Origin of the sequence: Grimontia kaedaensis (assembly GCF_023746615.1) — a bacterium.
GTDB classification, from domain to species: Bacteria; Pseudomonadota; Gammaproteobacteria; order Enterobacterales; family Vibrionaceae; genus Enterovibrio; species Enterovibrio kaedaensis.
Map to the genome: position 1 here is coordinate 288358 of NZ_CP082276.1, position 57671 is coordinate 346028.

General features: G+C 47.3%; 53 protein-coding genes and 2 pseudogenes (2 of these 55 only partly in view). 39 read left to right on the plus strand and 16 right to left on the minus strand.

Going from position 1 to position 57671, the window contains the following annotated elements; genetic code table 11:
• Both K6Q96_RS18160 and K6Q96_RS18165 read left to right on the plus strand, forming a co-directional pair.
• Nucleotides 1–315, plus strand: the 3' portion of a protein-coding gene (locus K6Q96_RS18160) for a class I SAM-dependent methyltransferase (protein ID WP_251881605.1). It extends 624 nt beyond the left edge of the window; the window shows 315 of its 939 coding nt (coding positions 625–939); the start codon falls outside the window, past its left edge; its stop codon occupies nucleotides 313–315.
• A 213-nt stretch (nucleotides 316–528) separates the two neighbouring features.
• The gene (locus K6Q96_RS18165; RefSeq protein WP_251881607.1) at nucleotides 529–1347 is read left to right on the plus strand and encodes a hypothetical protein; all 819 of its coding nucleotides are present in this window, start codon (nucleotides 529–531) and stop codon (nucleotides 1345–1347) included.
• A gap of 36 nt (nucleotides 1348–1383) precedes the next feature.
• On the opposite strand, the gene K6Q96_RS18170 is transcribed toward K6Q96_RS18165, so the two are convergent.
• From K6Q96_RS18170 to K6Q96_RS18180, 3 genes and pseudogenes are all read right to left on the minus strand, one after another.
• Entirely contained in the window at nucleotides 1384–2169 is a 786-nt protein-coding gene (locus K6Q96_RS18170) for a class I SAM-dependent DNA methyltransferase (protein ID WP_251881609.1), read from the minus strand.
• A gap of 110 nt (nucleotides 2170–2279) precedes the next feature.
• Nucleotides 2280–3362, minus strand: a complete 1083-nt coding sequence (locus tag K6Q96_RS18175; protein WP_251881610.1) for a site-2 protease family protein — start codon at nucleotides 3360–3362, stop codon at nucleotides 2280–2282.
• 61 nt (nucleotides 3363–3423) lie between these two features.
• Nucleotides 3424–3543 (minus strand): annotated as a pseudogene (locus tag K6Q96_RS18180) (Mal regulon transcriptional regulator MalI); the annotation flags it as partial.
• Here K6Q96_RS18180 and K6Q96_RS18185 point away from each other — a divergent pair.
• Nucleotides 3544–4151 (plus strand): annotated as a pseudogene (locus tag K6Q96_RS18185) (beta C-S lyase family protein); the annotation flags it as partial.
• A 439-nt stretch (nucleotides 4152–4590) separates the two neighbouring features.
• On the opposite strand, the gene K6Q96_RS18190 reads toward K6Q96_RS18185, so the two are convergent.
• A complete protein-coding gene (locus tag K6Q96_RS18190) occupies nucleotides 4591–5061 on the minus strand; it encodes a DUF2846 domain-containing protein (protein WP_251881613.1) in 471 nt (156 codons plus the stop codon).
• 277 nt (nucleotides 5062–5338) lie between these two features.
• Between K6Q96_RS18190 and K6Q96_RS18195 the strand changes: the two genes are divergently transcribed.
• Together K6Q96_RS18195 and K6Q96_RS18200 are read left to right on the plus strand one after the other, a co-directional pair.
• Nucleotides 5339–6367: a GTPase family protein gene (locus tag K6Q96_RS18195; protein WP_251881615.1), complete on the plus strand. Its 1029-nt coding sequence runs from the start codon at nucleotides 5339–5341 to the stop codon at nucleotides 6365–6367.
• A gap of 246 nt (nucleotides 6368–6613) precedes the next feature.
• Nucleotides 6614–7579, plus strand: a complete 966-nt coding sequence (locus K6Q96_RS18200; protein WP_251881617.1) for a GTPase family protein — start codon at nucleotides 6614–6616, stop codon at nucleotides 7577–7579.
• Nucleotides 7580–7646: 67 nt separating this feature from the next.
• On the opposite strand, the gene K6Q96_RS18205 is transcribed toward K6Q96_RS18200, so the two are convergent.
• A complete protein-coding gene (locus K6Q96_RS18205) occupies nucleotides 7647–8672 on the minus strand; it encodes an ion channel (RefSeq protein WP_251881619.1) in 1026 nt (341 codons plus the stop codon).
• A 194-nt stretch (nucleotides 8673–8866) separates the two neighbouring features.
• On the opposite strand from K6Q96_RS18205, the gene K6Q96_RS18210 reads away from it, so the two are divergent.
• From K6Q96_RS18210 to K6Q96_RS18285, 16 genes are all read left to right on the plus strand, one after another.
• Entirely contained in the window at nucleotides 8867–9214 is a 348-nt protein-coding gene (locus K6Q96_RS18210) for a YkvA family protein (protein ID WP_165013929.1), read from the plus strand.
• Between the two features lie 23 nt (nucleotides 9215–9237).
• Complete coding sequence (locus K6Q96_RS18215; RefSeq protein WP_251881621.1) at nucleotides 9238–9627, plus strand: cupin domain-containing protein; 390 nt, start codon at nucleotides 9238–9240, stop codon at nucleotides 9625–9627.
• 81 nt (nucleotides 9628–9708) lie between these two features.
• Nucleotides 9709–10719 carry a 23S rRNA (adenine(1618)-N(6))-methyltransferase RlmF gene (rlmF, locus tag K6Q96_RS18220; protein ID WP_251881624.1) on the plus strand — a complete coding sequence of 337 codons (1011 nt, stop codon included), beginning with the start codon at nucleotides 9709–9711 and terminating at the stop codon, nucleotides 10717–10719.
• A gap of 130 nt (nucleotides 10720–10849) precedes the next feature.
• Nucleotides 10850–11245: a hypothetical protein gene (locus K6Q96_RS18225; protein WP_251881626.1), complete on the plus strand. Its 396-nt coding sequence runs from the start codon at nucleotides 10850–10852 to the stop codon at nucleotides 11243–11245.
• Nucleotides 11246–11274: 29 nt separating this feature from the next.
• Nucleotides 11275–11946: a DedA family protein gene (locus K6Q96_RS18230; protein ID WP_251881628.1), complete on the plus strand. Its 672-nt coding sequence runs from the start codon at nucleotides 11275–11277 to the stop codon at nucleotides 11944–11946.
• A gap of 82 nt (nucleotides 11947–12028) precedes the next feature.
• Nucleotides 12029–13141: a rod shape-determining protein RodA gene (gene rodA / locus K6Q96_RS18235; protein WP_251881631.1), complete on the plus strand. Its 1113-nt coding sequence runs from the start codon at nucleotides 12029–12031 to the stop codon at nucleotides 13139–13141.
• A 378-nt stretch (nucleotides 13142–13519) separates the two neighbouring features.
• Nucleotides 13520–14017: a tetratricopeptide repeat protein gene (locus tag K6Q96_RS18240; RefSeq protein WP_251881633.1), complete on the plus strand. Its 498-nt coding sequence runs from the start codon at nucleotides 13520–13522 to the stop codon at nucleotides 14015–14017.
• A gap of 92 nt (nucleotides 14018–14109) precedes the next feature.
• The gene (locus tag K6Q96_RS18245) at nucleotides 14110–14559 is read left to right on the plus strand and encodes a hypothetical protein (RefSeq protein WP_251881636.1); all 450 of its coding nucleotides are present in this window, start codon (nucleotides 14110–14112) and stop codon (nucleotides 14557–14559) included.
• A 109-nt stretch (nucleotides 14560–14668) separates the two neighbouring features.
• Entirely contained in the window at nucleotides 14669–15199 is a 531-nt protein-coding gene (locus K6Q96_RS18250; RefSeq protein ID WP_251881638.1) for a DUF4303 domain-containing protein, read from the plus strand.
• Between the two features lie 441 nt (nucleotides 15200–15640).
• Nucleotides 15641–16090 (plus strand): hypothetical protein, encoded by a 450-nt coding sequence (locus tag K6Q96_RS18255; protein ID WP_251881640.1) that lies wholly within the window; start codon nucleotides 15641–15643, stop codon nucleotides 16088–16090.
• Between the two features lie 176 nt (nucleotides 16091–16266).
• Nucleotides 16267–17100: a hypothetical protein gene (locus K6Q96_RS18260; RefSeq protein ID WP_251881642.1), complete on the plus strand. Its 834-nt coding sequence runs from the start codon at nucleotides 16267–16269 to the stop codon at nucleotides 17098–17100.
• Between the two features lie 120 nt (nucleotides 17101–17220).
• A complete protein-coding gene (locus K6Q96_RS18265; protein WP_251881644.1) occupies nucleotides 17221–17697 on the plus strand; it encodes a DUF2846 domain-containing protein in 477 nt (158 codons plus the stop codon).
• A gap of 44 nt (nucleotides 17698–17741) precedes the next feature.
• A complete protein-coding gene (locus K6Q96_RS18270; RefSeq protein WP_251881647.1) occupies nucleotides 17742–18104 on the plus strand; it encodes a hypothetical protein in 363 nt (120 codons plus the stop codon).
• A 97-nt stretch (nucleotides 18105–18201) separates the two neighbouring features.
• Nucleotides 18202–18618 carry a hypothetical protein gene (locus K6Q96_RS18275; protein WP_251881649.1) on the plus strand — a complete coding sequence of 139 codons (417 nt, stop codon included), beginning with the start codon at nucleotides 18202–18204 and terminating at the stop codon, nucleotides 18616–18618.
• 524 nt (nucleotides 18619–19142) lie between these two features.
• Nucleotides 19143–19721, plus strand: a complete 579-nt coding sequence (locus K6Q96_RS18280; protein ID WP_251881651.1) for a DUF4272 domain-containing protein — start codon at nucleotides 19143–19145, stop codon at nucleotides 19719–19721.
• Nucleotides 19722–19840: 119 nt separating this feature from the next.
• Complete coding sequence (locus K6Q96_RS18285; RefSeq protein WP_251881653.1) at nucleotides 19841–20275, plus strand: DUF4274 domain-containing protein; 435 nt, start codon at nucleotides 19841–19843, stop codon at nucleotides 20273–20275.
• Between the two features lie 280 nt (nucleotides 20276–20555).
• Here the strand turns inward: K6Q96_RS18285 and K6Q96_RS18290 are convergent, their stop codons facing one another.
• The 3 genes from K6Q96_RS18290 to K6Q96_RS18300 form a co-directional block, all read right to left on the minus strand.
• Entirely contained in the window at nucleotides 20556–23660 is a 3105-nt protein-coding gene (locus K6Q96_RS18290) for an efflux RND transporter permease subunit (RefSeq protein WP_251881655.1), read from the minus strand.
• 10 nt (nucleotides 23661–23670) lie between these two features.
• The gene (locus tag K6Q96_RS18295) at nucleotides 23671–24774 is read right to left on the minus strand and encodes an efflux RND transporter periplasmic adaptor subunit (protein WP_251881657.1); all 1104 of its coding nucleotides are present in this window, start codon (nucleotides 24772–24774) and stop codon (nucleotides 23671–23673) included.
• Nucleotides 24775–25080: 306 nt separating this feature from the next.
• A complete protein-coding gene (locus K6Q96_RS18300) occupies nucleotides 25081–26067 on the minus strand; it encodes an ABC transporter substrate-binding protein (RefSeq protein ID WP_251881659.1) in 987 nt (328 codons plus the stop codon).
• A 257-nt stretch (nucleotides 26068–26324) separates the two neighbouring features.
• Between K6Q96_RS18300 and K6Q96_RS18305 the strand changes: the two genes are divergently transcribed.
• The 5 genes from K6Q96_RS18305 (at nucleotide 26325) to K6Q96_RS18325 (ending at nucleotide 31562) form a co-directional block, all read left to right on the plus strand.
• Nucleotides 26325–27437: an ABC transporter ATP-binding protein gene (locus K6Q96_RS18305; RefSeq protein WP_002539970.1), complete on the plus strand. Its 1113-nt coding sequence runs from the start codon at nucleotides 26325–26327 to the stop codon at nucleotides 27435–27437.
• Between the two features lie 149 nt (nucleotides 27438–27586).
• Nucleotides 27587–28669, plus strand: a complete 1083-nt coding sequence (locus K6Q96_RS18310) for an ABC transporter substrate-binding protein (RefSeq protein WP_251881661.1) — start codon at nucleotides 27587–27589, stop codon at nucleotides 28667–28669.
• Nucleotides 28670–28740: 71 nt separating this feature from the next.
• Entirely contained in the window at nucleotides 28741–29997 is a 1257-nt protein-coding gene (locus K6Q96_RS18315; protein ID WP_251881663.1) for an ABC transporter permease, read from the plus strand.
• A 10-nt stretch (nucleotides 29998–30007) separates the two neighbouring features.
• Nucleotides 30008–30856, plus strand: coding sequence for an ABC transporter permease (locus K6Q96_RS18320; RefSeq protein WP_046305993.1), 849 nt, complete (start codon nucleotides 30008–30010; stop codon nucleotides 30854–30856).
• A gap of 163 nt (nucleotides 30857–31019) precedes the next feature.
• A complete protein-coding gene (locus K6Q96_RS18325) occupies nucleotides 31020–31562 on the plus strand; it encodes an SRPBCC family protein (protein WP_251881665.1) in 543 nt (180 codons plus the stop codon).
• A 58-nt stretch (nucleotides 31563–31620) separates the two neighbouring features.
• Here the strand turns inward: K6Q96_RS18325 and K6Q96_RS18330 are convergent, their stop codons facing one another.
• Nucleotides 31621–31968 carry a DUF6404 family protein gene (locus K6Q96_RS18330; protein WP_002539977.1) on the minus strand — a complete coding sequence of 116 codons (348 nt, stop codon included), beginning with the start codon at nucleotides 31966–31968 and terminating at the stop codon, nucleotides 31621–31623.
• 219 nt (nucleotides 31969–32187) lie between these two features.
• Between K6Q96_RS18330 and K6Q96_RS18335 the strand changes: the two genes are divergently transcribed.
• Nucleotides 32188–33087, plus strand: a complete 900-nt coding sequence (locus tag K6Q96_RS18335) for an AraC family transcriptional regulator (RefSeq protein ID WP_251881667.1) — start codon at nucleotides 32188–32190, stop codon at nucleotides 33085–33087.
• A gap of 52 nt (nucleotides 33088–33139) precedes the next feature.
• Here the strand turns inward: K6Q96_RS18335 and K6Q96_RS18340 are convergent, their stop codons facing one another.
• Entirely contained in the window at nucleotides 33140–34294 is a 1155-nt protein-coding gene (locus K6Q96_RS18340) for a multidrug effflux MFS transporter (protein WP_251881669.1), read from the minus strand.
• A gap of 98 nt (nucleotides 34295–34392) precedes the next feature.
• On the opposite strand from K6Q96_RS18340, the gene K6Q96_RS18345 reads away from it, so the two are divergent.
• The 3 genes from K6Q96_RS18345 to K6Q96_RS18355 all read left to right on the plus strand — a co-directional run bounded on the left by K6Q96_RS18345 (nucleotide 34393) and on the right by K6Q96_RS18355 (nucleotide 36319).
• On the plus strand, nucleotides 34393–35172 hold the full coding sequence (locus K6Q96_RS18345; RefSeq protein ID WP_251881671.1) for an AraC family transcriptional regulator: 780 nt from the start codon (nucleotides 34393–34395) through the stop codon (nucleotides 35170–35172).
• A 144-nt stretch (nucleotides 35173–35316) separates the two neighbouring features.
• Nucleotides 35317–35586 carry a hypothetical protein gene (locus K6Q96_RS18350; protein ID WP_251881673.1) on the plus strand — a complete coding sequence of 90 codons (270 nt, stop codon included), beginning with the start codon at nucleotides 35317–35319 and terminating at the stop codon, nucleotides 35584–35586.
• A 274-nt stretch (nucleotides 35587–35860) separates the two neighbouring features.
• Entirely contained in the window at nucleotides 35861–36319 is a 459-nt protein-coding gene (locus K6Q96_RS18355; protein ID WP_251882402.1) for an Hsp20 family protein, read from the plus strand.
• Nucleotides 36320–36358: 39 nt separating this feature from the next.
• Here K6Q96_RS18355 and K6Q96_RS18360 read toward each other — a convergent pair whose 3' ends face one another.
• The 5 genes from K6Q96_RS18360 to K6Q96_RS18380 form a co-directional block, all read right to left on the minus strand.
• Nucleotides 36359–36826, minus strand: coding sequence for a GNAT family N-acetyltransferase (locus K6Q96_RS18360; protein ID WP_251881675.1), 468 nt, complete (start codon nucleotides 36824–36826; stop codon nucleotides 36359–36361).
• The gene (locus tag K6Q96_RS18365; protein ID WP_251881677.1) at nucleotides 36810–37496 is read right to left on the minus strand and encodes an SDR family oxidoreductase; all 687 of its coding nucleotides are present in this window, start codon (nucleotides 37494–37496) and stop codon (nucleotides 36810–36812) included. The genes K6Q96_RS18360 and K6Q96_RS18365 overlap by 17 nt, the downstream gene beginning before the upstream one ends.
• A gap of 508 nt (nucleotides 37497–38004) precedes the next feature.
• Entirely contained in the window at nucleotides 38005–39030 is a 1026-nt protein-coding gene (gbdR, locus tag K6Q96_RS18370; protein ID WP_251881679.1) for a choline metabolism transcriptional regulator GbdR, read from the minus strand.
• Nucleotides 39031–39317: 287 nt separating this feature from the next.
• Nucleotides 39318–40232 carry a pseudouridine-5'-phosphate glycosidase gene (locus K6Q96_RS18375; protein ID WP_289623575.1) on the minus strand — a complete coding sequence of 305 codons (915 nt, stop codon included), beginning with the start codon at nucleotides 40230–40232 and terminating at the stop codon, nucleotides 39318–39320.
• A 96-nt stretch (nucleotides 40233–40328) separates the two neighbouring features.
• Nucleotides 40329–41420, minus strand: a complete 1092-nt coding sequence (locus K6Q96_RS18380; RefSeq protein WP_251881681.1) for a PfkB family carbohydrate kinase — start codon at nucleotides 41418–41420, stop codon at nucleotides 40329–40331.
• Nucleotides 41421–41697: 277 nt separating this feature from the next.
• On the opposite strand from K6Q96_RS18380, the gene K6Q96_RS18385 reads away from it, so the two are divergent.
• From K6Q96_RS18385 to K6Q96_RS18410, 6 genes are all read left to right on the plus strand, one after another.
• Nucleotides 41698–42213, plus strand: coding sequence for a formate dehydrogenase subunit gamma (locus tag K6Q96_RS18385; RefSeq protein WP_251881683.1), 516 nt, complete (start codon nucleotides 41698–41700; stop codon nucleotides 42211–42213).
• On the plus strand, nucleotides 42210–43808 hold the full coding sequence (locus K6Q96_RS18390; protein WP_251881685.1) for a formate dehydrogenase beta subunit: 1599 nt from the start codon (nucleotides 42210–42212) through the stop codon (nucleotides 43806–43808). Before K6Q96_RS18385 ends, K6Q96_RS18390 begins: the two co-directional genes overlap by 4 nt.
• 18 nt (nucleotides 43809–43826) lie before the next feature.
• A complete protein-coding gene (gene fdhF / locus K6Q96_RS18395; RefSeq protein ID WP_251881686.1) occupies nucleotides 43827–46700 on the plus strand; it encodes a formate dehydrogenase subunit alpha in 2874 nt (957 codons plus the stop codon).
• A gap of 8 nt (nucleotides 46701–46708) precedes the next feature.
• Nucleotides 46709–46951, plus strand: a complete 243-nt coding sequence (locus K6Q96_RS18400) for a formate dehydrogenase subunit delta (RefSeq protein WP_251881687.1) — start codon at nucleotides 46709–46711, stop codon at nucleotides 46949–46951.
• A 226-nt stretch (nucleotides 46952–47177) separates the two neighbouring features.
• On the plus strand, nucleotides 47178–49004 hold the full coding sequence (locus K6Q96_RS18405; protein ID WP_251881688.1) for an Lnb N-terminal periplasmic domain-containing protein: 1827 nt from the start codon (nucleotides 47178–47180) through the stop codon (nucleotides 49002–49004).
• Nucleotides 49005–49009: 5 nt separating this feature from the next.
• Nucleotides 49010–49453: a DUF3015 family protein gene (locus K6Q96_RS18410; protein WP_251881689.1), complete on the plus strand. Its 444-nt coding sequence runs from the start codon at nucleotides 49010–49012 to the stop codon at nucleotides 49451–49453.
• Between the two features lie 62 nt (nucleotides 49454–49515).
• Here the strand turns inward: K6Q96_RS18410 and K6Q96_RS18415 are convergent, their stop codons facing one another.
• Nucleotides 49516–50289 (minus strand): siderophore-interacting protein, encoded by a 774-nt coding sequence (locus K6Q96_RS18415; protein ID WP_251881690.1) that lies wholly within the window; start codon nucleotides 50287–50289, stop codon nucleotides 49516–49518.
• 403 nt (nucleotides 50290–50692) lie between these two features.
• Between K6Q96_RS18415 and K6Q96_RS18420 the strand changes: the two genes are divergently transcribed.
• The 3 genes in view from K6Q96_RS18420 to K6Q96_RS18430 are tightly spaced (at most 60 nt apart) and all read left to right on the plus strand, a layout consistent with a single transcriptional unit that may run on beyond the window.
• The gene (locus tag K6Q96_RS18420) at nucleotides 50693–51310 is read left to right on the plus strand and encodes a DUF1449 domain-containing protein (RefSeq protein WP_251881692.1); all 618 of its coding nucleotides are present in this window, start codon (nucleotides 50693–50695) and stop codon (nucleotides 51308–51310) included.
• Nucleotides 51311–51334: 24 nt separating this feature from the next.
• Nucleotides 51335–53422, plus strand: a complete 2088-nt coding sequence (locus K6Q96_RS18425; RefSeq protein ID WP_062663592.1) for a flotillin family protein — start codon at nucleotides 51335–51337, stop codon at nucleotides 53420–53422.
• Nucleotides 53423–53482: 60 nt separating this feature from the next.
• On the plus strand, nucleotides 53483–57671 hold the 5' portion of the coding sequence (locus K6Q96_RS18430) for a DNA repair ATPase (RefSeq protein ID WP_251881693.1). It continues 677 nt past the right edge of the window; the window shows 4189 of its 4866 coding nt (coding positions 1–4189); the start codon lies at nucleotides 53483–53485; its stop codon lies beyond the right edge, outside the window.

Genomic DNA, 57671 nt, shown 5'->3' on the forward strand with positions numbered 1-57671 from the left:
TACGATTTCATGCGTTATACCGAGAGTGGGCACCGTTTGTTATTCCGTCAGTTCAGCTTGGTTAAGTCAGGAGTCTGTTCCGGGGCAGGTACACAGTTATTGTGGGCACTTGAAGGATTCTTCAGTGGACTTTTCCGCTCGCACTGGGCGGGAAAAGCAATCAAGCTTTCGCTGTTTTGGGTGATGCTGTTCGACCGTTTGATCCCTGAAAAATACAATGTAGATGCTGCCAATGGCGTGTTTTTCCTCGGTGCCAAGACTGAATGTTCAATCAGTAATGCAGAGATAGTGGCTCATTACAAAGGTGCTCAATAAAAATTGACACCATAGAGAAAGCGCTTTCCTAATTTGTTGATATCTAAAAGTGTGCAGTAGCTCAGCTTTAAAGACCATATCTGGGCTTGTTGTTTTTCTATTTATATTTTGTCTCGTTTTCAATGCAATTTCTCCGAAATACGGTCGATAGAATCGATGTGTAGCTCGCTTGCGGGGGCATTGTGCCCATGGATTGCAGTTGGAGAATGAAGTATGAAATCGTATCTATTGTTCCTGAGCGTCGCACTATTTTTAGCAGGATGCGGAGGTAGTAGCGGCGGGGAACATGATTCTGGAAACAATGGTGGACAGGAAATAGATGGCGGTACTGAAAGCTCACAGACAACTGATGATCCTACTGCACCGCAGGTACCAAATGATGAAGACGAAATACCTAGCCCGACCAATTCTTCCGCTTGTTTTAATGAAACTTTTTATCAAGTAGGGACCATTGTTTCAATTGAGTTAGAGCAACGCGATGGAGGAGTTCAATTACCAAATTATTCAGAGACGAGTGAGGTAACTCGAGTTACTTCATATCGTGGTTATTCTGATGTTTTTGAACAAAGCATTACGTCAGGTAGTTCGACGAGCACACTCTATATTTTGGCTGATACGTTAGCGAAAAGTGTCACGACATTAGGTCAACTTTTAGATGGCGAGGAAATTACCTATCATCCCAGTGGCTTACTTCTCGACTATGACATTGCGTTGGGAGAGACAAAAAACTACCCCACAGTAACAGAGCGGGTTGATGGTGCTGAAAGCAGTTCAGCCGAGTATTCCTTCGAATACCTCAGAACGGATAGAATCACGGTACCTGCTGGGACATTTGATACGTGTGTGATGGTTTTGACCTTTGAAAGTACGTCCCCTGACGGAACCGCTTCAACCACTGAATACACCCAGTATATTGGTATTGGAAACGGCTTGATGATCCGTGAAGATTATGTGATTACAACCAGCGACGGTAATCGATTTACTGGTTCTGATACGCTGGTTTCCGCCACCATCAACGGCAATCCAATCTAATCAAAAAGGCCGGATTCAATCCGGCCTTCTCTCATCTTATCGCTTTACACACACGAAAATGGCATTTCCTGAGGTGGTGTTCCACATCTCCAGCTTTTCGTAGTCGTGTTCAAACACAGTGACTTCAAAGTATGGTTCAAGTAATTCTTTAAGCTCATTGAAGCTTACGGCGACCATTGGGTGGTCGTCATGCCATTCCTCGGTCACCTTGTCCGTGGTCTTTTCGATACTCAGCTTCAGTGCTTGTCTGTCGCCTTCACCGGAATAGAACCAGCCGGATTTGAAAGCAAACTCACTGCCTTCGTGCTGAACAATATGGCGTACGAAAGAGTTGTTATTGATCAGGTTCTTCTCAACGGCATTAAAACAGAACACACCACCAGGCTTAAGTGCTGCGTGAGCACTGCGAATACAAGCGCTGAGATTTTTGACATTGCCACTGTAGTGGATCGAATAAAGAAAACAGGTGATGAGGTCATACGGCGCATCTACCACAAACTCACACATATTCTGCAGGGAGAATTGTGCTTCCGGACAGCGCAGTTTCGCTTGATCCAGCATAGGCTGGTTCAGATCAAGGCCATCGCTTGAGAAGCCGGTATCAATAAAATAGCGAATGTGCGGACCTGTACCACACGCCAGATCCAGATGACGTTTCCCTTGGTTACCAAACAGTTGGTGAAGTCTGCGCACACAGTCACTTTGAGACTGATAGTTAATGTCTGCGCACATCAGATCGTAATAACCCGAGAGATCTGTATACAGCGCATTTGATGATGGAGTAATCACGTAAAACACACCGAAATGAAAAAGGTGGCGCATCGTACATTAGTTTTCATATTAGTACGATATAAATCACATCATGAATTTGTGCTGAAGCTGGAAAGAAAAAACGCCAGCAATGGCTGGCGTTCTAAGAGAAGTCTTTTCAGTTAGCTCTGCAGAATCAACAACGGCAGTGCCAACATCTCATCACCCTTGGTGGCGAAGTAGATAATCACGCCAACCAAAGCCGCAACTGTTGAGAAATACCACACGGTACTGAATATTTGACCATAGCGGCTCAGCGGCAACAGATGCGAGTGATGACGGTATTTCCATTCGAAAATAATTTCTGCGCTACCAATCAATAATAGGAAGCCAAGCAGGGCCAACCCGAATGCATAACTGGCATATACACCCACCGCTGCACCAGCAATACAGGCTACCAAGCCTACAACGCTGTTCATCGAAAAGCTGATGCTTTTGAGGATGTGTCCGCCATCAAGGGGTAAAATCGGTAGCAGATTGAACAAGTTTAATAGCGCATTAAAGGTTGCGAGACCGGCAAAGAACACATTCCCTGTTACCCAGTAAGCCACGAGCGCCGCCAAAGACATAAACAGGCCGAAGGTTGGTCCCATGATGGAAATCACCACATCCTGCCAGCGCGTATTTATCTTCTCATCCGAAAGCGCCAATCCGCCCATAAACGGGATGAGGTAAATGCCTTTGGTTTTCATGCCAAAGTATTTCATGGCGCGGATGTGGCCGTATTCATGCACAACTAGGCAAGCAATCAACGCCAAGGCGAATTGCCAGGAGAACAACCAGGAATACGCTGCGACACTCGCACCCGCGAGTACCACTTTGATGACCTTGGCACTTTTGAAGAGTTTCAAGCCCAGTGATGCCAGACCGATCAGGCTGAATTTCTGTTTGGATTGAGGTTTAACTTCTGGCTGCTGGCGCTCGATGTCTTTTTCGTTGCGCGATCCAGACTCCACCACTTCTCCGTCTACCGCGACTTTGTAGTCGATGTTGAACGGCTGCCAACTGAGGCTTGAGGAGACATCGACGGTAATGATTTGGTCGTTGGCCGTCAGTTGGAAAGTGTGGATTTTTTCGCCGTCGTTATCAGCGCTTGCGGCGAGTTGAGAAACGAGTTGGTTGTCCCAGTAAAGTGCTTGCCAGCCCGCCAGCGATCCTTCAAGACGCAGAGGCTTACCGAGACAGGTGATGTTGAATAGTTCCAAAGTGTTAGTGCTTTATCAGAAAACGTTGGCGCTAATGTACCAGCATTAGCGCCGGATTTCTCTAGGTAGGCTGATGGATCAATGAAGGTGTGACAATGATTTTGCGCGGGGCGGAATCACTTTTCTCCAACTGCTCAATCAAGCGTTTTGCGGCTTGTCGGCCAATCTCTTTGGCATCTGAAATGTGGCGCTGATCTCCGACGAAATCAATATGGATGTGGCCTTCAAAGCGCATACCCCTTGGACGGGCATTGGCATGACGCAGCGTTGGGCGCCAGTAACCTCAGCTTCCAAGTATTTCAACAATCCGGCATTGAACGGCGCTTACGCTTTCATTGCTGAAGAAAAAGCGCGCAATGATTACCTATTCAAACTGAAAGAATTGGATGGGCTATCATCGCCTTCAATTCTCGGCGTGATAGGCATGGTGGCTGCTTACAATCACGGTGAAGAATGGTTTAATGCTCTGGATGTTTATGTGTATGAAAGCCACGAGCTTGTCCGCGACACACTCAGCGTATTCCTTGGACTGAACTATGCGGTGCCTGACGCCACGTATTTGGCATGGATTGATTTGTCGCCACTAAATCTTGAGATGCAAAAGTTACAAAGCTATCTGATTCAACACTTCAGTGTCGCGATTCTGGCAAAGGGTATGTTTGCCTGAATCTGGGCTGTCTGCGCTGGAAAGTGGAAGCGGGATTGAAGGCATTGGTTGGGGCGATAAAGCGGCAGTGCTCAACCGAACTCAAACCTAAAATTGTCTTTTGGAATGGCTCACTTCGGTGAGCTTTTCTTATTAAATCGACGCGTAAAGTTTTGGAACATAACTATATTCATTTCTACAAAAGAAATTGAAAAACAAGGATGTTCGACAAAGAAGAAAACTACCCTTGGCTTGTTTCTGGTAAATATACTTGCTAGCTGCTCTGGTCCCAAATACACATAGACACCAATCAAAGCACGGAAGTTACCATCTTAGAACACCCAGCGACCCGCATTGTGTTTCTAGATAACATGCTTACATGGTGTATGGATGAAGGCAAAAAGTGCAAAGTGGCGAAACTCCATACCACGCTACATTCTCTATGAGTGGTGATAACAATAAACATATTCAGGCCATGATGGATATATTGTTTAGGCGAATAACCGTTTCTGAATCGATGCAGAAGTCGAGCGCTGGAGAGTACTAAAGAAAAAGCCCGCAATCGCGGGCTTTTTTTCAATCCTATTTCTTTGCCGAACATGTTCCCTTTATTGCCATCTTCAACTTCGAAACTTCTTCTTTACCCGTTGCTTCATCAACAAGCTCTACACCTGCGCCGCCGACAAAAACGCCCATCTTAATGTACTGTTCTACAAAATAGAGTTGGCCTTTTTCGGTATCAACTAGTAGGTCATTAGGTGAGAATTCAGACTCAGTAGATACCTTAACCTGACCACCACCCAATACTTCATGGTAAAAGAAGACGCCCGGTGCGGTTTCGCCAATACAGTCCCCTTCAATGAAAATATCTTTTTTCAGTGCTGCACCTACTGGAGAATCAATACGGTACACGTAGATTCCTGCGTTATCTGAGGAGGCTGGTGGATTGAATTGTTTTGCCGCGTTGGTATCAGCATCCGAAACTGTAGGCACAGTCGCACAACCTGATAGTGCAATGGCAGCAAACAGAGCCAAACTAACAACTTTCTTCATGTTATTCCCTCAACATTTAATCAAGTGGCCAATTTAACCAAATAAGGCGGTACAGGATTGCGATGTGTCCTAGCGTTTGGGAAATTACTCTATTGAAGAGTCAGAATTTTTTATGCCCGCGACGATTTCTAAACGTTGGATGCTCGGACTTTTCAAGCATATTATTAGTTATAAATCCTTACTTTCTATCAACAGCGAGACACTTGGTTACGATATTTCATGCATATAGTGATGGTTGGTTCCGTTGTGAATCTGATTGAAGAGGAGAACCACCATCATGCAGGGAAACAACCATGTCGATACTCAACTTTTTAAAAAGCTGAGCGCCTTACAAGATGAATACACCAATGCATCTACCCCCAACTATACCTTCTTCGACCGTGTGCTTAGTCAGGTCGAAAACAGCGTCGAAATGGAACATGGGTACAAAGCGAGACTGAAGCGCCGTCTTGATGTGCTTTCCAATGAATCGTTAAACGTTCTTGTGCTGGGCTCGCCCAAAACAGGCAAGTCTGCCATGCTGTCAGCGATGTTTGGAGAGAGGGATTGGACTCGCTCGGCCAACGAGATTCAGCGTACAGAACTCAACCGAATGACGCTTTGGGAAGCTAATCTTCCGGATTACAGCCCAAAATCTAAGCCTCTAATCCAGGAATTGTCTGCGCTATTGTCTGAAACCGATGACCATAACAAGCCACTAATTGATCTGGTGATGGTGGTGCTTGATGCCTCTTCCAGCAACATTGACGATTGCTATCTCGATATCTGCCGCACAATCATTCCCATGATGGGAAGAAACGCTGATGGTCGATTGATGGTACTTTTCAGCAAGTGCGACAAAGTTGCTCATGCCATTCGAGGAGAGTACGTAAAAGATGTGATGCCGATGGATGCAGAGATCTGGTTAGATTGCACGGCAGCCACGCTTCGGTATCGACTGATTGACAACGCAGGTGTTCAGACCCGTCCTTTGGCCTTCAGTGCCGAAGCGGGAGAGTCCCCAAGTGGCCGTCCTTTCAACTTGCTCAAACTGCTGGCCCGCACCATGGAAACCTTGCCGGAAGACAAAGCGCTTACCTTGTTCAATCATGTTCTCAGCCGAGGTGATGATCACTGGCAAGAACATGACGACAATTTGATCTACCTTCAGCTGATTGAAAACGCCTGTTTTGATGCCATTCATCTTGGCGCGCATGATGGTGATCGTTTCGGTGGTCAGCTAGGGGCATTTTTAGGACGCCATGGTCGTGCGCTGGGAAACATCATTTCAGACGAAATCCGTAGTCAAATGGGTATTTCCGTATAAATTTGCAAAAGGGCTCACTACTCAGAGAGCCCTTAACTTCCCTAGTTTCATCAGCTTCAAACCGCACATCATTCCTTAAGTAAACAAATTGTTAAATGCTATCAAGAGCGAGACAAATCGCCACTTGTGCATTGCGTATAGTTGCAGATGATAAATTGGTTAAGTGAATGGTAATACCCAAGCTGACAGGGAGTCGCTGGCGTGAAAAGCGCTTGGGTATAGGAAGTATCTACCGAGGACATACCCATGCAAAACAGCAAGTCATTTTCTCAACAACTGGCCTGGGACATCAGCCACTCTTCACTGGTGGACGAATTCAAAAAGTCCACCTTGCAACTGCGTCTGCATGAGCTGGAAGATCAGCCATTAAACATTATGGTTGCCGGCCCCAAAGGTGTGGGTAAAACCGCCACCATCAAAGCGGTGTTTGGCGATAACCTGACTGAAGAGTTCAATGCTTCTTCCGGTATTACCCGCTTCCAAAGTGGCAATCTGGTTGTGTGGGATTATCCTGGTCACAACGGTGATGAGCAGCACGACAAAATGCTCGATATGCAGATTGGCTCGACCTTGAGCGAAAGCGATACTGAGGGTAATCCGCTTATCGATATGGTGGTTGTGGTGCTGGATGCTGCGGAGCAAAACCTAAACCAAGGCTATCGATTGATTTGTGATGTGATAGTACCTGCTTTAGGTAGCAAGTTTGAAGATCGACTCGTGGTTGGCCTGAATAAAGTAGACTTGGCGAGCCATAGCTATGAGTGGGATTTCATTAGCGACTCCCCCTCTAACGAAGTTGAGATCTGGCCGGAAAGCACGGCGTCTTTGATTCGTCATTGTATGTTGGATGAGTCTGGCCTTGAGATTGCCCCCGTTTGTTATGCGGCTGATTTTGAGCGCTCAAACGGTGAAGGCCGTCGTCCATTCAATATCATTAAATTGCTGAATCAAATCGTGGCGAAACTGCCAGCAGAGAAAAAAATCACCTTGGTCGACACGCCGCTTAACAAGCAATCACTGGCGTGGTTTGACAGTGATGATCGTATGAATTACGTGGTGGAAGTAGAAAACACCTTGTTTGATTCTATCTACCAAGGTTCTCGTGGCGGCGCGCGATTTGGCGGATTGCTTGGCGCGTATATGGGCAAGCAAGGACGTGAAATAGGTTACCTGCTTCGTCGTAACCTGCGTCAGCGTTTGAACCTGGCTTAAGCGCCTAAACAGAAAAGGAAAGGAGCCGAATGGCTCCTTTTTTGTCGTTGCTATCTGTGGGGTTAAATCAATCCCACTTAAAGTCGGACACCCTTTCATCGGCAATGTAGAACAGCAAATCGTTCGGCTTGATTTCCTGATCAAGCGGCGGGTTCAGCCTGACATTGCTATCGCGTCGGAAACCAATCAGCGTCGCATCATGCTCCTTCTTCATCCTTAGAAAGAGTGCTTCAACCGTGGTGTATTGTGCATCGCCCGGGTAAGTGACCGCATATTGCGTCATGCCTTTTCGCGTATTCAACAGCTCATGGTGAAGCTCTGAAGAGCCCGGATCCACAGCGGATTTCGCCATCATTTCCACTGACACAGAAGGAATGCACTCTGCGTTCGGGCAATGTGTTTTCAACAGGCTGGCCAGCACTTCTTCCTGGAAGTAAGCGAGAATATGGACATCTGGATTTTTGCTGGCGCAGAATAGGGCAGCAGCGAAAGTGATGTCGTCTTCCGGGTTATCGATAATGATGCAGTCAGCATCGGAGACGCCAGCGCGACTCATGGCGGTTTCATCAGTAAAGCTAGCGGTGCGGACAAAATCGATTTCCTTTGGTAACGGGTTTTCGATGTCAGCACGCACACATAACACAATAGGGCGCTTGTCTTTTTCTTCGTGCAGAAGCATGTCGATGAGGTGAAGGGTTCGGCTTTCGTTCCAACCCAAAATCAAAATGTGTCCGGCCACGTCAATGCTCCTTCTTCCTAAAAGTCCTTTGCGCCAATACTCAATGGTGATACCCGCCAAGCGGCCTACACCGATGGCAAAAATACTTAGTCCACAAGGGATCACAAACAGTGCGACAATCCATTTACCCGCCGTTGTAGTGGGAGACATGTCGCCGTAACCCACGGTAGACGCGGTCACTAACAGATAATAGATATAATCAACGAAGGGAGAAGTGAGTGCCTGTTCTCCCGCCAAGCGGAGCAGCACCCAGCTTATGACCGCGTAGGCCAAAACTGCAGTAATAACGTGCTTCCCGCTTAAACGCTGAAATTGAGAGGTGATCCATCGGCGAACCATGTACCACTTGTTCATCAGCCGTTTTCCTTAACCTTCTTAGAGTTCAAACTAGCGTGCCACTATAACAGTCTAATCCATCAGCAAATTTCTCAATTTTGCCGACTGTGAAAAAGTTCTCATCTTGATGAAGTTCTCACTTTCGATTGAGGCGCAAAAAGGGTGAAGGATGTAGATTGAAGTGAGTCATTCTAAATGAGAAGGATTGCGCCGTGAGTGACAACAAATATCTGGATGAGTTTTCTGACGATGGCTTTTGGACCAAAGCCCGCAACTTTGCGCAAAAAGCAGGTTACGACGTATTGGAAAATGCCCTCAAGCTCTACTATTCCGCGACAGATGACGATACACCCAAATGGGCGAAAACCACTATTTTCGCTGCGCTTGGCTACTTTATCGCGCCTATTGACGCTATTCCTGACCTGACACCTGCCGTTGGCTTCTCTGATGACCTCGGTGTACTGGCGGCAGCCGCAGCTGCGGTCGTGATGCATGTGAAAGCAGAACACGGCGAAAAAGCGGGCGAGAAGCTGGATCAGTGGTTTAAGAAGCTCAATTAATTTACCCAAAGAAGGGAAAGGGTATGAAAGGAAGCAGAGTCAACCTCAAGGATGCATTTGAGAAAGTCACGTTTCTGGAAGATCGTACGCCGGAACACTCGCTGAGTGGCGAGGGGGAAAATGCCTTTGCCACGCTTTCGGAGTATCGCGATGGTGGCGTTTTCATTGCCCACTATGAAGGAAAGAGTGAGTGGGAACGTCATCCGGGCGACGAACTGGTGCATGTACTGGAAGGGCAAACCACCATTTTCCTGCTCAATGGCGAAGAAGAAACACCCATTTCCTTATCTGCAGGGGAGTTGGTCGTGGTGCCGGAAAATGTCTGGCACCGCTTTGATACACCAAGTGGCGTGAAGGTGATGACAGTGACACCGCAGCCGACTGAACACAGTATCGAAAGACCTTACAACTAGCGGAAATCAGCTCGGAATTTCTGACTGTCGTGCTAGAATCGCTGCCCTGCAATTTCCGGACAAAGTCGACTGGGCGTCACCATGACAAAACCGAACAAAACCACGTCACAACCAAAGAAAGGTCTGCACCCAAGAAATCCCCATCGTGCGCGATACGATTTTCCGGTGCTGATGAAAGGCACGCCAGAGCTTAAAGCCTTTGTGAAGAAGAACCCGTTCGGTGATTTGTCCGTCGATTTTTCCAACCCGCAAGCAGTCAAAACCCTTAACAAGGCTCTGTTGCAACACTTCTACCAAATCAGTTTCTGGGATATTCCAGAAGGCTATCTTTGCCCACCAATCCCCGGCCGCGCGGATTACCTGCATTACTTGGCAGATCTGCTGGCTGAATTTAACAGCGGAGGAATTCCCAAAGGCAAAGCCGTGAAGGGGCTGGATATTGGCATGGGCGCAAACTGCGTGTACCCGATGGTTGGCCATCGCGTTTATGGCTGGCAGTTCGTGGGTGCGGATATTGACCCAGTATCCGTAAAAAGCGCGAAGCTGATGGTGGAGATGAACCCAAGCCTAAAAGGGGGCATTCAATGCCGTCTTCAAAAGAACCCAGGCCACATTTTCGCAGGCATGATTAACGCTAAAGAGCGTTTTGATTTCACCATGTGCAACCCGCCTTTCCATGCTTCGATGGCTGAGGCAACAAAAGGCTCTGAGCGCAAAGTGAAGAACCTTGCCGCCAATGCCCGCAAGAAAGGCTCAGAACCCTTCAAAGCGCAGCCAATGAAAGGCAAGGGCAAACCAGTGCTGAACTTTGGTGGACAGAACGCAGAGCTTTGGTGTCCGGGTGGCGAAGCTGCTTTTATCAAGCGAATGATAGAGCAAAGTGCCGACTTCAAAACCCAATGTCTATGGTTCACCACCATGGTTTCGAAGAAAGAAAACCTGCCGGGTATCTACAAGCAACTGAAGGCGTTAAAAGTCGAAGATGTCCGCACTATCGAAATGGCACAAGGCCAGAAAGTAACGCGTATTGTGGCATGGACTTTCCTCAGTGAATCCGTGCGCCAAAACTGGTCGAAAAACGAAGAAAAATAGCGCGCTTTTCAGGCGGTTTTTGGTTGGAAAATCGCCGCCTTATGCAAGGTCGTCATAAGCGATAAAAAGTGTTGTTCTTTTTGTGGTTTTAGCAGTAAATTCTGCCTGAATTGACCTTTGAGAATACGCTGTGAAAACGCCAACCACGCGACTTCCCCTCTATGTTGCCCTGATGATGGTGCTGCTGTTAAGCGGCGCTGTGGGGGTTATTGGGGTCGATTTGGCGCAGGGGCATCACGCAGCATTGCAGGATAGGGAAGGCGTGCCGCTGGCGAAAGAAGAGTATTCGCTGCTTCGCACCATGGCATCACGCATTATTCCCGATGACGTCGAGTTTATCGATGACGAACCTTCATCACTTTCAGCGTTTCCGGCTTCAGGCATTTCTCTGCTTCTCTTGGGCCTTTTGTCGTCAGGCTACTTCTGTACTCGCCAGAGCCGACAGAACATCACAGGCTTCTTCGCACCTTGCCACCTCCAGTTCCGCTTTATCCACTCAAGGGAAGGTTTCTCCAGCATCACCTAACCCTGTTAATTTTGATTCTTGGAGAGAATATGTTTGAAGCAATTCAGGAAGTGCTGGTGGCCTTGTGGAACCAGAATTTCGATGCGCTGCTGGCTCCCGGCAGCGCGACCCTAATCTACATCATCGTGGCTGTATTGATTTGCCTTGAAAGCGGCTTTTTACCAGCGGCTCCCTTACCTTGCGACAGCGTGGTTGTGCTGGTCGGTACTTTGGCTGCCGTCGGTGTGCTAACGCCAGCTATCGCATTCCCACTGCTGATTGTGGCGGCTTCAATGGGAAGTTGGATGGCCTTTATGCAAGGTCGCTGGCTGAACAAGTTGCCAATGGTGCAATCCTGGCTGAAGAAAGTGCCGGAAAAGAACATGAAAACCGTCGATGCTTTACTGCGTCAGCATGGTTTGGTGGCTCTTTTTGCTGCGCGCTTTATTCCGGGTGTTCGCTCGATTGTGCCGATGATGATGGGCATCCGCGTGAAAGAAGCACCACGTTTCCATTACTTCGCGTGGTTGAGTGCGACCCTTTGGGTCTTCCTGCTGGCGGGCATCGGGTTCCTGCTGCCTTCACTGCCAGACGCGCTTGGACGAGCGGTAACCATGGGGCTGATGGCAGCTCCTGTTATCACGCTTTGTGCCGCGATTCTGACTGCGATTACCTGGCGAGTCCGCAAATTGCTGAGAGGCAATAAACCACCTTCAGCGTAAGCTTAACCCTGACCTATTTCATCGCCACGTCGCTTGCAAAACCGACGTGGCTTTTCTGATCTTAACGAAGACGTTTTAACCCATGAATGTACTGCGCCCACGACTGGATATTCCGTTGCTGATCGCGATTGTCTCGCTTATCACCCTTGGCTCAATGAGTGTATGGAGCGCGAGCGGCTACAGTGTTCCCACCCTTGAGAGACACGTCGCCCGGGCCATGATTGCGCTGTTGGCCTTACTGTTTTTCTCACTGATCCCCGCCAAAACCTACCGGGCACTCACACCGCACCTTTTTGGTTTGGCGATTGTGCTTTTGCTTGGTGTGATTGTGGCGGGAGACACGGTGAACGGCGCCAAACGCTGGCTCGCGCTTGGCCCTATCCGCTTTCAGCCTTCTGAAATTGTGAAAGTGGCGGTACCTATGATTGTCGCCTGGCTGATAGTGCGAGACCCCGGCAGGCCAGGTCTGCAAAAGATTGGACTTTGCGCGTTAGTCACAGCATTACCCGCAGGGCTGATTGTGATTCAGCCAGACTTGGACGGCGCGATCTTTACCGTGATGTACGCACTGTTCGTGCTGTATCTAGCAGGTATGAGCTGGAAGATCATTGGCTCAGTGTTAGCAGCAGTTGCCGCGACAGTACCAGTGATGTGGTTCTTCTTTATGGCGGACTACCAGAAACTTCGCGTCACCCAGTTTTTGAACCCAGAATCTGACCCACTCGGCGCGGGATACCAGATCATCCAATCTCTGATTGCCATTGGCTCCGGCGGAGTGCGCGGTAAAGGCTTTATGCACGCGACACAAGGGCAGTTGGGATTCATCCCAGAAAGCCACACTGACTTTATCTTCTCGACCTTCGCAGAAGAATGGGGCTTTTTGGGAAGTGCGGTCATGATTGCGCTGTATCTGTTTATCTCAGGCCGTGCTTTATGGCTGGCAGTCAACACAGCCTCACCGTTTTCCCGCCTAGTCAGCGGTGCATTGGCAATGAGCTTCTTCCTCTACGCCTTTATCAACTTGGGTATGGTGAGTGGGCTGCTACCCGTAATGGGAAGCCCGCTGCCATTTATCAGCTACGGCGGCACGGCAATGATCACCCAAGGTGCATGTTTTGGCATCATCATGGCGCTCTGTTGCGGCAAGCAACCAGTAGAAGCGACGTGGAGTGCGAGAACGTTTAGTAAGGCTTAGTTCGCTCTTGGTTCATTCCCCTATTGAAGGGGAAAGTGAGGGTGGGGTTTGGCTCAGAGAAGGTTTTGCCCCAAAGTGAGCCAGCATCATTTTTGATGAGGTGTTTAAAAGTCTCCTATTCACCCTACTTTTTGTAATCCGAAACGTGCTTTTCCACTGTTGATACACACAGTAAACGCAAAGGTGTCGCATAATACCTACGTAGCCCCATTTTGGGGCGTTTTCACAAGGCCATTTTTAGCACCGCGAGAAAGGGCTTTTAAAACATAGGGAAAGCTACTTTAAAAATACAGTGGCTTGTTATTGTTGGACACAATGCGGTGTTTAAATATGCCACTTGAGCGTCCAATACACTGTTATATTTACAAGGATGTATAAATGAAGAAAATTTTCATGGTATTTTGGTTAGGGTCATTTTTAATTGGATGTAAATCAACATCTGATGAACTAACTTGGAAGGTGAAGTTCGAAAACCAAGTCCAGTTAGCCAACAATGGAGACCCAGAAGAGATAAATATCCTAGGCGTAATGCATGCGAAAGGTTTAGGTACAGTTCAGGATGATTATAAAGCTGTTGAGTATTATAAAAAAGCAGCAGGTCTTGGACATTCTCAAGCCAAAGTAAATTTAGGCTACATGTACGAAAACGGACGGGGAGTAGAAAAAGACTATAGCGCTGCTATCGAACTATACAGAGAAGCAATGTTAGACGGTAACACGAGAGCTATGAGAAACCTTGGCTGGGCCACCGTGATGGGGCATGGTGTCGAGAAAAACAAAGAAGATGCATTGCTATTGTGGGAAAAATGTGCAGCTTTAGGCGATAAAGAGTGTTCTGAGGCTCATGCTATGTTTAGTTCCGGTATTATCCCCTAAATATCAAGGCCATCAAACATCGCCCCCTTCGGGAGCTGGACTCACAAAACACGCGCGCCGTTTATGGCAGCGTTATAGCCAAAAGGAAAGCCATGAAGAAATTTCTAGCATCGTTATTTGGTATTGCCTCAGCCACTGCTAGTGCGGCGGGAATGCAAGTAATTGCAGTTGATGAACAGCATATCCAAATAGGGTTGGCCGAAGGTCAAGTGGGCGAGTACTACGCAATAAAACCAGTTATTGAAATTGAGCTAGATGCTTCAGGCTATAAATTTTCGGCTATCCCTGGGCAAGAATCAAATGAACCAAACGCAATTCAACTCATAATCGATAATGAGCATCAATTTACAGCGTATTGGGAGCCTGGCGTAACGAAGTACACACTTAATAATGCTACGTTGGTGCCACGATTTAAGGATTTTAATGGTTTCAACCTAGGAGACCAATTTGTAATTGCAATTGGCGCTTTGGTAATCGATCACGTGAAAAAAGAACAAGCATTTAAAGTGCAATGGATAGGCATGGGCAAAGTCCAGCTATAACCGACTGCACCGGACAATTTTTCGCTGTCACTTTTTTGAGTGGCAAAAAGCCGCCATCAAAAATCTGCTCGGTGAGCCGACCGTTATAGCTTGAAAGGAATTCAATATCGTGCACGATGAAGAAGAATTACTAGAGAGTATGGTCACTGCAACTGAAGAATCATTCTCACTTTGCCTTGAAAAGGCTGGCAAAGAAAATATTCTAGGTTTTTCCATTTGCTCTGATGATTCAGGAGTTGTATTTTCGCCTCGTGTGGCAACTAAATCGGGTATGGATAATTTTAAAGATTATGGAACTGAGTTTGACTTCTTATACAATCCTGATAATTGGGATAAAGAAGAAAATACACCCAAATTAGATGATCTACATTCCTCTATAAACGCTTTATATGAAGAATGTGAAGATTATGACAATGATGATAACTGGCATGCTGAATATAGAAATCGTATTTATCAGCTTGCTGTACGAACAATGGAAAAATTAAACAAAAAAGGTTTATTTTCATCAGAATATTATCTAAGTGTGTGGGTTTCAGATTCAGATATCCCTTTTACCAAAGCTACTTCGTGGTCCAAGCGTTTAAATGCACCAGAAGTGCATCTTTCCTTTGTAGAATGGCTTGATGCTAGAGCAGATTAATAGATGTTAAGCTATAACACATATGAGCCCTTCTCCGGTCAATAGGCAATAGCATTCTTCTGGCTGCTTTAGCAGCCAATGCTCTCGAACAACAAAGTCGTCTACTTCGCTTTCCCCTATCTGAAGTTATCCGAACTGTGCAGTCCGAAACGCAATCTCTAACACGTTTCTGCCCCAAAGTGAGTTAGCTTTTCGAACAATCCAGCACTCGAATCGACGTACAATGGCCAAATTTTTCTAATGCACTCCCTGTGTATAAAAATACAGGGATATGTATATAGTAAAAATGTGCACGCTTTAAATTCGGGACGCCCGATTTCTCATTTTTGGACCAAAAGCCAATAAGTTAATCCACTGATTCTACGAAGCTATATGGTAAAGTGACTTAAGTGTACGCGGACTAATCGGGCTTTATGCCTGCTAATAAGTTGTTAACTCTATATGCATATGAATTTAATTCTCGAAAATACTGCACAAGTGAAATATTTCACATACATGACCGATGTATTTTCTGCATTAAGTATAAGCTGTACAGACTATGACTGGTATATCAGCGACATAGAGACAAATGGATATCTTGTTGATGAGGGATGGTACAGTGGTGAGTCTTTGGACTCCCTAATTCAGGGAAATAAAATTCAGTTTATTTGGGCTGTTTTCACAGCATTTCCAATAGGTACAAAGTTTGACGTTACTGAAAAGCCTTATATAGATGGAAATCCTGATTACTGGAATGGTTCCAACCCAGAACCTCAACTAGATCGGGCACTTTTTGAAATAGGTTGCTGGGATAGCAGCGCTACTATTCTGGTTGGAGTACCATCGCAACTAGCGGAAAACTTCATGGCGATTTACACGGATACACGAGAGCTGGATCGCGCTGCAAGATAGAGCGTTAACAAGGCTATGAACGTGGACGCTTTGTCAATGCGGCAGCTTTTTAAAGTGATGTAAATACAAAGTATTAAGGCGGTTTTGGGCGGTTTGGTAAGCGCCCGTTATTGCAACGTTATGTTTTAGTCAGTATCCAAATGTAGTATTGGAAGAAGTAAAAAGGGAAAGTAGTAATGAAATCTAATAGAAAAGTTCTAATAGCCTGTTTGATAACGTCAGTTTTATCTGGTTGTGCGTCTGTGAAATATCAATCTTCTCCACCCATTACAACTAATAAGGTAACGCATGAAGTTGGTTACTCTGAGTTATTAAACCAAACGAATCACACTTTAATGCATCTAAATGAAAACAAGGATATATATTATCAACAAAACTTTGGAGGAGGTGGTGTCGGAGTTGGTTTACTTCTCGGGCCAATTGGCGTTGCGGCTAATATTGCAGCAATAAAATCAAATACAGAAGAGGATGTAGAAGCTCTTAAAGGTAAAATAACTATCGATCCAAAAGATATTTTTAAGAAAGCTTCTGAGAAAAGTGGATTAGAACTTTCAACTAACACATCTAATTCAATTTCTGTAAGTCCTTATATATATGTTTCAAAAACTGATGATGAGCAGTTACTACTTGGGTCGGCTATGATTGTTGAAACTGCACCCGGTGAAAAGGGCAACTGGATTGGGAAGTATATGTACCAAACACCCGTGAAAGTTTCGAAAAAATCTATTTCAGACGGTGTGGACGATGTTGAGTTTAAATTGTTTGAAGAGTCTCTATCAAAAGGTTTTGAGGAGCTCATAGCTCTTTATATGGAAGATAGAAAAGGAGCTTTAACGACACAAAATCCAATTACATTTGTTTCAGACTTTGTAAGTCCAAGATTAAAAATGGAAATGCTAGGAGAGTTAGTTCCTTCAAAGGATGCGAGAGTTAACATCAGAACAGTAGGCGCGGTATATTCATTACCAAAAAATGCTGTTGAGGTTAAAATTAAAAAGAAAAAAACATAACAAACCAAGTCAATCGGATTCATAATATTGGCGCACTTTTCTCTCACCCGCTACGCGGGAAAAAAGCCCGCCAATGTTACTTACCGCTGCTTGGGGCGTTAGCTGCACCAAAGGAAAATTATGAGAAAAGTATTAACAATCACAATGTTAGGTATCTTGTCTGGTTGTACCTCTATACCAAAAGATGCGCCGCCTTATAGATCTGCACCTATCGCTAATGATAACAGTGGTACCTTGTACATTTATCGTGTGGGCGCGTATCCAACTTTAAGAACACCAAGTATATTTGTTGACAGCAATAAGATCATCGATCCACCAGAAAAAGCATATACATGGATTTATCTATCACCAGGCAACCATAGCGTGACCGTTGACTGGGCATGGGATACTGGGTGGCCTGATTTAAGTTTTGAAATTCCCATTGAAGCAGGAAAAGAACACTTTTTAAAAATCACTGGCAGTTTCGAAAATTTAGGTCTTAAGTATCGTGCGGGTTCTGAGGCACTATATATGGAAAAATCAATAGCTGAGAAAGAGCTAAAAGAATGTTGTAGATATATCATCCCAGCTAACAAGCAAAGTCAGCTGGACCGCTAGCGCGGCCAAAGCTTTGAGCGTTATGCACTAAATAGATCCGAATTATGAGTATTATTGAAGAGACAAGAGAGCTTCATCGAAAAGCATGGAGTAACTATGATGACTTTACGGATTCATTAGAAAAAGCTGTATCGATATGCAAAGCAGCATATGAAAATGGTGAAAATTCACCACTATTCATAAACAACTATGCAGCGGTTCTCCTCGATCTTCACCGAGATGAAGAGGCTTTAAATCTTCTAGAAATTAGTGATCCAGTTTTTTCTGAATACTGTTCAAACTATGCAATAGCAATCGCCAAAGCTGCTTACGACTTGGAACTAATTAGAAAATGGAATCAAGCTGCAACAAAGCAGCCCAAACAAGATGGTGCCATTGTGGCTTTTATGGACTGGCAGGGTTTGTGATGCATAACAAGTCAAAGCACTCGGACTTGGAAAAGCTGTCACCTTTTTTGTTCCAAAAAAGCCGCCATCCTCATCAAGCTGGTGTTTGAGGCGTTATGTGTCAAGCGAGAATATGCAGGAAATGAGGAAAGCACAGCTTCTGAAATTGATAGGTTCTCTTATTAGGGCTGCCGATGGTGATCTCGTAAACAAACCTAGTTGCTTTCCATGCCCGGCTGAACAGCACAAATACTACAAAGTTATCCGAGACTGTTTTCAAGTTATCTATACCGATGCGGATTATACAAAGTCTCAAGCATTTATCATCGAAATGATGGGAAAGTCAGATGGCTTCATTAAAATGAGAGCCAAGATACTTTTAACACCAGCTAAGCGTAAATCACATAGAGAAAAGTTACTCGCAAAACTTTCCGATTTAAATCAGATTGATAATGCGTTAGTTGATATAAATGTTGAACATGAGCCTTTGTTTAGAAAAGCTATCAATAGTTTGGGTTATTGCCATGACTCATAACACATATGGGCCCTTCTCCGGTCAATGGGCAATAGCTGTCTTTATGACTGCGTGAGCAGTCACTGCCTTCGAACAACAAAGTCATCCACTTCGCTCCCCCCAACCTGAGGTTATCCGAAGTAGACACTTTAGAGCATTAGACCTAACACGTTTCTGTCCATACTCGTGCTAGGCCGATCTGCTCTAGCACGTTTTTGCCCCAAAGTGAGCCAGCATCATTTTTGATGAGGTTTTTAAAAGTCTCCTATTCACCCTACTATTTATAATCTGAAACGTGCTTTTCCACTGTTGATACACACAGTAAATGCAAAGATGTCGCATAATACCGTAGCGAGCCGTTTTGGGGTGTTTTCACAAGGCTATTTTTGGTATTGAGAGAAAAAGCTATAAAAACAAAGGGAAAGCTACTTTTAAGATATAGTGGCTTGTTATTGGCGGACACAATTGGGTGTTTAAGTACACCACTTTAGCATCCAATACACAGTTATGTGTCACCCACGAAATCATAGGAATTAGATAATTCAATGGAAGAGATTGAAGAGGATATCAAAATTAGAACCTCCAGAGAGGTTGCAGAGCGTGTTCTTGGATTAATTGCCTCAATAGGAAAGGTGCACTTTCCAGAAGAAAATACTAAATGGATCGAAAATAATAATATTGAACAATATTTATCTACCTTAGAGTCTGAATTCATTAACACACCAAGCCCAGATCACCAAGATTTGGTCAAATTCTCTTGGAGGGCGGAAGCACTTGTTTCTTTACTCTGGTGCTTGAAAGGCTTGGATGAAATGCCCGCTTTTGATGAGCAGTTTTATATTTGGGAAAATGAGTTAGTTATTAAAGCTGTTAGCAGTACAAACGAATTTCTCAACTGTTCAGAATTAAGAGATAGGGAAGCCATAGACAATATGGAGTCATTTTTATACCACCAACATTGGCGTGTTAGAGATCGAGATTTTGGTTTTAACAACGACCGACCAGATGAAGACGATCCAGATATAAACGAACTTGACACTGGTATTGTTTACGAGCGTCGTTACGGCATGAGTTGGGTGTCAGGCTTTGGCGAATCATGGGATGACGTACCAACAGACACATAACAAGCGAATGAACGAGGGACGTTTACTCGTGGCGTATTATTTCATGGAAACGCTGTGATTTAGGTGTTTCAAGCAGTTTGGGCTAGTAAACGCCCGTTATTCGAACGTTATATGCAATCATGATTAGCGAGAACGAGAAAAAACAATTAGATAGAATTCAGTATGAGGAAAATACTGATGAGATTATATCTATCGCCAAAGCATCAGTAAACCCATTCTTTCTTCAGGAATGTGCCTACTCATACAACTGGAATGATGGAATGAGGTTGCCCACCACTATTGCTAATAATGAGCATTGTGACTTGGGTACAGCTCTGACTTTATTTTGGTTAGCTGGAGGGATGAGCTACTTCTTAAGAGAAATAGAGCGAGATGAATACAATTATGAGTGGGCGGATTTCTGTGAGATGGTTATAAAAAAACTAACCAATAATGCCTATCTCTCTGGTCAAGTGAGTTTTAAACCAAATATCAATAAGCTTACCCAGTACAAATACAAAAAGGCTGGCATTCCTTCTGTTCTATATCTGGAGATAAAAGGCACAAGCACATAACACATATGAGCCCTTCTCAGGTCAATAGGCAATAGCCTACTTTTGGCTGCGCTAGCAGCCAATGCTCTCGAACAACAAAGCCGTCTACTTCTATTACCCCTGCCTGAAGTTATCCGAAGCTGACGCTTTCGAGCACCGACTCTAACACGCTTTTGTCCAAAACCACTTTAGAACCAAAAAACCAACTCCCCATCTAACTTCCCCCTTCAGTGGGGGGAGGAACCATAAACGCAAAACACCACCTTCAATCCTTGCTTTGCGCTATCTAACTGAGTAGCTACTAACTCGGATAAGCATGCTCCTCGTTCACCTCATCCACATCTTCATCAAGCTCTCCTTCATGGTATATGTGGCCGCCTGAAATGTAGGTATAAACCACAGGAAGCACGAACAGCGTAAACAGGGTACCGACTGCCAACCCTGCCACAATCACTAAGCCTATGTTGTAGCGGGATGCGGCACCTGCGCCTGTTGCGAATAACAAAGGAATCAAACCCGCAATCATGGCAGAGGTGGTCATCAGAATTGGGCGAAGACGAACGGTGGCGGCTTCCACAATCGCTTCTTGTTTGGAAACGCCTTTCATCACTTGCTCCTCTTTGGCGACTTCACACATCAAGATGCCGTGTTTGGTGATCAGCCCTACTAAGGTAATCAATCCCACCTGAGAGTAGATGTTCATCGAGGTTTCGCCTGAGATATGCGTCCACCCAAGGGCAATCAACGCGCCACTGATGGCAAGCGGCACGGTAAACATAATCACCAATGGGTCGCGGACACTTTCAAACTGACTCGCGAGCACCAGGAAGATAATGGCCAAGGCGAGGGCAAAGGTGAGGTAGAGCGAGCTGCCTTCTTCCACGAACTGACGGGCTTCTCCCATAAAGGAGTAGGTGTAGCCTTGCGGTAAGTCGGTGGTTGCCAACTGTTCGAAGAAGGCAATCGCATCGCCCATAGCAACATTCGGTGCAGGCACAGCTTCAACCGAAATGGAGTTCATCTGATTGTAGTGGGGCAAGGATCTCGCTTGTCCATTCACGGTAAAGCTCACCAAGCTCGATAGCGGGATGGCTTCGCCGTTTTGCGCATTCACATAGAACTGCGAAATCAAATGAGGGTTGGCGCGGTAAACCCGCTCCACTTCGGGAATCACTTCATACGAACGGCCATCAATGTTGACGCGGTTGATGTAGCCGCCGCTCATCATGGTGCCGAGTGTTGCGCCAATCGCCTGCATGGTCACGCCATATGCGCCTGCCGCTTCACGGTCAATCTTGAGCTGTACCAAGCCGGAATCGTATTTCAGGTTGACGTCGGTATACACAAACAACGGGCTGGCTTTGGCTTTTTCCAGAATCTTGTTGCCGACCGCATAAAGCGTTTCGAAATCTGCGGGGCTGGTGATCACAAACTGGATTGGCAAGCCGCCAGACGCGCCGGGTAACGAGGGCATTTGGTAAGCCGTGGCGTTAATGCCGGGGAGTTTCTTCGCCTCTGCGTTGATATTGGCTGAGACTTCTTTCTGGCTGAGCGTCCGCTCTGTCCAGGGAATTAATGGGCCAATCGCGATGCCCTGACTACTTGTCGGCACGCCAATCATCGCCAGTGAAGCTTCGGCTTGTGGCTGTTTGGCGATGATGTTGGAAATCAGCTCCATGTTGGCCTGAATGTAGTCATTGTTGGAGGTGGAAGGCGTGCTGCCAATCACCACCACCACACCCTGATCTTCATCCGGCGCGAGCTGTGAAGGAATGAATTTGAATATCACCGGCAGTGAAGCAAACACCACAATGGCAAAGATGACGACGACGCGTTTGTGGTTAAGCACGGCCAGAAGCGCGTGGTGATATTGATTGGTGAGGCCACCGAGTACCCGTTCAACGGTTTCTTCAAACTTACTCGGATGAGTGTGTGGCTTGAGCATTTTCGAGCACATCATTGGCGACAGCGTGAGTGCGACAAACCCTGAGATAAACACTGAGCCTGCCAGCGTTAACGCGAATTCTTTAAACAGCGAGCCTGTCACGCCACCCATCAATGCGATGGGCGCGTAAACCGCTGCGAGAGTGATCGTCATCGAGATAACCGGAACCGCAATTTCCCGCGTAGCTTCAATGGCGGCTTTAAAAGGCTTGGTGCCCATTTTGATGTGGCGGTCGACGTTTTCCACCACCACGATAGCGTCATCTACCACCAAGCCAATCGCCAATACCATGGCGAGCAGCGTCATCAGATTTAGGGTGAAGCCAAAAGCTTGCATCACGACCATGACGCCAATCAGTGACAGCGGAATAGTGACGATCGGGATCACCACAGCGCGGAAAGAACCAAGGAACAGGAGTATCACCACGATAACGATGACGGCTGCTTCAGCAATGGTTTTGACCACTTCATTGATGGAGTCAGTGATCGCCAAGGTGGAATCGTAAAGCACGCTTGCTTCAATGGTGGAGGGCAGGTTTTTCTGAATGGATTCGAACAACACGCGAATGCCTGCGGCCACATCCAATGGATTCGCGGTGGGTGTGGCATTGATGCCGATGATCACCGCTTCCCGTCCATTAGCCAGTGCGCGCGAACTATCGCTACTTTTGCTGAGGTTCACTTCCGCCACATCACGAAGCTGCACCACCTGACCTTTGTAGCTTTTGATGACCAGATTCTTCAGGCCTGCAACCGTGTCGACCTGGCTATCAATGGTGCTGTTGAGCACGGTGAAGTAGCTTTTGAACTGACCAACCGCGGACTGGTAGTTGTTCTGTTGCAGTATTCCAACTAGCTCAGAGGTCGAAAGATCGTATTGCCCCAACTTCTCCGGATCAGGCCAGATGCGTAGGGCAAACGGCGAGCCGCCCATCATGGTGATATTGGAAACGCCGTTGACGGTCGAAAGCTGCGGATTGACCACCCGCTCGAGATAATCGGCGATCTGGCTGGAATTCAGGTCTCCACTGAAAAACGAGATATACATGATGGATGTCGTGGAGCCTGTCGAAGAGGTAACAGAAGGGTTATAGGCCTCTTTGGGTAACTGGTTGGTAACGGAATTTATCTGCGAAAGCACGTTTGCCAGCGCCGCTTCTGGATTGGTATTTAGCATCATGTTCAGGGTAATGCTCGATGCTCCGAGTTGGCTGGCAGAGGTCATAAAGTCGAGGTTATCTACCTGCGACAAGGCTTGTTCAAGCGGCTGGGTGATGAAGCCTTCCACCAGTTCAGCATCGGCACCGGGATAGGGCGTGGTAACGGTGATCACCGTATTGGTCATGTCCGGGTATTGCCGAACCTGCAAGTCTTTCATGGCGTTGAGGCCAAGTAAGAGCAGCAGAACACTTAACGATGCTGCCATGACGGGGCGATGGATGAATATGTCTGTGAAGCTCATGATCTGTTCCTCACAGTTGCGGCATGCTGTCTGGTGTCGAAATCGGGTTGTCGACGATATTCACCTTGGTATTGTTGCCAAGGTTCAAAATGCCGGTCGTGACCACTTGTTCATCAAACTTCAAATTCCCTTTGACCAAGGCGAAGTTGCCATCCCGTTGCAGCACGTCAACCGTGACCTGCCGGACGCGGGTTTCATCGTCTTTCTTCTCTGCGACAAATACAGAATTCCCGTAGAGGGCGAAGACAATGGAGGTTTGCGGCACAACCACCTGGTTGTCCAAATCTGACAGTGCAACATTCACTGCGGCGAACATTCCACCGCGCAGGGTTTTGTCTTCGTTGGGCAGCTCTGCCTGCACCATCACCAGACCGGTTTGGTCACTGACCACTGGCTGAATGGCGTTGATCTTCCCTTTGTATTCACGACCTGGAAACGCTTCGACGGTCAGGGAAATGGCTTGTCCAACGGAAAGCTGGCCAATCTCTGCCTGCGGCACGCTAAAACGAACCCGCATGACAGAGAGATCGTCGAGCCGGACAATGTCTGTGCCAGCAGAAACATACTGACCCAGATTGATATTGCGAATGCCGAGAACGCCGCTAAATGGCGCTTTGATTTCCCGCTGATTAATGGTCGCCTGCAGGCTTTCAATGTTTGCCTGCATGGCTTCGTATTTGGACTGCGCTGCTTCAACGCTTTGCTCGGAGACTGAACGTTCCTGATAGAGCTTGCGCAGGCGGTTATAATCGTCCCGAACGGAAGGCAGTTGCACTTGCTGTGCTTTTAGCTGTGCTTTCTGAACGGAGGAATCAAGGCTGACCAACACAGTGCCGCTTTCCACATTGGCACCGTTTTCGAAGTTGATGGCGTTGACAATACCCGCCACTTCATTGGAGACAGAGACACCTTGGTTGGGCTCGATAAAGCCAATGGCTTTGATACCTTGTGGCCAAACCGTTGGCGTGAGCTTTTCAACCGTGACCGGATAAACCGGCTCAGGCAGGTTAGCCAGTGTGGTCTCAATCTTTTTATTCACAAAGAGGTTAAAGCCAATCACGGTGCCAAAGGCTAGAACCGCGATAACCACCATTCCAATAAACCATTTACTCATGCGTGGATCTCCCCGGCGACATGTTGCGGTTTGGCATTGTTTCAACGAAAAAAGGCAGCGTCGCCAATACTGGCGAAAAGAGAGGAAGAACGGCGTGCATTGGCATGTTTGAAATGCCGGAAACCTTTTGGTGAACAGCGTACCGCTTCATGCAGACTCACTTTAAACAGCGACGAATGCGGAAAGTATTATGCAACCTGTGATAGTGCCGTGTTTATAAGTTGGGACAGAACGAAGTTCTTAGGAAATGAGTAAGGCGAATAAAGAGGGAGGCGAACGCCTCCCTTTGAGATAATGAATGTGCTGTTACATTGCCGCTTTTACTTTCTCAGCCACGTCTGCCGGTACCCATTGGGTCCAAACTTGTGGGTAGGATTCGAGGAATTCAAACGCAGCGATTTCACCGTCTGCCTGATTTTCTTCCATCCACGCCATCATGGCGCTCATATCAGTATTCGAGTAAGCGCGGTTGCTGATGTAGTGATATGCGGCTGGGGATTCCGTCGCAAAGCTTTCTGTGGTGATGGTGTTCACGGCAGATGGTGGGTACGCCGTCACTTTCGGGTCGGTACAGTCAGCTTGTGTAATACAGCTTTCGTAGTGCGCGGAATCTGCCGGTACACCGAAATCGACTTTCACCATGTCATAGCGACCCAGAACAGGTGTTGGTGACCAGTAATAACCAAACCATGAGTTCTCGCGATCATTTGCGCGGGCAATTGAACCTGCCAGCGCTGCGCCTGAACCTGGGTCAATCATTTCAAAGCCGGCTTCTTCAAGGTCAAGGGCATCAAAAAGATGACCTGCAGTGATCTGGCATGTCCAACCAGCAGGGCAGGTCATAAAGCCTGATTTGGAATCATCTTCAGGGTGAGGGAAAAGCTTGGCGTTGGCTTTTATGCCTTCAATTGTCGCGAGTTCTGGATTTTTGTCGACCATGTATTTTGGTATCCAGAAGCCTTCTTCACCACCTTCAGCAAACGCGGGGCCAGCAAAGCGTAGTTTCTTCGCATCAACGCCTTTTTGCAGCATTTCTTTGTGGGAGTTACTCCAAAACTCCGGGGCGATATCAGGCTCGCCTTTTTCGGTCATCGATACACCGGTTGGCATGGTATCCCCAGGAACCAGTTCGGCGTTACAACCATATCCGTTTTCCAGAATGAACTGATCCACATGTGCCATCAGGGTAGCAGAGTTCCAATTCATATCAGCGATGGTGACATCACCACACTCATCAGCAGAAGCAAAGGCGGAAAGCGCCAGAAGCGCAAAAGGTATGTAGCGGGATTGCATAGAGAGCGACTCCATTCTCGGGTGTATCGTCGTTTAATTGTGGGTTCCAAGATATCAAAAGCGTTGGAAAATATAAGTAATAACTAATGGTAATCGTGATTTTTTTGGCATTTGAATCAACATCAAGTCAGTGCAATGTTTCACACTTTAAGTGAGTGCTCATGATCCGTCTCTCACTCGCGTGGTCGCTTTTTGATCATTGTTAAAACCGTGTTATAGGCTCTAAATGATTAGTGATGTAAAGGAATGCGTAATTTATGCAGCAGAGTGGGAGCGATGGGAATTCCGGGATGCCTTTTGTGCGCTTTGATAATGTACAAAAAAGCTATGACGGAAGAACCTTGGTGGTCAAAGGATTTGAGATGGATATCGAGCAAGGTGAGTTCATCACACTGCTGGGGCCTTCAGGTTCAGGTAAATCAACGGTTCTAATGATGATGGCGGGCTTCGAGCAGCCTACTCATGGTGAAATCTACCTGAACGGCAATCCGATCAAAAAGCTGCCGCCACACAAACGTGGTATTGGATTGGTGTTCCAAAACTATGCACTTTTCCCTCATATGACGGTAGAGGAAAACCTCGCATTTCCTCTGCAGGTCAGAAATCTGTCTAAATCTGAAATCGAAAAAAAGGTAAAGCGTGCTTTGGATATGGTGCGCTTGTCTGATTTTGGTCATCGCCGTCCGGCACATCTTTCCGGTGGTCAGCAGCAACGTGTGGCGGTTGCCCGCGCACTGGTGTTTGAACCTGAGCTGGTGCTAATGGATGAACCACTTGGCGCACTGGATAAAAACCTTCGTGAAGAAATGCAGTACGAGATCAAACATATTCAGGAAGATCTCGGCGTGACCATGATTTACGTTACTCACGATCAGTCAGAAGCGCTGACCATGTCAGACCGCATTGCAGTTTTTAACGATGGTGTAGTGCAACAGCTGGCAACACCAGAAGAGCTTTATGAGCGCCCGGTTAACGCTTTTGTCGCGCAGTTTATTGGTGAGAATAACCGTCTGCGCGGCGATGTGATTTCAATGAATGAGCAGGCTTGTCAGGTCAAAATCCCCAACGGCGATATCATCACCGCTAAACCCGTGGCTGTGGGCAGTACTGGCGAACAATCCACCCTTTCCCTCCGCCCAGAACGCATTGTGATTAATCCAGAGCAGGGCGTGCTTTCCAATATTTTTGACGCCAAGGTAGAAGAAGTGATTTACCTCGGCGATCACCTGCGTACCCGCGTCTCAGTATGCGAGAGCGATGAATTCATTATTAAAACCCCCAATGCGGAAGGGCACCCGAACCTTCAGCGTGGCGATACCATTCGCATTGGCTGGTCGGAAGAAGATTGCAGGGCGTTGGACGCCTCGTAAGGAAACATCTAGCACAAGTGCTTTGTGCAGGGCTCGACAACTGATTTGGGTTAGTAAGGAACGCAGTTTTTCTGTCGTGGTGACGCGCAGATTTTGATTCCTGCTCATGCTCAGACGTAAACAAGCGAAAGACTTGAGGAGAAGGGAAAATGAAAAAACTCGCGTTAAACGTTGCCATTCTGGCAGGCGTTGCAAGCATGGCGACTCACGCTGTAGCCGATGAAACCTTGAATGTTGTTTCTTGGGGTGGTGCCTACACCGCCAGCCAAACTAAGGCTTACCACGAACCTTGGACTGAAAAAACCGGTACCAAGGTTATCAATATCGATAAATCTCAGAATGGCCTTTCAGGTCTGCGCGCACAGGTTGAATCTGGCAACGTGACTTGGGACTTGGTAGACATCCTGCCTTCAGACGCAATTGTTGCGTGTGACGAAGGTCTGGCTGAGCCGCTGGATCACGATACCTTGTTGGCGGCAGCACCAGATGGCACGCCAGCAACCAAGGACTTCCTGGCAGGCTCACTGAGTGAGTGTTTTGTTCCGTCTATTGTTTATTCAAACATCGTAGCCTACAACAAAGAGATGTTTGATAAGGCGCCTACCAAAATCGACGATGTGTTCGATCTGAAAAACTTCCCGGGTAAGCGTTCGCTGCAGAAAAAACCGATCAACAACCTTGAGTGGGCTTTGATTGCAGATGGCGTGGCAGCAGAAGACGTGTATGACGTGCTGAGCACCGAAGAGGGCGTACAGCGCGCATTTAAGAAGCTTGATACCATCAAAGACAATGTGATTTGGTGGGAAGAAGGTGCACAACCACCACAACTTCTTGCTGACAAAGAAGTGGCGTTCGCTTCTGCCTACAATGGCCGTATCTTCAATGCAGCCGTGAACGAGAAGCAACCGTTCGAGATTATCTGGGATGGTCAGGTGTTCGAGCTGGATGGCTGGGTTGTACCAAAAGGCAAGCTGGACAAGGTGAAAGACTACCTGCGCTTCGCAACGGACTCACAACGTCTTGCCGATCAGGCGAAATACATCTCTTATGGTCCTGCGCGTAACTCTTCTGCAGCCATGGTCACAACCCATGCTGAGACGGGTATCGACATGAAACCACACATGCCGACCTATGGACCAAACTTCAAAACCGCGATTCCAAAAGACGATGAGTTCTGGGCAGATAACGGTGATGAGCTGGCTCAGCGTTTCAACGCTTGGTTAGCGAAGTAATCTGAAGTAATTGGCGGGTTTCTGAAAGGAAGCCCGCCGTTTTTGTTTTTATTTGAAGTTGGGAGAGTCTGGTGCAGGGAAGTCCAGTCAATGAAATAACCACAGCTGATGGAGTATCGCTGAGAGTCAGTCAGCAGCGCTCTATCCGTCGCAACAAAATCAGGGCATTTTTGTTGGTATCGCCGCTACTGATCTTTTTGCTGGTGGCTTTTGTATTCCCCATCGTTGACATGCTTCAACGCAGTGTCGAAAACCCTGAAGTCTCTACCTATCTTCCGAACACCAAAGCCGCGCTGCAAGACTGGAATGGCGAAGAGCTGCCCGGTGAAGAAACTTATGCCGCTTTGGTGCAAGATCTGAAAATCGGCGCTGAAGCGCGCAATATCGGTAAAGTGGCGTCACGCCTGAACTATGCAAAATCCGGTATGCGTTCGCTGATCATGAAATCAGCGCGAAAATCCAAACGCCTCAACGAAGGCCCTTACAAAGAAGCGATGGCAAAAATCGACAAGCGCTGGATGGACATTACGGTCTGGCAGCTGATTGAACGTGAGTCGTCGCCTTATACGCTTTCTTACTACCTGAATGCGGTTGATCTTAAATACGGCGATGACGGCAGTATCGTCGCCCAGCCTGAACATCTACAAATTTACAATGCCCTATTCTGGCGAACGCTCTACATGAGTATGAGCATTACTTTCCTTTGTCTGCTCTTGGGCTACCCAGTTGCTTACTTGTTGGCGAACCTGCCAATGAAACAGGCGAACCTTTTGATGATTTTGGTTCTGCTGCCGTTCTGGACGTCACTTTTGGTGCGCACTGCCACCTGGATTGCGATTTTGCAGCAACAAGGTGTACTGAATGATCTCATGGTGGGGGCTGGCATTCTGGATGACGAAAACCGAATACAGATGATTTACAACCAGACGGGTACGCTGGTGGCGATGACACACATTCTGCTGCCCTTTATGATCCTGCCGCTCTACTCCGTTATGAAAACCATCTCTCCGAGTTATATGCGGGCTGCGCGCTCGATGGGGGCGACGCAAACCATGGCGTTTCGCCGTGTTTACTTCCCGCAAACGCTGCCGGGTATCGGCGCTGGTTCTATCTTGGTGTTTATCCTCTCGATTGGTTACTACATCACACCAGCCTTGGTGGGTGGTCAAACAGGGACCTTTATCACCAACTTCATTGCTTACCACATGCAGACTTCGCTCAACTGGGGTTTGGCGGCGGCTATCGCTTCCATCCTGCTGATTGTGGTGATCTTGCTATATTGGGTTTACAACCGCCTTATCGGCGTCGACAACGTGAAGTTAGGGTAAGGAGGACAAGATGGCTTTACCTGAATGCGCAACCACAGGCGAAAAAGTTTGGTATGTGGTGTTTCGCCTCATCTGTGCGGCGATTTTCCTGTTCTTGATTGGCCCCTTGTTGGTCATCATTCCTTTGAGTTTCAACGCCGAACCGTACTTTACGTTTACACCTGAAATGCTAAGTTTTGACCCTGCCGGATATTCGCTTCGCTGGTACGACGATTTCTTCACCTCTGAGGCGTGGCAAACGGCGGTCAAAAACAGTGTGATTGTGGCGATTGCTTCCACTTTGTTGGCGACGGTACTGGGAACCATTGCGGCGCTTGGGCTTTCCAGCCGTTACATGCCTTACAAAGACGCGATCATGGCCATTCTTATCTCGCCAATGATTGTGCCTTTGATTATCTCCGCTGCGGCGATGTTCTTTTTCTTCTCCCGTTTCCAGCTTACCCAAACCTATGTGGGCGTGATCTTGGCGCATACTGCGTTAGGTATTCCGTTCGTGGTGATTACCGTAACCGCGACGCTGAGTGGTTTTGACCATTCCTTGACCCGCGCGTCGGCAAGCTTGGGGGCGAATCCGGTTCAGACTTTCTTCAAAGTGGTCCTGCCGTTGGTTACGCCTGGGGTTATCTCTGGCGCGCTGTTCGCTTTTATCACATCATTTGATGAAGTGGTCGTGGTGCTCTTTATTGCAGGGCCAGAACAGACGACGCTGCCGATTCAGATGTGGTCGGGAATACGGGAAGAGATCAGCCCAACCATATTGGCCGCTGCAACCCTGCTGGTGGTGTTATCTATCGCTTTGCTGACAACCTTGGAATTCCTCCGCCGACGCAGTGCAAAGATGCGGGGCATTGAAGAGTAAGCTTTACTTGATAGAGTCAAAACACCCGCTTTGTGCGGGTGTTTTCTTTTTCCCATCTTTCTTTCATCTGTATCCCAACTCTCTCAACTAATTTCATTTCCATCTGGCACCTATGCAGGGTGGTGTTGCTTACATGGCGTGTCGCTAACAGAGGATGCAAGGAATGAAAAAAACGTTGAAAACCTTTATAGGGGCAGCATTGATGATCTCGATGCCTGCAATGGCATTGGATGGTTTGGAAAAGCTTTCGGTGACGGAAACGGTCACTATCAATGCACCAGCGAAAGAAGTGTGGGACAAAGCCATCAGCTTTGATGGTTTGGATTCTTGGATTCCGGGAATCACTAAAAATGAACTGGTGTCGGGTGTGCCGAACGAGGCCGGGGCGGTAAGGAAACTCTATGTGGATGATGCGTCGCTGACAGAAGAGTTGATGGGCATTGATAACAAAACCATGGCGCTGAATTACAGAATTACCAAGGAGAATGTCGACTTGTTGCCCGTCACGCATTACACCTCAACCATTTCGGTGGTTTCGAAAGGAGACAATGTGAGTGAAGTGAGTTGGAGCGGTGAGTTTTACCGTGGCTTTCCAGAAAGTAATCCGCCTGACTATCTGACCGATGAAGCGGCAGTTAAAGGTGTCACTAGCTTGTATCAGGCTGGCTTAGGAAACTTGAAGAAAGTACTGGAAGGTAAAAAGTAATAGCTGGCTTGCTGACCACCCATCCCCCTAATCAGGGTGGTCGGCAAACCAGGCTGATCTAGATTTCGCCCCAGCTAGGAAGCTGTTTTCTTTTCGCGGAAAGCTTGTACCACGCAGACATCATCACACCGAAAAACAGGCCGGTAACCAGAGATGCGTTAAACGCATAGCTGAGGGACACACCGAGAGATTCCCACTGCATAAACCACATGATTAATCCCCACAAGGTACCAAACCAAAGGGTACCGAGCAGCGTGTTGATGCTGAAGGAACAGAACTGCGGTGGTGGAACTTTCAATCCCAATTTACGCGCAAGACGGTAAATCAAAGGATTGGCGGAAGATGGCAAAAAGCCTTTCTCAGTCAGGACCTCATGTGCACGGTCCAGTTGTTGCTCGAAACTCATTACTAATCACTATATACAACTCAGTGCGCTCACTATAACCCAAGGGAGGCTGGGCTAAAGGAGGATTGGCAGGTTTGGTGACCGCCGTCTCGCCAACGGCAAGTTTTCAACGCTTTATCGCGATCAGCGTAAAGGTATGCCAGTGTTTTCGCGCCTCCTTGTGGCCTCAGTCCGAAGAAATCAGTTAGGCTGTTTGCAAGAAAATAAGGAAGCCTATTCATGCGCGTCGATTACCAAAAGCGGTTGCTGCCTGTCATTCGTCATCTAGAAAAACACTTTAACGAGCCACTCAACCTGCCCGAAGTCGCGGCTTTGGCAAATCTCTCACCTTACCATTTTCATCGGACATTTAAGGCGGTACAGGGAGAAACGCTGGCAGATTTCATCAGGCGTCTACGTCTTGAAGCGGCGGCTGATGAGTTGTTTAAGAACAAACAGCCGGTGCTCAACATTGCCCTAGAGTTTGGTTTTTCGTCCTCTCAGAGTCTCGCGAAGGCCTTCCAGCAACATTTTGGCGTTACACCAACAGCCTTTCGTGACTGTGAAGACTACAAGGCATTTTCCGAGCTTGCACGAAACAGCAAGATTGGACACACGCTGCGCAAGATTGGAAACGAAGCGGAAGTGACTGATTCATATACTGGCTCTGACACATCAACATGGAGCAAGACAATGGAAAAGCAACACTTCGAGCGCAGTAAACTGGCCTATGTCCGCGTGACCGGCCCTTATGGTCAGGGATATGAAGAAGCGAGTGGTCGCCTTTATCAATGGGCGGGTATGAATGGCTTGGCAGGGAACACCTGTATTTTCATTTACCACGATAACCCTGAAATTACCCCGAACGAAAAGTGCCGCACTGATATCTGCCTAATGGTGCCGGATGAGACTGAAGTGCCAGCAGGTATAGAGCTTCAAGATTTCCCCGGCGGCGAATATGCGGTGATGCGCCAGAACATCACGGACTTTAGTCAGTACCCCAAAGCATGGGATGACCTGATGAGTAAAGTGATTGAGATGGGCATCGAATCAGATGATCGTCCATGCTTTGAGCTTTACCACAGCTTTGATATGCAAACCCATCATGCTGATGTCAGTTTTTGCACTGCGATAAGATAATGTCGATAGAACGCTAATACTGATGAAGCCCACGGTAACCGTGGGCTTCTGTTTATGTGTTGGTCGCTGATGCCAGGCGTTTTTTCGTGGTTGGCAAGACGAATACTAGTGTAACCAAGGAAGCGGTGAACAAGGTTCCCCCGAGGTTCTGGAATAGTCCTGCAACGCCCAACGAAATTCCAAGCATGAGGTAATACATCAATCCAAACAGCGCACCGGCAGAGCCAGCATACTGGCGGTAGTTAACCAATGCTTGGCCTAGAATATTGGGTATTGCAATGCCGTAAGCGACAACGATTCCCACCATTGGCAGAACAAGCAGGTAGCTTTCTTGTAGTGCACCAACGCCGGCGCTACAGAGCACAGCCAATGCACTGGAGCCTGAGACTAATGTATTCGCATCGAAGCCGTGTTTGAGTAAAGACTTATTGATCATGCTGCCTGCAAATGATCCCAGCGCCAGTGCAACCCCGGTATAGCCGAACTCAATGGAACTGAAACCCAGTTGTTTGAAAGTAAAAGGCGCAATCGCGTAGTAGCCAAACAGCATAAGATTAAAGGCGGCCACTAAAATAGCATTCTTCCATATTGAGCCATCTCGCAGCATTGCACGGCACACTGTAGCAAGCGAAACACGTTGGGTATGCACGGGTTTGGTTTCTGTCAGGGCAAACGTAGACCCAACCAGTAACACCACTGCTACACCCAATAATGTTGTGAATACGCCCAAGTAACCTGAGTAAGTGGTCACGACACTTCCCAGAATCAGTCCAATCACAGGGCTAACTGCCGTCGCCATTCCCATGATAGAGAAGACCCTGCCCAATTCATCGCCTTCATAGCTGTCCCTTAACATGGTTTGACCGACGACAGAGCCTGTCGCTGCCCCAAAGGCGGAAATCACTCGGGCTATAAGCACGACATGAAAGTCGGCCGCAAACATGGCTAAAACGCTTCCCAGTGCATAAGTCGCCAAACCAATGAGCATCGCTGTGCGTCGTCCCAATGTATCGGCAAGCCTTCCCCACACCACTACGCCAACCGCAAATGCAGAAAAGTAAACCGATAACGTGAGTGATGCCGTATCAAAAGAAACGCCAAAGGCTTCAGCCAGATTGGGCAATGCCGGGCTGTAAATTGTTTCTGCAATTTGGGGAAACATCAGCAGCGCCCCAAGAAGCCACAAAGATAGGGTTTGCGTTTTCATATAGTCTCCAATAATCGTTTTTGATGGCGTGGAGTCTACAGGTGGATATACTTGGACTATTAGCGTCATTAAAACAAAAAACATCAAAATAAGGACAGATGGCAGTTATAACCGAAGAAACCCGATTTAACGCGGATGTGTTGGAAGCGCCTATCATTGGCGTTGCAGCACAGATTGGGCGTCATGACTCGGGAATGCACAAACACAATAAGCATCAGCTTCTGTTTGCTTCTTCAGGGTGCATGAGCATCAACCTGAACGGGTTGTGGTGTGTGCTGCCTCCAAGCCGTGCTGCCTGGATCCCTGCTGGCACCATTCACTGCGCTGTGATGCGCAACGTTGTGTCTTACCGTTCTTTGTATTTTGATGCTCAGGTATCCCAGCACCTTCCAAAAGAGATAAAGATCATCGCGGTTAACGGTTTACTGAGGGAGCTTATTGAGCGCATGGCTTACTGGGAGTGGGAGATGCCGGAAAAAGATCAGCGTGCGATCTTTTCTCTGTTTTGTCAGGAGTTCGGAAGCGCACAGGAAGAACACTTCGCGCTCAAGTTACCGTCTGATCGTCGATTAAAGATTTGGCTAGAAGACGTTATGGCGGGCAGAGACCTTCCAGAACCCTTGGTCGAGATGGCAAAAGGTATTGGTGCAAGCGCCAAAACCATCAGCCGCATTTTTACTCGTGAAACCGGTATGCCTTATCAGTCATGGCGTCAGCAATGGAGACTGCAGGCGTCGATCGAACGATTGTCTGAAGGAGAGAGCGTGTCAGAAGTGGCGTCCGCGCTGAAATTCTCCAGTGATAGCGCGTTTATCAGCTTCTTTAGAAAAATGACAGGCAACACACCAGGAAGGTACCTAAAAGAGCCCACCGAATAAGAAATTTACAGTGCAAATTGTGCCCACATAGCAGCGTTAGCGTCTGAGACTTTCTCATGTCCATAATTTACTTTGGGTTGTAATGATAACTATTATCATCTAAATTCAATGTATGGTGATATGAATGTAAGACGGGTGAAGGCAATGGATAGCAAGCACGTGAAGGGCAAGGGAGCCATCGCGGTTCAACAAACAGAAAAAGTACAACTTGAGTTCAGTTTAGAGACGTTGGAGCGTCTATTCATGAATGGCCAGTTATGTGCAGCGGAATTCAGCTGTTTAAACGCCAACTCTAAGAAAGTTGTGCAGGCTCTTTGCCTAAACACTTGCATGCACCGTGTTTGCAACGAAAGATCACGCGCAGCACCACTGGAAGAAGGCTTGCTTATCGACAATAAAAATATCAGTTACTGAAATTTTTGTTCACTGACTTGATTCTTCTTCAGATAGCCCCAATATAATTAAGTTAGTGTTTATTTATCTTCGGTAACAAATAATCCACAATTAAAAATCCTATCGCTCAATAATCAAGGTTTTAAAATAAATTCGAAATTTTTTTGGTTGTTACCCTTGAAAGTTTTTTTGCTCGTCTCCAAATATATTGGTGTAGAGGTTGTGGCGATATTCGTGCGGCCTCTCAGGTAAATATACTAATTGAATTTAATATCGCTTCTTTGGAGGATATATGATGAAAACTATCGATCTGACCCCACTATACCGTAATAGTATTGGCTTTGACCGTTTTGCCACTTTACTGGATAACGCGTTCCGCGCAGAAAGCGCTGCAGCGGGTTACCCACCGTATAACATTGAATCACTGGAAGACAACAAGTACGCGATTACCCTTGCTGTTGCTGGTTTTACGCAAGAAGAGCTAAACATTAATGTAGAGCGTGGCGTGCTGACTATCCGCGGTGAAAAAGAGAAAGCTGAAGGCAAAAATTACCTGTATCAAGGTATTGCTAACCGCACTTTCGAACGTAAATTCAACCTGGCTGACTACGTTGAGGTTACCGGTGCAGATCTGGAAAATGGTCTGCTGAAAATTAATCTGTTGAAAGTTATTCCAGAAGCAATGAAGCCTAAGTCCATTGCTATTAATAACAGCTCTTCTACGATAGAACACAAAGAAGAAGTTGTTGCTTAATTAATATTTCATGATGTTGCGTTAAACGAAAGGGCTGATTCATTCAGCCCTTAAGTGTGTTAATTCCATTTGAATATGTTCAATGCCAGTTTTGGTTGAAACATACACCTCTCCTGCTTTTTTAAATCCCAATTTTCCATAAAGCGGTGTTGCATGCAGACGTGCATTTAAAATAATATTTTTTGTTAGGTGCTTTTTAGCGTGAACAATCAGTCGGCTAAGAATGGCCTCTCCCAACCCTTTGCGCTGGTGGTCAGGCGAAACCACCATTTGCGAAATCTGCATTATGGAATCATCTCGTTTGGTCAGCCGACCATAAGCCAGAAGCTCTCCGTGATAGATGGCCCCGAGATGCAGGCTACTTTCTTCGTCAGAATCGAATAATACTTCCCAAGGTAGGCCAGCCTCTTCGAAAAACAAGGCGTAACGAAGGCTCAAAGCCTGTTGATAATGCTCTGAATCTTTATCCAGCCAACGATATTCAATCTGATTACCAAGCGTGTTCATGGCCTTCCCAGGTAAAAAATTTGCCACTGTCGTTCATTGTCAGTGACTGGGAGAGTTTTACAATACCTTCTGCGCTCTCTTGCACCGTGATGTCGGCTTCATCACCACCCATATCGGTTTTCACCCATCCTGGATGTACCGGACACACAATAATGCCCTCTGCTTTTAGTTCGAGTGCTAGTACCTGCATGACTTTGTTAACGGCAGCTTTAGAGCTTCGGTACGCAAACATTCCGGTGGACTCACGGCTCAAAGCTCCCATCTGGCTAGAAATAGTGAGGACTTTAGGTGAACGGCTTTTCGCTAAATGACTGAGCAAAGCATTGGTGATGATTAAAGGGGCGATGGTGTTTATCTCAAAGGTCTGTTCCCAGCCTTGAACGTCCATATCACTGTAACTCTGATGGTCAGGCCCAATAACACCTGCATTGTTCACCAAGACATCAATTTGAGTATCTTCAAGTGATGCTGCAAAGGCTTGGATGCTTTGTGAGTCGGTAACTTCCAGAGGCCGAAGAATTAGTTGATTCGACTCTTGCAAAAGAGTCAGTGAACTTGGTGGTTCTGGCGAGCGATAGGTAGCGATCACTTTATCGCCTTTCGCGAGATATGTTTTTACCAGTTCCAATCCTATTCCGCGGGAGGCTCCTGTCACAACAATTGTACCCATCACATGACTCCTTTTGTGTATGGCTATTTAGGCAGGTTATATGTTATTGAGATACCAAAGGAATGTCTGGGGGCAATTTTTGTCCTGCGTCGCAAAATTTAGGCGGTCAGGATTTAATCGCTTAATCTCAATCTATTACGTGTTGCGAAGAAAGTTACCCACAGAAACGGTGGATAACCCTTTGGGTAACGTTGAATTAATACAAACGTCATATTGGAATGTGGCGATATGTTCAAAAATCACGCGGGTTGCGGGAGGTGTGGTTAAACGTTAACCGCTTTATTTTTTACCCAAATTAGTTTTGAACGAAACGAGTTTCGTTATGTGTCTTGATTCTTATCATATCATTCAATTCGTCCAGATTATCGGCAGGATATAGAGGGTGAAAAGCGTAGATTTCAGCGCTGAGCAAAAATTGAACACTTTATTCCAGAGGATGAGAGGACTGAATCCGCATAATAAAAAAAGCCCCGGAAATTCCGGGGCTGATTTGCAATAAGTTCGATGTTTAGCTGGCTATTTGAGCGCTTTCTAAATTGACACTGCCGAGTGTTGGCTCTTGGTCTTGGCGCATGCCTACACGCTCTTCCCGTGGTGGGATACCATAGTAATCGCGATAGCATTTAGAGAAGTGAGGGGTTGAAACAAACCCGCAGGCAATCGAGATTTCAATAATGGATAAGTTTGTCTGGATCAGAAGCTGCTTCGCGCGACTTAGCCGGAGGTGCAAATAGTACCGAGAAGGAGAACACTGAATATGCCGTTGAAACAGCCGTTCGAGCTGACGGCGTGAGAGTTGCACTAAGCTGGCAAGCTCATCGATACAGAAAGGCTCTTCCAGATTAGCTTCCATCAGTGAGACAGTTTCGAGCAACTTTGGTTGTGCGGTACCAATCAGATTCCTTAACGGGATCTTCTGTACGTCTTCGCTGTTTCTGACACGTTCACACATGAACATTTCAGAAATCGCGGCACTTAATTTATTTCCATGCTCTTTGGTGACCATATTAAGCATCATGTCCATGGGGGCGGTACCCCCCGCGCTGGTCATGCGTTGCTCATCAATAGAGAATAGCTTGTTACTAACTCGCACTGCAGGGAAGGCTTCTTGGAAACCGGCCAGATACTCCCAGTGGATCGAACAAGCTTTGTTTTGCATGATCCCAGCTTTCGCCAGAATGAAGCTACCAGTGCATATTGCACCAATGGTGACATGCTTACGATCTAGCGAACCAAGCCAGCTGAGTAGGCGCGGATTAGCTGATTTTTCGATGTCCAGACCACCACAGACAATCACGATGTCCAGAGGTTGTTGGGATGGGATTCCCCCATCAACACCTATCTGTAGTGAATCACTTGCTGATACTGCTTGGCCGTCTTCACTCAGCGTATGCCATTGGTACAGCGTTTCTCCTGACAACTGGTTTGCCATTCGCAATACTTCAATCGCTGAAGCCATTGCCAACATAGTGAACCTATCGCAAAGGTAGAAACCAATGTTAACGGGTTTGCGTAATGAGGATACTGTGCCCATAGGAACCTCTCCATTCTCGGTTTGTTTTAAACCGTCCTTGTTTAATTTAGTTACAGCTCTTAGAGATTGGCGCAGTCCAGAACGCAGCTTCTCCCCTATGGGTAGGACAATGTTAATGGAAAGTAAAATTAATTTATTTGAAACACGGACGTCATGAACCAAAAACTCTTATTTGCGACATTTGAAGCGGATTTATCGTATGAAAATGGACACCTTGAGGCCCATTTTCCGGCACTCAAGGTGTTTAGAGGTGTAATCAATTTTGAGGTGGGCTTGGGAAAAACGACTTAATCACAGTATGCAACTGCGATTTCCGCGGCGAGGGCGGCGTTGTTCAATACCAAGGCAATGTTAGCTTTTAAGCTGTTTCCAGCTGTCTTTTCTGCGACTTTGGCGAGTAAAAATGGCGTGGAATCTTTACCTTTTATGCCTTTAGCATCCATTTCCGCAATCGCGGCGTCTATCACGTTATCGATTTCTTCATTCTTCAGGGCGTATTCTTCTGGTACAGGGTTGGCTATCACTGCGCCGCCTTTAAGTTTCATTTCCCACTTGGCTTTCAGAGTGGCGGCGATGAGTTCGGGACTGTCGATTCGGTAGTCGACACCAAACTGGCTTTCGCGCGTATAAAACGCTGGCAGTGTTTCAGTACCATAGCCAATCACAGGAACACCCTTGGTTTCGAGGTACTCAAGTGTCAGTCCTAAATCGAGGATGGACTTGACCCCAGCGCACACTACGGCGACCTTGGTTTCAGCCAATTCTTCCAAGTCAGCAGAGATATCAAAGCTGGTTTCGGCACCTCTATGAACGCCGCCAATGCCACCCGTGGCAAACACACGGATGCCTGCCATATCGGCCAGAATCATCGTCGACGCGACAGTGGTTGCACCATCTGCTTTGTTCGCGACAATGAAAGGAATATCGCGACGACTGGTTTTAATCGCGGACTGACCTTGCTGCCCTAAATACGTGATTTCTTCTTCGCTGAGACCCACTTTTAAACGGCCTTTGAGGATCGCGATAGTGGCAGGAATTGCCCCGTTATCACGTACCGCCTTTTCAACGCGCAGGGCAGTTTCCACATTTTCCGGATAAGGCATACCGTGGGAAATGATAGTGGATTCTAACGCGACAACTGGCTTGCCTTCGGACAGGGCTTTCTGCACGTCAGGGTGAATATCGAGATACGGATTTAACATAAGGCTTCCTATAGGGTCTGTTGACCTTTGGTGGTTAAACTTTGTTCTGGGCCATAAGCGTTTTAGGCGAGCCGAGGTGTGCGCCGCCTAGTTACTCTAAGCAAATACGCCTTCAAGGCGCTGTTGCACCATCAATTCGGTAATGGTTGGGTTGATGGTTTGCATGTGCTCCATCGTTAACATGGCGCAACCAAGTGCAAAGCGGCACGAATCTGCGTCAGTCAGGTTATTCATTTGTCCGTAAACCAATCCGGCGAGAAAGGCATCTCCCGCACCATTGGCGTTGATGACATTGACCTTAGGTGAGCGAATCAAAGCTGTATCTTCAGCGGAACGATAAAGGATGCCATCTGCCCCTAGGCTTAGAAATAAACGGGTGATGTCTTGTTGAATGAACCAGTCTGCAATGTCGTCGACATCTTCATCGGAATTCAGTGGTAAACCAGAAATGGTCTGCGCTTCCAGAAGGTTCGGTTTGAGTGTGTGGATATGTTTGAGATACGGCTTGGCTTTGATGGCTTTGGCGGTGGACACTGTATCTAAATAGATGACCTGATCGTGAAACTTACTAAAAAGGTAAGCAAGAACATCTTCGTTAACGTTGGTGTCGATGATAATCGCCGCTGCATGCTGAATAAGATCGGTATGTTGGGCGAGTAGCCCTATATTCAGGTGATCAAGAATCGACATATCTGATACCGCAGCCAGCATGTCTCCGTGGGCATCCAGTAGAGAAAGATAGGTGGAAGTGGTCTGTCCGGTAAGCTGGCTGACTGCTTTAACATCGACCCCCGCCTTGCGTGTAGCTTCCAGTACTACGTTACCGTAGGCATCATCCCCAACCACTGAAATCAATTTGGTGTCGACACCTAATCTGGCCAGGTTTTCTGCAATGTTCCGACCTACGCCGCCGGCTGAACCCGTGATTTTTCCGGGGTTGGAGTCTCGTTCGACCATCGTCACTTCCGGCTGACCCAAAATGTCCATATTGGTGCCGCCAATCACGACCACATACTGTGGACGGTCAACAATGTAGCCTTTTCCGCGAATCACGCCTTTTCGTGTCATGTTCATAATGTGCACGGCCACCGCAGAGCGACTGATATTCAGCTTGTCGGCAATGCTCTGTTGCTGGATGAAGGGATCATCTTTGATCAATTGGAGGATTTCATCTTCGCGCGACGTCATGGTAGCTAACACCTGTTTGGTTGTTAAACAAATGTTAGTTTTAAATGGGGTGAGTAAAGTGTCAATTACTGTGGGGTAACAATTAATTATTGTGTGACGCCATAGAAAAAATTTGTATAAAAACCAGTCAGTTTTAACCATGCTTTTCTATCAGGAGCGTCGCATTACGACCTGATTGGGTCTCAATTCGGGAACAGGAGGTTGGATGATTGGCTCTACACTTGAAAAGAACACTGTTAACACTGTGTTTTATGAAGATGAACAGCAAGGATAGCCAATGGAAAACCAAGCTCAGCGTAGCGCTTTAACGGAGCAGGAGCGCGTGGTGGTGGCAGAGGCGATCAATTCGCTTAAAGCCAAACCGGGCGCGCTGTTACCTGTGTTACACCATATTCAACATCATTTGGGTTTTGTGCCTCCGGCGTCTGTGCCGATAATCGCGCATGGGCTGAATCTGTCCAATGCTGATGTGCACGGCGTGGTCAGTTTTTACCATGAGTTTCGCAATCACCCGCCGGGCGGACACATCATTCAGATTTGCCGTGCTGAATCTTGTCAGTCGATGGGCTCGCATGCGCTTGAAAAACACGTCGTCTCGAGGCTGGGCATCGGCTTCCATGAAACTACCAAAGATAACAACTTCACTCTCGAACCCGTCTACTGTCTGGGCAACTGCATGTACTCGCCGTGTGTGAGAGTCGGTGATGATATCCACGGTGAAATGAACGATGAGGCATTCGACAACCTTATTGATTCGTTGCTCACCCAAGTGATCGAGGTGAAAGTGCCATGAGTTATCGCATTTATGTTCCCCTCGATTCTTCTTCTGTTTCCCGTGGCGCTGAGAAAATCGCTCAACGTTTGGCACACAGCGCCGTCGCCATGGGTGAGTCTTTGACCATTGTCCGCAACGGTTCCCATGGCATGTTCTGGCTCGAACCCATGATTGAAGTGGAGTCGGCGCAAGGTCGTGTAGCCTTTGGTCCGGTTTTCGAAGATGACGTGGATACGCTGTTAGCACTCCGTTTCTTTGCGCCAGATGAAGCGGGCAGCGCTGCCCTTGATCATCCACTTTGTTTAGGGCTGACCTCAGAAATCCCCTGGCTGAAAAGGCAGCAACGGCTGACGTTCGAACGTGTTGGGTTTGTTGACCCCTTAGATGTTGAAGATTATCGCAGCAAAGGTGGGTTCGTCGGGCTGGAAAAAGCGCTGGGTATGAGCACCCAACAGATTCTCGACGAAGTAAAAACCTCTGGCCTTCGCGGTCGCGGTGGTGCGGCGTTTCCAACCGGCATTAAATGGCAAACCGTCTCAGACCAACCGGCAGGTCAAAAGTATGTGATTTGTAATGCAGACGAAGGTGACTCCGGGACTTTTGCCGACCGCATGCTGATGGAAGGCGACCCATTCACCCTGATTGAAGGGATGATCATTTGCGCCATCGCTGTCGGTGCTTCACAAGGCTATGTCTACACCCGTTCTGAGTACCCTAATGCTTGCAAGATCTTCACTCAGGCTATCGAAAATGCCTATGCTGCAGGTTATCTCGGTGCAGATATCTGCGGTAGCGGAAAACACTTCGATTTGGAGCTCCGCATGGGGGCAGGGGCCTACATCTGTGGTGAGGAAACATCGCTGATGGAGAGTTTGGAAGGTAAACGCGGATTGGTAAGAAACAAGCCACCACTTCCTGCCATTGAAGGTCTCTTTGGCAAGCCAACCGTCATTAATAACGTTATCTCATTGGCATCAGTGCCCATCATTCTGGCAAAAGGGGCTGATTACTACAAAGACTTTGGCCAGGGTCGCTCCCTCGGCACCATGCCAATACAACTGGCGGGGAATGTGAAACGTCCCGGTCTGTTTGAGTTGGCTTTTGGCGTGACGATTCGGGAACTCTTGTTTGACTTCGGTGGTGGCAGTAAGACAGGAAAGCCTCTTAAAGCCGTGCAAATTGGCGGACCCCTTGGCGCTTACATTGCTGAACATGACTGGGATACGGATCTGGATTACGAACATCTCGCAGCCCGCGGCGCCATGCTGGGGCACGGTGGCATCGTCGCGTTCGACAATCAAATCGACATGAGCCAGATGGCGCGTTTTGCGATGGAGTTCTGCGAGCTGGAATCCTGCGGGAAATGCACGCCTTGTCGTATTGGTGCAGTCCGCGGCGCGGAAGTGATTGACCAACTGCTGGATGCGAACGGCGATGACAAGCTGGAACGTAAAGAGTTACTGGACGATCTGTGCGAGACCATGGAGCAGGGTTCGCTCTGCGCCATGGGTGGGATGACACCATTTCCGGTGAAAAGCGCATTGAAGCACTTTCCAGAAGATTTCGGGCTCGCGAAAGATGCGAGTGCCCAGGCGAACAGTGGCGGCAAGTAAGCCGTCGAGGAGAAGACAATGGTTGAGTTCTATATTCCCATTGAGCAAGGCAGCAAAGATTTCGGTACGCCTGCTGTAAAATGCGAAGACATTACGCAAATATCACTGACCATTGATGGCTGGCCAATTACCGTGCCTGAAGGCACGTCGGTTATGCATGCGTCTTCCATTCTGAATATTCAAATTCCAAAATTGTGTGCGACCGACTCGCTAGAAGCGTTTGGTTCATGTCGTATGTGTGTGGTGGAAATTGAAGGAATGCGTGGTAAACCCGCCGCCTGCACCACACCTGTTGTTGAAGGCATGGTGGTTACCACGCAAAATGAAGCCTTGCGTAAGTTACGCCGTAACGTTATGGAATTATACATTTCAGACCATCCCCTCGATTGTTTGACCTGTGCGGTGAATGGCGATTGTGAATTGCAGGATATGGCAGGTGCGGTTGGTCTTCGTGACGTGCGCTACGGATTTGAAGGTAGCAACCACCTCAATATGGAAAAGGACACTTCCAATCCTTACTTCACCTTTGATTCCAGCAAATGCATCGTCTGTTCCCGATGTGTGCGTGCCTGTGGAGAGATTCAGGGTCAACATGCGCTGACAGTGGAAAGTCGGGGTTTTGAATCCCGTATCGTCGCTGGTTCAGAATCGTTTATGGATTCCGAATGCGTGTCCTGTGGTGCCTGCGTACAAGCCTGTCCGACGGCTGCGTTGACAGAAAACAGCGTGATAGAGCTGGGCACCCCGAGCCATTATCGCGTGACGACGTGTGCCTATTGCGGCGTTGGCTGTTCTTTCCGCGCTGAGATGCGCGGTGATGAATTGATCCGAATGGTGCCGCACAAAGACGGCAAAGCAAATCAGGGTCATTCCTGTGTGAAAGGGCGTTTTGCCTTTGGCTATGCAACCCACAAAGATCGTGTAACCGACCCGATGATCCGCGATTCTATTGATGAACCTTGGCGCAAGGTAAGTTGGGAAGAGGCGATTGGTTTTGCCGCAGACAAGATCAAAGCGATCCGCGATAAACACGGCGCGAATGCGCTGGGTGGGATCACCTCTTCCCGCTGCACTAACGAAGAAACCTATCTGGTGCAAAAACTGGTTCGCGCAGGCTTTGGCACTAACAACGTGGATACCTGTGCGCGTGTCTGTCACTCTCCGACGGGTTATGGCCTGAAAACCACACTGGGTGAATCCGCAGGGACACAGACCTTCGAATCTGTCCAAAAAGCCGATGCGATTATTGTTATTGGGGCCAACCCAACCGATGGCCATCCGGTGTTCGCATCCCAGCTTAAACGTCGTCTTCGTAGCGGCGCTAAACTGATTGTTATCGACCCACGCGAAATCGATCTGGTCAACGCAGCGCATGTTCGCGCGCAATACCATCTTCAATTGCGTCCGGGCACCAATGTCGCCGTGTTGAATGCGTTGGCGCACGTCATCATCAATGAAGGGTTGGAAGACACTTCTTACATTGAAGAGCGTTGCGACATGGCAGCATACAAAAAATGGCGCGACTTTATTGCTGATGAACATCATTCACCGGAAGCGATGGAAAGCGCTACAGGCGTTCCCGCTATGCTGATCCGAGAAGCGGCGAGAATGTTTGCCAAAGAACGAAACGGCGCAATCTATTATGGGCTTGGTGTCACCGAGCACAGCCAAGGCAGTTCGGCCGTGATGGCGATTGCCAACCTTGCTATGGCAACAGGTAACGTCGGTCGTGAAGGTGTCGGTGTGAACCCGTTGCGCGGCCAGAACAACGTGCAGGGTAGCTGTGATATGGGCTCGTTCCCACATGAACTGCCAGGCTATCGTCACGTGTCTGATCCAGAAGTGCGTGCACTATTTGAAGGCGAGTGGGGCGTACCCATTGATGATGAACCCGGGCTTCGCATTCCCAACATGTTCGATGCCGCTATTGCAGGTCGATTTAAAGGCATGTATGTGCAGGGTGAAGATATTGCCCAATCTGATCCCAATACCCAACATGTTGAAGCGGCGCTGACATCGCTGGAATGCCTTATCGTCCAGGATATTTTCCTCAACGAAACGGCGAAGTTTGCGCATGTGTTCCTACCGGGTGCCAGCTTCCTTGAAAAAGACGGTACTTTTACCAACGCAGAGCGCCGTATCTCGCCGGTACGCAAAGTGATGGCGCCGCTTTCGGGTAAAGCTGACTGGGAAGCGACCATGGATCTTGCCAACGCCCTTGGCTACGAGATGCACTACAATCATCCATCCGAAATCATGGATGAAATTGCCAAGCTGACCCCGACCTTCCATGGTGTCAGTTATGAAAAGCTGGATGAACTGGGCTCCATCCAATGGCCTTGTAACGATGAAGCGCCACTGGGAACCCCAACCATGCACATAGGCGGATTTGTGAAAGGCAAAGGCAGCTTTGTTGTCACCGAATATGTTGCAACAGAAGAGAAGGTGAATAAACGCTTCCCATTGTTGCTGACGACTGGGCGTATCCTTTCCCAATACAACGTCGGCGCACAGACTCGACGTACTGACAACAGTCAGTGGCATCAGGAAGACATACTGGAAATTCACCCTCTTGACGCAGAAGATCGTGGTGTCACAGACGGCTCTCCCGTTCGTATTGCCAGCCGTGCAGGCGAGATTACCCTGCCTGCGAAAATCAGCAACCGCATGCAGCCAGGTGTGGTTTATACCACCTTCCACCATCCGGTTTCCGGTACCAATGTCATCACCACGGAAAATTCGGATTGGGCGACTAACTGCCCTGAATACAAAGTGACGGCGGTACAGGTGAAAGTGGCAGTGGAACAGGCAGATTGGCAGCAACGTTTTCGTGAGTTCGATGAACAGCAACAGGCTCATTTATCTGCGGCTACGCAAGATAGTAACAATTAGGAGTAAACATGGACGGTGAACTTCATCGTAACGAGCGCCTTTACGCGATGGCGACCCAGATTGCTGACAACCTCGAGCATGGCAGAACCGAGCAAGAGACGGTCGACGAAGTCGCTTCCCACATTCGCCGTTTCTGGTCGCGTGACATGAAGCAAAGCCTTTTTGCTGCATTGGGAAGTGGGTTGTTGGATCCCATCGCTGAAAAGGCAGCGGAAATACTGGCTGAGGAATATCGGTTGAAAGCAGGGTAAATCAGGTTGTTGTGTAAATGAGAAAACCACGTCTATGCGTGGTTTTTATATTTGTTGCAAACAATTATCTATATTTGGCGAGTCTGACTTGTTAGTGTGCATGAAGTTTGTTCGATATTTGAAGTGCTTCCAATAATGTATCGAAAAGATAGACATCTTATGTTCTAATCAACTTACAACCACCGCGCAAATAAGAATCAAGATCATTAGGCAGTTTTTAAAATACTTGAGCTTTTTTTTATTACAACTTTTGGTGTCTTTTACAACTAATGCCGGAAGTACTCATCAAGAAGCTCTCTCCACAAATCTCCATAACGACCTCACTTGGTTAAGTCTTCTTCACCATGAGCCTTCTTGGTTTGGTTCAGAGAGCTTGATAAACAGCCCTGACTTCTTTTTGTCCCAGAATGGCAAAATTGATGCGGCTTCGGAACTTATCGCTACTTTAGAAGCGTTTAAGTCTCAACCTCAATCTCAGTGTCGGTTTCCTGCTAGAAAGATATGGCTGGAGCAACAATTACCAAACGCTCGGTTTCCTGAGGTAGATTGCACAAACTATCAAGCATATCGGCGCGCTTTTAAGGCGGAAAGTGTCAGCCTAGTCTATGCCAGCGGCTATCTGGGCAACCCCGCATCTATGTATGGCCACTTGTTGTTGAAGTTCAATAGCAAGAACAACCACGAATTTCTTGATAACACGTTTAACTACGGTGCTAGGGTTCCGGATGGAGACAATAAATTTGTGTACATCTACAAGGGGATAACAGGCGGGTACTCAGGCCATTTTACTAATCAAAAATACCATCATCAGAACCTTACCTACAACGAATCGGAACTGAGAGATTTGTGGGAGTACCGTCTCGATCTGCCTCAAGAAAAAGTTAACTTTTTACTAGCCCATTTATGGGAACTAGAGCACTCCAGCATGACCTACTATTTCTTTGCTGAAAACTGTGCTTATCAGCTAGCGAAAGTACTTGAAATGGTCATTGAGAAGCCTCTGGTAGCGAAAGGTAAAAGCTGGGTTATGCCCTATGACATTGTGATGATGCTGAACAAGCCAGATACTAGTGAGGTAGTAGAAAAAGTCACCTATCACGGTTCGCGACAAGAGCAGTTGTATGAGCGTTTCACCCAACTTAGTCGCGAGGAGCGGGATACGGTCGCTAGAGTGATCAGCGAGCCATCAACAGACTTGGCCAAGCATTTCAACAAGCATTCGAACGACGAAGTGACGCGTATTATAGATACGCTTTACGACTATTACGCGTTTATAGATGTCAAAAATAATGGGCTGAGTGAGCCACAAACCTCAAAATTGAAAGCCCTGTTGGCTTTGCGATTTAGTCTGCCAGCATCAGAGACACGCTGGAAAGCAGTGGAAAAAATCCCACCTCATAAGGCACAGAATACTACAATGTTCCAAGCTTCGACGCTTTACAACGAAGCTTTTGGTGAAGCAATGGCTCTTCGATTTCGCGCCAACTACTACGACCTTTTGAGCGTGAATGCAGCACGCATTCCAAACTCCGCACTTAATACCTTTGATCTCACTTTTCTCTATACCAAAGAAGAGAGCAAGGTTCGTTTAAGAGAGTTTACCTTAATAGATATTATCAACCTAAATCTCTCTCAGACAGGACTTCCTGGTGACAGTCAATGGGCTTGGGGGATCAGTGCAGGTTACAAGCCGACATCGCTGAATTGCATTGATTGCTCAGATACGACATTTGAGGGCTTTGCTGGAACAAGCTGGCGGCCCTTTGACGGCTTAGTGAGCCATTTAGCGTTGGCGGGAGAGCTTCAAGTTAACTCGTTAAAAGATATTAACTTTCTTAGCGGACCAGAAGTTGGGGGAATATTAACCGTCACCCCATATTGGGTTACCTCAATAAAATTAGGCGGTTATTTCAACTTGGACGAAAAATGGCGATACGAGAATCATTTGACTTGGGAGCAACGGTTTTTTGAGCATCAAGCTTTTGATGTGAGGACTTCTGTTCGCTACAACCAAGGATTTGAGTACGCCGCTCATTTATCTATTTATTGGTGAAGACTATGAAAAAAATCGCTTTATTCGCTGTAGCTGCCGCTTTGGTATCGGGTAATGTTGTTGCTGAGGAAAAAAAAGGTATTAACCCTTGGACGCAATGTGGTATCGGCGCAATGATCTTTAACGACATTCCTGCAGCTGCCGGTATTTCGAACGTTATCTGGGATTTAGGTACCACCGCAGTTTCTTCAAATATTTCTTCACAAGATACCTGTGAAGGCAGTCGTGTTAAGGCGGCGATGTTCATTCAGGACAATTTTGACCAAATGATGGAAGACACCTCGAAAGGTTCAGGTGATTACATTAATGCGATGCTTGAAATGCTGGAAGTTGAAGGTGAAAGTCAACAAGTGGTGATTACCTCTATTCGCAGCAATGTGGGAAGTCAAATGGCAGTAGAGGAAGTGACTCCTCAATCATACTACAGCGCGGTAATGGCTAGCCTGTAATGATAGCTAGCAGGGAGCTGACTATGCTCCCTGCTCAATATTGAAAACTCTAAAGCCTCGAATTAAGCAACTGCTTCAGCATCTTTTTGCTTGATCACTTTGTGGCCTTCTTCAGTCACGCCGTTTTTCCAATAGCTGCTGATATAAATATTGTCTCGCTCTACGCCTCGATCATTGCGGAAATATTGGCGTAGTGAGCGCATAGAATCGAATTCGCAAGCACACCAGATGGCGGTGTCGCCATCCAGCCATTCTTTTTCCTGGACTTGCTCTGCCAGTGTTTTTACGCCTTTAACCAGCCAGTCGACTTGCATTCCTTCAGGGGCTTGGATCGGCTGAATGTCGTCTTTAGAAAGTACTTCAATCACCGCATGGCCTTTTGCATGTTGAGGTAGTGATGCAATTTTGACAGACAGCGCAGGAAGGGCAGTCATATCAGCAACCATAAAGAACCAATCGGCTTCTTTGTTGATTTCCTGAATGGTGCCAGGTCCAGCAATCGTCATGGTATCGCCAACTTTGGCGTTTATTGCCCAACGAGCGGCATGGCCGCAGCCACAGTCATCAACCTTATGGCGGACAAAGTCTACTGTGATCGTGTGTGTGCTGAAATCCAACTCGCGGATAGTGTAGGTGCGCATAACAGGCCTTTCACCCGCTGGAAGTGAACTCAGATCTGTGCTGCCATCCGGCGCAAACATTAACTTGATATATCCGCCTTCGCAGTTGGCAGGAAAGCGGGCTAGTCCCTCGCCATGCATCACAATACGCTGCATGTTTGGAGTAATGGCTATGCTTGCTTTGACAGTAAGCTGAACAGGGTTCGGTTTCTTCATTATTCTTCTCTGACTACTTTACTTCACCCTAAAATACGTCGCCTTTAACAATAATTCAATGATAACGATTATCATTTGCGTAAATTTACACTTGTCTTTGAGCACTGCGGTAGGTGTGATTCTGGAAACAAGGTTGTGAGGTGTTGTTTTTTCTTTGATATCTAACCTTTTAATACATCTAACTTAAGTATATTAGTAAGTTAATTCACATCAGCGGATTCTTAATCTAGTGACAATTGTATGCTGGATGGAATTTTGAAGCGTTTATTTGAACCGAATCATATAAGAACACGATGCTGCTTCAAACATGTTCAATTCAGGTTAGTCTGGGCAGGCTTGTTTAAGCATTTAGACGTCAAATAAAAAATAAAAACCTTATAACACTTTGTTTAGAGGATTATAAATGACAGTTGGTGAATTTCTGGGTGTGTTGATGACGTTCCCTACAAGCGTGTTCTTTGTTCCGTTTGTGGTGTTCTTTCTCATTATGCTGGTCGATTTAGTCTTCAATGTAGTGGAGGGATTTACCGCGGATATAGATCTCTTCGATCTTGATAATCTGCCCGGTTCAGGCCTTCTCCTTCCGCAAGTCCTTTCAAAAGTTCCTCTAATGGTTGCTTTGTGCGTCTCGTTTTTCGTGGCAACCGTTATCTCGTTTTATGCATCAGATATCGTTAAAGGTTTTATTTCCGGCTCGATGCTCTTGGTTGCAAATATCATCTCTATTCCTGTTGTTACGTACATTTCTCTGGCGATATCAGCCTGGTTATTGAAGCCCTTGGCTCCATTATTCGACCGTAAAAAAACGTTTGCGAAGGTGGAATTTATTGGCTTAAAGGGCCGTGTTCATAGCAATGTCGTTAATAGGAAAAAAGGTGAAGTCGTCGTTTTGCATGAAGGAAATGAATTTCTACTTGATGCAATGCTGCAGGATGATAGTTCGATTCAATATGGAGATGAAGTGATCATTGTTTACAAAGATGATGCTTCAGACCGCTACGTCGTAGCAAAAAAAGCTTAATGGAATAATTATCAGGAGTAGGAAATGGAAATTTCCCCAAGCATTATTTTTATCGCCAGTGGCATAGCTGTTTTCCTCATTGTGATGATTTTCATCACATCCCGTTATAAGAAGGTGCGTGGCGAGGGTGATGCGTTGATTGTTAATGGCCTTCATCGCACACGCGCATCTCTGACAGGTACTTTTGTCTGGCCGATCGTTAACCAATTTGAATACATGGATATCACCCGTAAAAAAATCTCTGTGATCCGCAGTGGCCGCAAAGATCAGGAAGGTGAAGAGTATGAAGGTCTGCACTGTCGCGACAATATCCGCGCAGACCTGAAGGTGGATTTCTACATCGGTGTAAACCACGAAGAAGATGACATCATCCGCGTGGCAAAACTCTTTACCGCACATGAAGCTTCGAATCTTGATCGCCTCAAAGAACACTTCCAGCCAAAATTTTCAGAAGCCTTAAAAACGGCAGTAAAGCAGTTCGAATTTGAAGAACTGCTGACCAACCGCCGCGCTTTCCGTGATGCAGTTGTTGATGTAATCGGTAGTGAAATGGATGGCTTCAAAATATACGACGTGGTTATCGACAAAGTTGATCAGACCGCGTTGGATGCCCACAGCCCTGACAACATCCTCGACGTTGAAGGTATCCGTAAAATTTCAGCTATTACTGCGCAAAAAAATACTGAAACCAACGCTATCCGTCAGGATGAGCGTACAACGATGAAGAAGAAAAACGTCGAAGCGGAAGCAAACCGTCTGCAACTCGACAAGCAAGAGCAGGAGTCTATAGCACGCACCCAACGCGAAGTAGATATTATCAAGGCGCAGGAAGAGGCGCTTGCATCAGAAAAACGCGAAGAATATGAACGCGTCACGCAGCTTGCGAAGCTGGAAACACAAGAGGAAGTGGCCAAGAAGCGTGAAAGTGTGGAAATGGAAGTGGAAATGACGCGTATCGCCAACCAGCGTCAGGTCGCTATCCAACAAGAAGAACTCAACCGTTCAGTCGAAACAGAGAAAGTGCGTACGGCATCTGAAGTGGCTGAGCGCGAAATGCAGAAAGAGACCACAGTGGAAGAAGCGCTGAAATCTGTCTCTGAAACACGTTCACAACGCGTGGAAATTGAACGCAAGATTGCTCGTGAAGAAGAAGAAACGGAAAACTTGCGTGTCAACGAACGCGTAGCCCGTGAAAAACGTGTACGTCTGGTTGAAGCGGAAGCAGCCGCAGAAGCTAAGCAGCTTGAATCGCTGGTGGCGGCTCGTACAGAGAAAGAAGCGGCGAAAGAGCGCGCAGAGCGCTTACTGATTGAAAATGAAGCAGAGCTGAAAGTGAAGACGCGTGATGCAGAAAATGCATTGGCAGTGAAGACGCGAGAAGCAGAAGCTGACCAAATCGTAACGACAAAACGTGCTGAAGCTGATTATGTAGCGAAAGAGCGCGAAGCCGCAGCGAAAGAACGCATGGCTCAGGCTGAGAAAGAACTGATCAGCGCAACGGGCTTGGCAGAAGTGGAAGTTGACCGTGAGCGTGCGCAAGCGATTAAAGAAACTGGTGAAGCGGAAGCCTTTGCTCTGCAAAGTGCAGGTGAGGCAGAAGCGCAAGCGCTGCGTGCGAAAGGCTTGGCGGAAGCAGAATCTCAAACTGCACGTTTTGAAGCTGCTCAACAGTATGATGACCACACGCGCGAACACGACAAGTGGGTTATGCAACTCCAGCAAGACAAAGAGCTTGAAATCGCACGTATCGAAGCGCAGAAAACCGTGGTTAGTGCAAATGCGCAGGCATTGGCAGAAGCACTGGCGAAAGCAGATATCCGTCTGTTTGGTGGTGAAGGCATGGAGCAGATCCGCCGTACCATCATGGATGCTTCAGCCGTTGATGCAAAATTTGAGCAGTCTAAGGTGCTGAACCCATTGGTTTCTGAGTACGTTGATGGTGAGCGCAGCTTACCGGAAGATCTGAAAGCGATTTTGGAAAACACGGACCTGAAGAGCAGTGATTTAAGCAACGTCGCCTTGGCGAGCTTGCTGAACTCGCAAGGTGGTGCGACTGAGCTTCTGAAGAAACTGCAAGGCACACTGGAGCCATCGTCAGACAAAAATTCGTAACACCCTCAATTACTCTCACAGAATCCCGCCTCATTAGAGGCGGGATGAATAGGTATTAGCATGTCAGAGTCGACTCAAAAAGCTGTGAGTGAAGGTGGTGCATATGAAGTTCTCAAATCCCGCCTGTCCCAACAGGGCAACCAGCTAAAATCTCTTTCTCAGTCATTCAATCAAACTCGCCAGACCGTATTTGGTGGTCAGGAACTCAAGCTCGTCGGCAAAGCCAATGTGCAGACCGATGCGAAATGTATTCCCATCGACATGGCGCAAGTTAACCAACAGCTATTGTTTGGTTACCACGTACAGGTTGGTATGAAGGCATCGCCATCACTGGACGATGTGTTTGGCCTTTATCAGCTGCACGAAAATGACGGTACGTTCCGTGTAGAGCCTCTACCCATTGAAAGCAGCTTTCTCGGTGATCAGCGTTTTGTTCATGAATTTACTGAACTGTTTACGTACTACCGTGATGCGCGTCTTTCCCAAATCTCCCGTCAGGAAAGTGTCCTATATATTGCTTTCCAGATTGGTAGTCGTCCTGAAGATCGTAAAGTGTTCCGCTTCCAGCTCAAAGCAGATGCTGTAGAGTACATGGATTCCTATGGGCATGAATCGCTGGAAAGCACGGTTCAACACGACTTTGATTGGGTTGCAACAAACCGTGATGACCACGTGCTGGGAGAACACCCGCATGTGTCTATTCGCGACAAGCTGTTTGTGGAGTGTGTGGGTGGTGACCTGACCATTAAGGTTGAGGACAATACATCCGAAGGCAAGGGAATTTACCGCGAAGAAGTTGAAGATGCGCACCAAAGTGTGGCAGATGCGCAAATCGATTATGCCTTTATCGGCGATTTAATCGCCCTTCGCGTTAAGCCTAACCGTGAAAAACACAGTCGCTATTTTCTCTACAATCCGCTTAACCAGTCGGTCACCCGTGCTGATGCATTGGGCGTCAGTGCTAAAGCGTTGCCGGAAGATCACGGCGTGCTTTATGCCAACGGTTATGTTCTGGCTAACGGCGAGCGCAAACAGTTTGATTTTCCTTCAGGTCATTTGAAATTCTTCCAGAAAATCATGTCACCCAATGGTGAAGATATTCTGTATTTCTTTTTCAATCCGGTTGATGGCTATTACGTCGCGTATACCTACAACCTGATAGAAAAGAAATTTGAAGCACCCATGGAAAGTCATGGTTATAGCCTGTACCCAGATGGTCGCTTTCTTGTGTTTCAGCTTTCTGAAAACGCAGAAGCGTCAACGATCCACCCCTTACGGATCTGGGATACGCCGTTCTCAACACCAGAGCACTACGCAAGTGTGAATGCGCAGTCAGATGTAAGCAGTCCGCTGTTCAATCTGGGGAATGCAGAACTGGTTCGGGCGCTTTCTTCTGTGCTTTCGATTTGTCAGTTAGCCCAGACAGAAGAAGTCACACAAGCAGCTTATGAAATGCTGTTGAAGCAATGTCAGTCAACGCTGGATCATTACACCTGGTTGGGCCATGAATATGCGTTGGGTATTGGCTCTGCCATCAATGAGTTGATGGGCACCGCAGACAAAATCATTGATGAATTTGCCAAGGTGCAGCAACTTCAGCAGCACGCCGCGCAAAGCATTGAAGCGCAGCAGACTATTGTCTCTGACCTTATTGGTAAAATTAAACTGGCTCCAAAGGAGCAGGCGAATACCTTGCTCAGCCTCTTGGCGGAAGTGAAAGGCCAGGTTGGTGCAGTGATGGCTCTTCGCCAGCAACACTACATTGATGAAGCTCGAGTCGATGAGTTGCAAACACAATTACAGGAGCAGCGTGAAAGCCTAAACCTGCAACTGCTCAACCTTCTTCAGGAAGAAAAGGCGTACGTTCCGTTTAAGAAGCAAATTCAGAGTATCGAGGAGCAACTGGAAACGGTAGATAAAACGGCTGAAATCCAGAAGCTGCAAGGGCAGGTCGACACGCTTCGCAACGAACTGCAACTGGTGACGGAAGAAGTTACCGACATTGAAACGGACGATCCCACCCAAGCCACGCGCATTCTGGACCTGACGACAGAAGTATCGTCGATGCTGAATACGGTATCGGCCAAACTACGTTCTAAATCTCAAGGGTTGCAAAGTGAAGAAGCGCAGGCGGAATTCAGCGCCCAGTTTAAGCTGCTGAGCCAATCCGTCAGCAGCGCGATGGAGCAGGCAACAACTCCTGATGAGTGCGACAACCAACTCGCCAAGCTGGTGGGACAGTTAGATAAACTCGAGTCCCGTTTCGCGGATTTTGACCAGTTCCTTGCCGAAATATATGCCAAACGTGATGAAATCCAGTCAACGCTCGATAACCACAAACAGCAGCTGATTTCTGCACAACAGCGCCGCGTACAGAATTTGCTGCAGGCGGCGAATGTCACTATGGCGAGTATTGAAAAGCGGGTAGAGCGTTTTGATGATGTGGCAGGACTGAACAGCTACTTCGCAACCGATGCTATGGTACTCAAGCTTCACCAGCTCTCCCAAACTATTCGAGACTTGGGCGACAGTGTTAAAGCGGATAGCGTCGATTCCAAGCTCAAATCACTGCAAGACCAATCCCTTCGTTCTCTTCGCGATAATCAGGATATCTTTGAGCAAGGTGGCAAGGTTCTACGACTGGGTAAACACAGGTTCAGCGTGAACCAACAGGCATTGGATCTCAGCCTCGTAGAGCATCATGGGGAGCTTTCGACCCATATTTCTGGGACGGATTTCTATCAAGCGGTTGAAGATGAAAAGTTTCTTGAGCTGCAATCCTTTTCCCGTTTGGATGTGACATCGGAAAGTGATGACGTCTACCGCGCGGAATATCTGGCGTACCTCATTTTGCATGGCGCAGAGAATAATCAAGATGGATTGAATCTCGAAGATCTGTATGCCGCTCAGAAAAGCAACGCCCTGAACGAACGCGTTCAGAAATTCGCCGCACCTCGCTACAAAGAGGGGTATGTGAAAGGCATCCATGACAACGATGCCACGTGTATTCTGGATAGGGTTCTACCTATCTATCAGCAAGCGGGATTATTACGTTTTAGCCAAAGCGCGCGCTCTGCTGCGATTCGATGGGTGCTGGCGCAAGATGCTAATACTTTGAGTGCTTTTCGCCAGCAAGCCAATAATGCGCAACTGCTGAGAGAGCACCTGAATTCAGGCGGTGCTTACCAGCAACTCCAAAAACAGCTGGCGACTGAGCTCGCAACTGAACAAAGTGATGAAGCCGCAGATTTCTTGGTTAACCTGCTCGGCGAGTCTGATTTAAGTGTTGATGTCAGTCAGGACGCATTGAGTCTGTATGAGGATTATCTTCAATTCCGCCGCAGTCTGGGTTGGCAAGCCGGAGGTGCTGATATTGAGTCAGCATACTCTGACCACCTCCAGTGGCTTACCGCATACACTCATAAAAAGGGCTACGGGCAAGCTTTTGTGGTTGAAGCTGCAACCATTGCCGTTCTGAAAGCCTATTCAGAGTTCAATATCTGCAGTGTCGATTTCTCATTGGTTGCTGATGTGGAAGGAATACTGGGTGAACATGACCGTATCGAGAAAGGGCAGCTGCGTATCGTGCTGGACGACTTTATCCAGCGTAACGAGCACCACCGATGCAAAGTCGTGCCGCAGTTTGAAGCCTATCTCAGCCAACGTACCTTACTGTTGAACTCGGCTAAAGAAGATTTCCGTTTGAGCGAGTTCAAACCTCGCCCTCTGACGTCATTTGTTCGAAACAAATTGATAAGTGAGAGTTACCTGCCCCTTATTGGCGATAACTTTGCCAAACAGATGGGCACACTGGGCGACAAGAAACGCACTGACTTGATGGGGATGCTGTTACTTATTTCCCCACCAGGTTACGGTAAAACGACTTTGATCGAATACGTGGCGCACAAACTTGGGCTCGTATTCATGAAAATCAATGGTCCATCTATCGGCCATCAGGCAACATCATTAGACCCAGCAGATGCCCCCGATCAGAATGCTGCCCGCGAAATAGAGAAGATAAACCTTGCCTTTGAAATGGGCAATAACGTGCTTCTCTACCTCGATGATATTCAGCACACTCATCCTGAATTCCTCCAGAAGTTTATCTCGTTGTGTGATGGTACACGCCGAATTGAAGGAACGTGGAAAGGCAAAACCAAGACCTATGATATGCGCGGTAAGAAATTTGCCGTGGTGATGGCGGGCAACCCTTACACAGAAAGCGGTGAATCGTTCCGTATACCCGATA

Coding starts and splice junctions, on each gene's coding strand:
- fdhF (WP_251881686.1), top strand. CDS start 43,827: ATGGTTGAGTTCTATATTCCCATTGAGCAAGGCAGCAAAGATTTCGGT.
- K6Q96_RS18420 (WP_251881692.1), top strand. CDS start 50,693: ATGACAGTTGGTGAATTTCTGGGTGTGTTGATGACGTTCCCTACAAGC.
- rlmF (WP_251881624.1), top strand. CDS start 9,709: ATGACAAAACCGAACAAAACCACGTCACAACCAAAGAAAGGTCTGCAC.
- rodA (WP_251881631.1), top strand. CDS start 12,029: ATGAATGTACTGCGCCCACGACTGGATATTCCGTTGCTGATCGCGATT.
- K6Q96_RS18340 (WP_251881669.1), bottom strand. CDS start 34,294: ATGAAAACGCAAACCCTATCTTTGTGGCTTCTTGGGGCGCTGCTGATG.
- K6Q96_RS18390 (WP_251881685.1), top strand. CDS start 42,210: ATGAGTTATCGCATTTATGTTCCCCTCGATTCTTCTTCTGTTTCCCGT.
- K6Q96_RS18355 (WP_251882402.1), top strand. CDS start 35,861: ATGAAAACTATCGATCTGACCCCACTATACCGTAATAGTATTGGCTTT.
- K6Q96_RS18425 (WP_062663592.1), top strand. CDS start 51,335: ATGGAAATTTCCCCAAGCATTATTTTTATCGCCAGTGGCATAGCTGTT.
- K6Q96_RS18335 (WP_251881667.1), top strand. CDS start 32,188: ATGCGCGTCGATTACCAAAAGCGGTTGCTGCCTGTCATTCGTCATCTA.
- K6Q96_RS18200 (WP_251881617.1), top strand. CDS start 6,614: ATGCAAAACAGCAAGTCATTTTCTCAACAACTGGCCTGGGACATCAGC.
- K6Q96_RS18410 (WP_251881689.1), top strand. CDS start 49,010: ATGAAAAAAATCGCTTTATTCGCTGTAGCTGCCGCTTTGGTATCGGGT.
- K6Q96_RS18260 (WP_251881642.1), top strand. CDS start 16,267: ATGAAATCTAATAGAAAAGTTCTAATAGCCTGTTTGATAACGTCAGTT.
- K6Q96_RS18240 (WP_251881633.1), top strand. CDS start 13,520: ATGAAGAAAATTTTCATGGTATTTTGGTTAGGGTCATTTTTAATTGGA.
- K6Q96_RS18215 (WP_251881621.1), top strand. CDS start 9,238: ATGAAAGGAAGCAGAGTCAACCTCAAGGATGCATTTGAGAAAGTCACG.
- K6Q96_RS18165 (WP_251881607.1), top strand. CDS start 529: ATGAAATCGTATCTATTGTTCCTGAGCGTCGCACTATTTTTAGCAGGA.
- K6Q96_RS18245 (WP_251881636.1), top strand. CDS start 14,110: ATGAAGAAATTTCTAGCATCGTTATTTGGTATTGCCTCAGCCACTGCT.
- K6Q96_RS18290 (WP_251881655.1), bottom strand. CDS start 23,660: ATGAGCTTCACAGACATATTCATCCATCGCCCCGTCATGGCAGCATCG.
- K6Q96_RS18320 (WP_046305993.1), top strand. CDS start 30,008: ATGGCTTTACCTGAATGCGCAACCACAGGCGAAAAAGTTTGGTATGTG.
- K6Q96_RS18325 (WP_251881665.1), top strand. CDS start 31,020: ATGAAAAAAACGTTGAAAACCTTTATAGGGGCAGCATTGATGATCTCG.
- K6Q96_RS18190 (WP_251881613.1), bottom strand. CDS start 5,061: ATGAAGAAAGTTGTTAGTTTGGCTCTGTTTGCTGCCATTGCACTATCA.
- K6Q96_RS18265 (WP_251881644.1), top strand. CDS start 17,221: ATGAGAAAAGTATTAACAATCACAATGTTAGGTATCTTGTCTGGTTGT.
- K6Q96_RS18380 (WP_251881681.1), bottom strand. CDS start 41,420: ATGACGTCGCGCGAAGATGAAATCCTCCAATTGATCAAAGATGATCCC.
- K6Q96_RS18310 (WP_251881661.1), top strand. CDS start 27,587: ATGAAAAAACTCGCGTTAAACGTTGCCATTCTGGCAGGCGTTGCAAGC.
- K6Q96_RS18300 (WP_251881659.1), bottom strand. CDS start 26,067: ATGCAATCCCGCTACATACCTTTTGCGCTTCTGGCGCTTTCCGCCTTT.
- K6Q96_RS18375 (WP_289623575.1), bottom strand. CDS start 40,232: ATGTTAAATCCGTATCTCGATATTCACCCTGACGTGCAGAAAGCCCTG.
- K6Q96_RS18365 (WP_251881677.1), bottom strand. CDS start 37,496: ATGGGTACAATTGTTGTGACAGGAGCCTCCCGCGGAATAGGATTGGAA.
- K6Q96_RS18295 (WP_251881657.1), bottom strand. CDS start 24,774: ATGAGTAAATGGTTTATTGGAATGGTGGTTATCGCGGTTCTAGCCTTT.
- K6Q96_RS18360 (WP_251881675.1), bottom strand. CDS start 36,826: ATGAACACGCTTGGTAATCAGATTGAATATCGTTGGCTGGATAAAGAT.
- K6Q96_RS18305 (WP_002539970.1), top strand. CDS start 26,325: ATGCAGCAGAGTGGGAGCGATGGGAATTCCGGGATGCCTTTTGTGCGC.
- K6Q96_RS18195 (WP_251881615.1), top strand. CDS start 5,339: ATGCAGGGAAACAACCATGTCGATACTCAACTTTTTAAAAAGCTGAGC.
- K6Q96_RS18170 (WP_251881609.1), bottom strand. CDS start 2,169: ATGCGCCACCTTTTTCATTTCGGTGTGTTTTACGTGATTACTCCATCA.
- K6Q96_RS18270 (WP_251881647.1), top strand. CDS start 17,742: ATGAGTATTATTGAAGAGACAAGAGAGCTTCATCGAAAAGCATGGAGT.
- K6Q96_RS18415 (WP_251881690.1), bottom strand. CDS start 50,289: ATGAAGAAACCGAACCCTGTTCAGCTTACTGTCAAAGCAAGCATAGCC.
- K6Q96_RS18400 (WP_251881687.1), top strand. CDS start 46,709: ATGGACGGTGAACTTCATCGTAACGAGCGCCTTTACGCGATGGCGACC.
- K6Q96_RS18285 (WP_251881653.1), top strand. CDS start 19,841: ATGATTAGCGAGAACGAGAAAAAACAATTAGATAGAATTCAGTATGAG.
- K6Q96_RS18255 (WP_251881640.1), top strand. CDS start 15,641: ATGCATATGAATTTAATTCTCGAAAATACTGCACAAGTGAAATATTTC.
- K6Q96_RS18350 (WP_251881673.1), top strand. CDS start 35,317: ATGGATAGCAAGCACGTGAAGGGCAAGGGAGCCATCGCGGTTCAACAA.
- K6Q96_RS18280 (WP_251881651.1), top strand. CDS start 19,143: ATGGAAGAGATTGAAGAGGATATCAAAATTAGAACCTCCAGAGAGGTT.
- K6Q96_RS18230 (WP_251881628.1), top strand. CDS start 11,275: ATGTTTGAAGCAATTCAGGAAGTGCTGGTGGCCTTGTGGAACCAGAAT.
- K6Q96_RS18345 (WP_251881671.1), top strand. CDS start 34,393: ATGGCAGTTATAACCGAAGAAACCCGATTTAACGCGGATGTGTTGGAA.
- K6Q96_RS18330 (WP_002539977.1), bottom strand. CDS start 31,968: ATGAGTTTCGAGCAACAACTGGACCGTGCACATGAGGTCCTGACTGAG.
- gbdR (WP_251881679.1), bottom strand. CDS start 39,030: ATGGGCACAGTATCCTCATTACGCAAACCCGTTAACATTGGTTTCTAC.
- K6Q96_RS18385 (WP_251881683.1), top strand. CDS start 41,698: ATGGAAAACCAAGCTCAGCGTAGCGCTTTAACGGAGCAGGAGCGCGTG.
- K6Q96_RS18205 (WP_251881619.1), bottom strand. CDS start 8,672: ATGAACAAGTGGTACATGGTTCGCCGATGGATCACCTCTCAATTTCAG.